Here is a 46,275-nt window from a genome sequence, read left to right as displayed (position 1 = left end):
GCGCAGCAGCATCACCCACCACCTCGCCACCAGCAGCCCCCGCTCCGCCCGCGTCGCCCAGGATCTGCTCGCCCGCCTGGCCACGCTGGTCGATGGCGGCGGCAAGCTCGCGGCCTGCGGTGGCGGGAACATCGAACACCAACCGGCCCTGGCCGAACTGCTGGCCCAGCTCTCCCGCCAGGCCATCGCCCCCTCGCCCCGGGACGCGCGCCAGATCGCCCGCCAGCTCGAAGCCCTCAGCCATACCGCCGACACCGGCCTGGGCGACGCCCTGCGCAGCCGCATCGTCAAGCTGGCCGAGGAATGGCGGCTGAAGGAGCGCCGCGCGAGCGACATGCAGGCCGGGCTGGAAGACTGAACTGCCCGGCCGGCGAAGCCGTGCTTCGTTTTTTCCGCCTACGCCCTGCGAGGGGAGCGGGGAGAAAACCGGCGGCGCGTCATTCGGCGGGCAATTGGAACCAGAACACCAGGAAAGAGGCTGCCGCCCCTCAAGCCATCAAGGCCTGACCGCCTCCGCCGCAAGCGGCGCAGCTGCCCCGCCTGCCAGCGCGCCGCCAACGCCCTTCCCACCCAGCCGCCGCACGCCCCACATTGCGCTGCCCGGCACATGCTCCGGCACGCCGACGCGGCCTATGCCGGGCAGCTTCAGCGCCGGCGGCCAGACGTCCACGCCCAGGCTGAGGCCGAGCAGGTTCAGCTCCAGGCCTTCCTCCGCCGCCACGGTGATGCCCAGCAGGCCGAGCAGGGAGAACTGGGCGCCGGTGCCGCTGGGGGCGGCGCCGAACAGGGCGCCGTCGGGCAGGTAGTCCTTGCCGATGGCGGTGGAAGGCAGTTCCAGGCGCAGTTCCGGCACCTCCCGCGCCAGGTAGGCGACGAAGGTGTTGCTGTTGGGGCCGGGCCAGATGCGGTATTCGTTGGCATGCGGATAGCGGCCGGCAGCCTCGTGCAGGCGGGCGATCATCGCGTCCACTTCGGCGCCGCCGCGCAGGTCGCGCAGCAGCGTGGGTTCGTTGCCGTACCAGTAGCCGTCGGGAATGCCTTCGCGCACCCGCACCGCCTGGCGGCCGTTGCCGACGCCGAAGCCCATCACTTCGAAGCGGGTGTATTCCGCCGCGCCGCGCGGTTTGGCCGCCACCCAGGTATGCACGCCGAAGGCGCCGCGCCAGCGCACCGCGCGGGCGGAGTACACCTGGATCACCGCTTCCCGGATCGTTGCCGGGTCCGGAGCGAGGCCGGTGCTGTCGCGGCGGGCGCCGCGCCAGTCGCGGGCGTTGTCACCGGCGTAGTAGGCAGCCACCGAGCCTGCGAGCGGCAGGAAGAAGGCGGCGATGGCGCAGAGCAAGAGACGTGAGCGGCGGAACTTCATCGGCGGGGCGGAAGCGGTTGGGGAACGCTTTCCAGAGTATCACCGGCCGCGCCGGGTTCCCGGCGCGGGGGCTCGGCTTTTACGCATTCGCCGGCCCCGCGTGAGCGATTGCTCAGGCGATGAAGCCGAGCACCACGCTGAGGGTGATGAAGGACAGCAGCGTCGCCACCACCAGCGCCGCCGAGCACATGCCCTCCTGACCATACTTCAGGCCGAAGATGGGGTAGATGGTGAGCATGGGCGCGGCGGCGAACACCACCGCCGCGCTGCGCAGCGTCGGGTCGGCCGGCGGGAACACCAGCACGAAGGCGGCCACCGCCAGCGGGTGCAGCACCAACTTGCCGAGGGAGATGGCGGCGAGGTCGCCCGCCATGCCCCTCACCTTCTGCCCGACCAGGCCGCCGCCGATGACGAACAGCGCCACCGGCGCCGAGGCGGTGGCCAGCATGTCCACCGCCTTCGCCGGTACGCCGCCCAGGCGCAGCCCGGCGAGCGAACCGGCGAAGCCGAGCACGATGGCGATCACGATGGGGTTCCTGGTGAGGCGCAGGAAGGTCTGGCCCAGCACGGTGCGCAGGCTGGCGCCCTGGCCGCCGGAGCTTTCCGCCAGCGCGATGACGAAGGGCAGCAGCAGCAGGTTCTCCACCAGCATGCACAGCGCCAGGGCGACGCCGGCGGTTTCGCCGAAGAGCTGCCAGGCCACCGGGAAGCCGACGAAGGCGCTGTTGGACATCGCCGCGCCCATGCCCACCAGCGCGCAGCCCTGGGCGTTCTTCTTCAGCAGGTATCGCGCGGCGCCCAGCGCCAGCAGGAAGACCAGCAGCGAGCCGGCGAGATAGGCGGCGACGTAGTTGGGGTCCATCACCTCGCCGAAGCTGCGTTGCAGCAGGGCGCGGAACAGCACCGCCGGCAGGGCGATGTTGATGACGAAGGCGCCCAGCACCCGCATGTCCTGGCGCGGAAACAGGCCGCCGCGAACGCAGGTGTAGCCGAGGGCGATGATGAGGAAGATCGGGCCGACGATGGCCAGGATGTCGAGCAAGATGGTTCTCCGGGCGTGCGCAGGGCCGCGCCCCCGGCAAGCGGCGGACGCGGCCCTGCATCGGTGCGCGCACGCGGCGCGCCTGGTTTACTGCGGCTTCAGCGGAGTTGTGGCTTCAGCAGACTCGGGTTCGATTCCCGCCGGCGGAATCAGAACTCCTCGGTATCGATCTCGGTCTGGGTCGGCGCGTTGTAGCGCGGACCGGTGACGGTGCGCTGGTTGACCAGTTCGCCGGCGCGCGCCAGCAGCGTCGGGTCCAGCTTCAGGTCGGCGGCGGCCAGGTTCTCTTCCAGGTGGGCGACGTTGGTGGTGCCGGGAATCGGCAGCACATGCCCGCCTTGTGCCAGCAGCCAGGCCAGCGCGAGTTGGGCCGGGGTGCAGCCGGCCTCCTGCGCCAGCGCGCGGTAGTCGTCCAGCAGCTTGAGGTTGGCGACGAGGTTGTCGCCCTGAAAGCGCGGCATGGCGCGGCGGATGTCCTTGGCGTCGAAGGCGGCCACGTCTTCCACCGTGTGGAAGGCATCCGCCAGGTAGCCGCGCGCCACCGGGCTGAAGGCGACGAAGGCGGCGCCCAGTTCGCGGCAGGTATCCAGCACCGCGATCTCGGCGTTGCGCGTCCACAGCGAGTATTCGGTCTGCACCGCGGCCACCGGATGCACCGCATGGGCGCGGCGCAGGGTGTCGGCGGAGACTTCGGACAGGCCGACCGCGCGGATCTTGCCGGCGGCCACCAGCTCGGCCATCGCGCCCATGCTGTCTTCGATGGGTACTTTCTTGTCCCAGCGGTGCAGGTAGTAGAGGTCGATGACATCGGTGCGCAGGCGGGCGAGCGCTTCGTCGCAGGTGCGCTTGATGGTTTCCGGCCGGCCGTCGATGACGCGCTTGCCGTCCACGCCGGTCATGCCGCACTTGCTCGCTAGCGTGAAGCGCGAGCGATAAGGCGACAGCACCCGGCCGACCAGGGTTTCGTTGGCGCCAAAGCCGTAGAGGGCGGCGGTGTCGAAGTGGGTGATGCCCAGGTCCAGCGCCCGCAGCAGCACCTGTTCGGCCACTTCCGGCGCCGGCGGCACGCCGTAGGCGTGGCTGAGGTTCATGCAGCCCAGGCCGATGGCGCCGACCGGGAAGGGTCCGAGATTGCGTTGATGCATGCGCAGCTCCTTGGAAATGACTGCGCCGGCGCGGGGCCGGCGGAGCATGAAACGGAAACGGAGCAGCCCGGCCGGGGCGGCTCCGTGAGGCGGTACAGCGGCGGCGGACCACCCGGCGGCCGGGGGAAAAGCGGGCCCTCCCCTTGCCGCCGGCGCGCCCGCCGGGCCGCCGTCGCGGCCTCAGGCCATCAGGCCTTCAGCTGCTCTTCCAGCTGGGCCAGCACCTCGTAGCACGGCAGCACCTTGGCGACGCTGGAGTTGGGCTCGCGGCCTTCGCGGATGGCGGCGAAGAACTCGCGGTCCTGCAGCTCGATGCCGTTCATGGACACATCCACCTTGGAGACGTCGATCTTCTCTTCCTTGCCGTTCACCAGGTCGTCGTAACGGGCGATGTAGGTGCCGGTGTCGCCGATGTAGCGGAAGAAGGTGCCGAGCGGGCCATCGTTGTTGAACGACAGGCTGAGCGTGCAGATGGCGCCGTTGGCGGCCTTGAGCTGGATGGACATGTCCATGGCGATGCCCAGCTGCGGATGGATGGGGCCTTGCACCGCGTTGGCCTTCACGATGGGGCTGCCAGCCTGGTAGGCGAACAGGTCCACCGTGTGGGCGGCGTGGTGCCACAGCAGGTGGTCGGTCCAGCTGCGCGGCTGGCCGAGCGCGTTCATGTTGGTGCGGCGGAAGAAGTAGGTCTGCACGTCCATCTGCTGGACGTTGAACTCGCCGGCCTCGATCTTCTTGTGCACCCACTGGTGGCTGGGGTTGAAGCGGCGGGTGTGGCCGCACATGGCGACCAGGCCGGTTTCCTGCTGCAGGCGCACCACTTCCCGGGCGTCGGCCAGGGAGTCGGCCAGCGGGATCTCGACCTGCACATGCTTGCCGGCGCGCAGGCAGGCGATGGCCTGCGAGGCGTGCATCTGGGTGGGGGTGCACAGTATCACCGCGTCCACTTCCGGCAGCGCCAGGCTGTCGGCGAGGTCGGTGGTGATGTGGCCGATGCCGTATTTGTCGGCCACTTCCTTGGTCTTTTCCAGGTCGCGGCTGACCAGCGACACGACTTCGACGCCGTCGATGTTCTTGATGCCGTCCAGGTGCTTGATGCCGAAGGCGCCGGCACCGGCCAGCGCCACTTTGATCGTCTTGCTCATGTCAGTTGTTCTCCAGAATGAGATGGCCCACGGCGGTGTTGGACGCCGGGACGTGGAAGAAACGGTGCTTCACGGTCGGCTTGGCGCCACCGTTGACGTCGGCCATCGCGCCGCGCGCGATCAGCCACATGACCAGCTCGATGCCCTCGGAGCCGGCTTCGCGCACGTAGTCGATGTGCGGCATCTGCGCCAGGTCAGCCGGGTCGGCGATCAGGCGGTCGAGGAAGCGGTTGTCCCACTCGGCGTTGATCAGGCCGGCGCGGGCGCCCTGCAGCTGGTGGCTCATGCCGCCGGTGCCCCAGATCTGCACCTTGATGTCGTCGTCGTAGCTCTCGACCGCCTTGCGGATGGCCTGGCCGAGCTGGAAGCAGCGGCGGCCGGAGGGCACCGGGTACTGCACGACGTTGACGGCGAAAGGGATGACCTTGCACGGCCAGGCGTCCGGCTCGCCGAACATCAGCGACAGCGGCACGGTGAGGCCGTGGTCCACTTCCATCTTGTTCACGATGGTGAGGTCGAAATCGTCCTGGATCACGCTCTGGGCGATGTGCGAGGCCAGCTCCGGATGGCCGATGACCTTGGGCACCGGGCGCGGCCCCCAGCCCTCGTCCGCCGGGATGAACTCGGCGGCGGTGCCGATGGCGAAGGTGGGAATGAAGTCCAGGCTGAAGGCGGTGGCGTGGTCGTTGTAGACGAGGAAGATCACGTCGGGCGTGTTCTCCTTCATCCACTGCTTGGAGTACTCGTAGCCGGCGAACAGCGGCTGCCAGTAAGCCTCGCCAGTCTTCTTCAGGTCGATCGCGGCGCCGATGGCCGGTACGTGCGAGGTGTAAACGGAGGCGGAAATCTTGGCCATGGTCAGTCCTTCTTCTTGCCGGCGGCGCCTTGCGGCTGGTTCTGCGGCTGGGCGTCGCCGTTCTCGCCGAGGTAGCGGTTGCCCTCGGCGGAGCGGCCGCCCTTGATCATCATGTCGCGGTATTCCTCTTCGGTCATGCCGGTCATGCTGCCCGCCATCTGCTGGAAGCTCTTGCCGTCGGTGGCGCCGATCTTGGCGAGGAAGTAGATGTTGCCGCCGGTTCGCATGCACCAGTTGAGGTCGCGGGCGAGCACCGCCTGCTTCTGCTCCTCGGTCATCGGCCACTCGTCCAGGTAGGCCCGCTCGTCGGCCTTGAAGCGCTCGCGGTTGGCCGCCTTCATCAGCGACATGCAGAACTGGTTGAGCCAGTAGCCTTTGCGCGACTGGTCGGCATCGAAAATGATGGTGCCGGGAACGTCGGTGTATGGCTTGTCGAGTGCCATGGTGCTTCTCCTTCTATGCCGGGCGCGCCGCGCTCAGACTTCTTCCGGCCAGTACAGCCGCATCGGGTTGTCGACCAGCAGCTTCTGCTGCAGCTCGGCGGTAGGGGCGATGTGGGGGATGAAATCCACCAGCAGGCCATCGTCCGGCATGTGGTCCTTGAGGTTGGGGTGCGGCCAATCGGTGCCCCACAGCACGCGGTCGGGGAAGCTCTCGACCACCTTGCGGGCGAAGGGCACCACGTCGCGGTAGGCGTTGCGTTCGCCGTCCAGCGCACGCGGGCCGCTCACCGACAGGCGCTCCGGGCAGCTTACCTTGCTCCACACGTTTTCGTGCTCACGCATGAACTTGAGGAAAAGCTCGAACTCGGGGCCGTCGACCGGCTTGCTCACGTCTGGCCGGCCCATGTGGTCCACCACCACCGTGGTCGGCAGCGCGGTGAAGAAGTCCCACAACTCGGGCAGGTCCACCGCCTCGAAGTAGATCACCACATGCCAGCCCAGCGGGGCGATGCGGCTGGCGATCTCCAGCAGCTCGTCCTTGGGGGTGAAGTCCACCAGGCGCTTGACGAAGTTGAAGCGCACGCCGCGCACGCCGGCTTCGTGCATCGCCTTCAGCTCGTCGTCGGTGACGCTGCGGCGCACGGTGGCCACGCCGCGGGCCTTGCCGCCGGAATGCACCAGCGCATCCACCATGGCGCGGTTGTCGGCGCCGTGGCAGGTGGCCTGGACGACCACGTTGCGGGCGAAACCGAGGTGGTCGCGCAAGGCGTAGAGCTGGTGCTTGCTGGCGTCGCAGGGGGTGTACTTGCGCTCCGGCGCGTAGGGGAATTCCGCCCCCGGACCGAACACATGGCAATGCGCGTCCACCGCACCGGCAGGGAGCTTGAACTGAGGTTTGGTCGGGCCCTGATACCAGTCGAGCCAGCCGGGGGTCTTGGTGAATTCCATGTCGCTTTCCACTAAGGCAAATTGTTGTCGGTAGAAGGCCGGGCGGCCTGCGGGGACGCCCGGCGCGGGTTTCATCGGCTGGCGGGCTTCCAGGGCACCACACTGACCGTGTCGGCGATGTCGAAGCGCATCAGGTCTTCGCCCATCGCCAGCGGACCGTCATAGACCGTCTGCGTGGCCTGCTTGATGTCGTTCACCGACATCGGCGGGTACTTCTTGGTGGCGGGCAGCACGTAATGGGTGTAGGCCGCCAGCTTCGGCCGGGTTTCGGCGAAGATCCTGCCGGCCTGCTCCGGGGTGGAGTGGTGGTCCATGATGGGCTGCATCTTGGGGTTCTCTTCCAGCAGGCCGGGGCGGGCGGCGGCGACTTCGTGGATCAGCAGATCCACGCCCTTGCCGTGCTTGAGCACGCCGGACGAGGGCCGGGTGTCGCCGGAGATCAGCACCGAGCGGCCGCCGTAGTCGATGCGGTAGCCCACCGAAGGGTGGATCTTCTCGCCATGCTCATTGGGAAAGGCGGTGACCTTGACGCCGCCCTGCTCGTACACCACGCCGCCGGCCTCATCGAACTCGGTGACGTCGAACCTCACGCCGGACAGCGGCAGGCCTTCGTCCGCCACACGCACCGCGAGGTCGTCCGCATAGGCGGCCTCCAGCCCCCTGGTGAGATTACCCAGGCCCTTGGGGCCGGTGATGCGGAAGGGCGTGGTACGCCCGCCATAAGCTGTGGATACCCAGCCGGTAAGCCACAGGTCGACGAGGCCGTTGGTGTGATCGAAGTGGTAGTGGGTCAGGAAGACATGATCCACGCTGCTCAGCGGCAGGCCGAGCTGCCACAGGCGGATGGTGACGCCGCGGCCGGCGTCGAACACCAGGTTCTGGCCGCCGGCCTGCACCAGCACCGCGCCGCCGAAGCGCTCGGCGTTGGGATTGGGCGTGCCGGTGCCCAGCAGCACCACGCTGAAATCCCTGGCGGACGAGGCGGCGGCAGCCGGCTCGGCGGCATGCGTCGCGGTGGTGGAAAAGGCAATCAGCGCAGCGGCGATGGCGCTGCCCAGGTGGTTCTTCAGTTTCATCTCACGGTCTCCTTTGGGTTGTGTTGGCCATGCCGTGCTGGGCGGGCATGTGCCTTTCTGAAATCGGTTTGCCATTGCGCCACGCTCACTCGCCGCCCTTCCCCAGGCTGCCCAGGATGCGGTCGGCCTCGGTGCGCCAGTCAGCGCTGCGGGCGAATTCGGGTGCGGCCCGGTCGCCGAACAGGCCGGCATCGGCGAGGTCGGCGATCCAGGCCTGGCGCTCGGCGGTGCCGGCGGCGGACCAGGGCACGAGGCCGGCCTCGCGCACCGTCTGCGCCACTTCGCGCACTTCCTCGCTGCGGCGGCGGCCGTGCTGGATGACGCGCTGGAAGAAATAGGCGGCCTGCTTTTCCCAGTCGATGCCAGGGAAGGTCTCGTACAGCGAGGCCAGCACCGCGTTCTCCACGCCGTAGTGGCGGGCGGTGGTGAGGCTTTCGATGACCAGGGCTTCCATGCCCTTGATCATCACGCTGCGGCACATCTTGGTGGCGGAGGCCACGCCCAGGCGCACATCCGCGATCTGCGCCTCGAAGCCGAGGGATGCCAGCGCCGGCGCCAGCGCCGCCGCGTGCGGCCCGCCCAGCAGCAGCGGCACGCGGATGCGGTGAGGCGGCACCGAGGTCATCACCGCGCCTTCCACATAGCGCCCCCCTGCCCCGTCGATGATCTCCGCCGCGCGGAGCTTGGCGCCGGGCGAGGCGGAGTTGAAATCGAGGAAGAAGGTGCCGGCGGCCAGGCCGGGCGCGCAGGCCCGGGCCACGGCCACCGCCTGGCTGGCGGTGACTGCGGAGATGAGCAGCTCGCAGCCGGCGGCGACCTCGGCATGGGAGGCGGCCAGCGTTACGCCATGCGCGGCGGCATGCCGGCGCAGCGGCGCGGCGGCTGTTTCGTCCGCCAGCTTGAGGTCGAATGCGGACACGGCGACGTCGAGCGCGCGCAGATCCTCGGCCAGGATGCGGCCCACCTCGCCGTAACCGATGAGGCCGACACGCAGGATGAGCGGCTCGTCCATCACAGCACCATCAGGTCCTTGCCGACGACGACTTCGCCCTTGTAGTGCTTGCGCACGCCTTCGAGCCACATCTCGTCGGTGATGCCGGGATCATCGCCCGGCACCAGATGGGTCAGCACCAGCTTCTTCACCTCGGCCTCGGCGGCCACGCGGCCGACGTCCTCGGTCGTGGTGTGGCTGGCGAGCAGGTGTTCGCGCAGGGTGGCGGCGTTGGGCACGCGCTTGAGCATGGCGTCCACGCCCGGCACGTAGATGGCCTCGTGCACCAGCACGTCGGCGCCGCTGGCGAGCTTGACGATGGCTTCGGAATAGTTGGTGTCGCCGGACACCACCACGCTGCGGTCACGCGTCTCGAAGCGCAGGCCGTAGGAGTGGTGGATGGGCGGATGGATGTTGCGCGCGGCGCTGACCTTGACCTGGGCGTTCTGCAGGATCACGCCATCGCGGTCGTAGGTGTGCGTCTCCACCAGCTGGCGCGGATCGGGCTTGCCCTCGTCGCCGATGCGGGTGTCGATGTCGAACTTCATGTACTCGAAGAAGGCCTGCGTCATCTCTTCGAGCGGCGGCGGCCCATAGACGGCGACCTTGTCCTTCAGCCCGGTGGCCCAGGCGCTGTAGAGCAGGCCGCCATACTCCAGGTTGTGGTCGGAGTGCATGTGGGTGAGGAAGACGTAGCGCAGGTCGCGCAGCGAGATGCCGGCCTGCACCAGCTGGCGGGCCACGCCCTGGCCGCAGTCGATGACATAGGGCACGCCATCGATCAGCAGCGCGGTGCAGGGGTTGGAGCGCTCTCCGCCCACCCGCGGGCCGCCCTTGGTGCCCACCAGGATGATGCGGGTGCCATTGGCGGCGGCCGCCGGTTGCTGCGCCCAGGCAGGCAGCCCCAGGCCGGCGGCGGCGAGGCCGCCAAAGCCGGCCAGGCCAGCCAGCAGCGCACGGCGCTGCGGGTCGGCCTGGGGTGGAAGGGACTGCTTGCCTTGGGTGTCGATCTCGTTCGCCTTCATGCTCTCTGTCTCCTCCGGGCCGGGGGTGATGGGGGCTGTGCCCCTCTTCTGCTGTAGCCGCGTTGCGGCATGGCTGCAGCGGCGCGCGGTGGCGACGCCGCTGCGGGATTCACATCGCTCGATCTACCTCGTCGAGTTGGCTCTTGCTGCTGGGGGGGCGACTGCCCCGGCGCCCTGCGGAGGACGCCGGAGCGGAAGCGGGCGGGCTGCGCCGCGGCCTCAGTCGATGTACTTCAGGCCAGCCTTTTCCAGCGGCTCGCGCATCTTGTACATGTCCAGGCCGAGCACGCCGGAGGCCAGCTTGGCGCGCTTCTCGCCTTCGAAGGACTCGCGCTTCTCGGCGGCGTCCGCCACCTGCTGGGCGATGGCGGCGGGCACCACGACCACGCCGTCCACATCCGCGATCACCACGTCGCCCGGATTCACCAGCGCGCCGGCGCACACCACCGGGATGTTCACCGAACCCAGGGTGGCCTTGATGGTGCCCTTGGCATGGATGGCCTTGGAGAACACCGGGAAGCCCATCTTCTCCAGCTCTTCGACGTCACGCACGCCGCCGTCGATGATCAGCCCCTTGGCGCCACGGGACTGGAAGGAGGTGGCGAGCAGGTCGCCGAAGAAGCCGTCTTCGTTCTCGGTGGTGCAGGCGGCCACGGCGACGTCGCCCGGCTGCAGCTGCTCGGCGGCCACATGCATCATCCAGTTGTCGCCCGGCTGCAGCAGGATGGTGACGGCGGTGCCGCAGATCTTGGCGCCGGAATACACCGGGCGCATGTAGGGCTTCATCAGGCCGACGCGGCCCATCGCTTCGTGGATGGTGGCGACGCCGAACTTGGACAGCTTCTCCACCGCCGCCTTGTCGGCGCGGACGATGTTGCGCTTGACGATGCCGAGCTGGTTCATCGGTTGGCTCATCTTCGTTCTCTCCTTACAGGCCCTTGGCCTTGAGCGCGGCGTCCAGGCGCGGATAGACGCGGCGGGCGTTGCCCTCGTAGATCTTGTAGCGGTCTTCGGCGCTGATCGCGGCAGCCTCGATGTAGCGCTTGGTGTCGTCGTAGTAGTGGCCGGTCTCCGGGTCGATGCCGCGCACCGCGCCTATCATTTCGGAGGCGAACAGCACGTTCTCGACCGGGATCACCTTGGTCAGCAGGTCGATGCCCGGCTGGTGATAGACGCAGGTGTCGAAGAAGATGTTGTTCAGCAGGTGGTCCTTCAGCAGCGGCTTCTTCAGCTCCTGCGCCAGGCCGCGGAAACGGCCCCAGTGGTAGGGCACCGCGCCGCCGCCGTGGGGAATCACGAACTTCAGCGTCGGGAAATCCTTGAACAGGTCGGAGGTGAGGCACTGCATGAAGGCGGTGGTGTCCGCGTTCAGGTAGTGGGCGCCGGTGGTGTGGAAGCAGCTGTTGCAGCTGGTGGACACATGCACCATGGCCGGGATGTCGTACTCGACCATCTTTTCATAGATGGGGTACCACTGGCGGTCCGACAGCGGCGGGCTGGTCCAGTGGCCGCCGGAGGGGTCCGGGTTCAGGTTGATGCCGACGAAGCCGTATTCCTTGACGCACTTTTCCAGCTCGGCGACGCAGGTCTTGGGATCGACACCGGGCGACTGCGGCAGCATCGCGGCACCGATGAAGTTGTCCGGGAACAGCTGGGAGACGCGATAGCACAATTCATTGCAGATCGCCGCCCAGGTGGAGCTGGTATTGAAATCGCCGATGTGGTGGGCCATGAAGCTGGCGCGCGGCGAGAAGATGGTGAGGTCGGAACCACGCTCCTTCATCAAACGGAGCTGGTTCTTCTCGATGGTCTCGCGCAGTTCGTCGTCACTGATCTGCAGCTCGGAAACCTTGGGCGTGGCGGAAGGATCCTTCAGCCCGGCGATCTGGCGGTTGCGCCATTCTTCGAGCGCTTTCGGTGCGGTGGTGTAGTGACCATGACAGTCGATGATCATCGTTTTGTCCTTTTGTCGTCGTGCTCGTAACCGGCCTTGCGGGGCAGCCGCGCGGGCCGCCCCTCAATGCCAACTATTAGTGGGCGTGAACCTCTTCGGCAACCCGCTTGGCCGCACCCGAGGGCTCCGGATGGGCAAACTGCTTGATCAGCAGCGCCACCGCGGAAACCAGCGCCGGTACTGCCACCACCATGAAGATTTCGCTGAAGCTCAGCTGGCGGCGCGACAGCTCGGCCACCAGGAAGGAGCCGGCGATGCCGCCGAAGCGGCCGATGCCCAGCATCCAGGACACCCCGGTGGCGCGGCCCGCGGTCGGGTAGAAGGCGGCGGCCAGCGCCGGCAGCGAGGACTGGGCCGTGTTCATGATGGTGCCGGCGACGAACACCACCACCACCAGGGTGCCGACGCTGCCCACCACTTCACCGATGGAGAAGATGGCGACGGCGGTCAGCAGCCAGCCCACCGCGATGATGCGGTTGGCGTTGAAGCGGTCCATCAGCCAGCCGAAGAACACCGCGCCCACGCCACCCAGCGGGAACAGCGCGGCGATCAGGGTCGCCTGCCCGGGGGCGAGGCCAGCGTCCTTGAACAGCACCGGCATCCAGTTCATCAGCGCGTAGAAGATCACCAGGCCCATGAAGTAGGACAGCCACAGCATCACGGTGCCGACGGCGTAGGCGCGCGAGAACACCACGCCCAGGCCGCTCTTGCCGTCAGCAACCGCCTTGGTTTCGCTCATGACGAAGGCGGTGGCCGAAGACGCAGTGGCGGAGATGCGGCTCAGCACGGCGCGGATGCGCTCGGCCGGCTGCGCCTTGGCGACCATGTAGCGCACCGATTCCGGCAGCAGCACAACCAGCAGCACGACCAGCAGCAGCGGCGCGATGCCACCCAGCGTCAGCACGCTGCGCCAGCCCCACTGCGGAATCATCCACGCCGCCAGGAAGCCGCCGAAGGCCGCGCCCAGCGGGAAGCCGCAGAACATGGCGTTGGTGATCATGGCGCGGCGCTTGTCCGGGCAGTACTCGCTCATCAGCGTGACCGCGTTCGGCATGGCCGCGCCCAGGCCGAGACCGGTGACGAAGCGCAGCTCGGTGAGCATCTTCAGATCGGTGGCGAAGGACGAGGCCAGGCAGGCCAGGCCGAACACCAGCACGGAGCCGACCAGCACGCGCTTGCGGCCGAGGCGGTCTGCCAGCGGGCCGGCCGAGAGCGCGCCGGCGGCGAGGCCGAACAGCGCAGCGCTGAGTACCGGCGCCAGCTCGGGTTTGCTGACACCCCATTCCTGGATCAGCGACGGCGCGATGTAGCCGATGGCGGCGGTGTCGAAGCCGTCCAGCAGCACGATGAAGAAACACAGGCCGAAGATGGCCCACTGGAACCGGGAAAAAGGCTGCCCGTTGATAAACGCCTGCACGTCCACAGGCTGCTGCTTGCTCATTGCGTGTCTCCGATGAGCGAGTGAATGGGACGCTCTCTGGCGTTTGATAGGAGGTCGTTTCCGGATGCGCCAGCCTCGCTGGGAAGGCGCTCCGGCTCGCCGTTTGGGTGGATTAACTTGAAACGGGGCCGCTTACGGTTTCCAGACCGAGGCCGGCACCATCACCTCGCCGCGCATCAGCAGGCGCGCGGTGCGCAACAACGCCGCACGGGTGACGTTCTGCGGGTTCGCCGGATCGAGCGCGAGCTCGACCGAGAACTCGCCGGTGGGATGCTCCACCGAAACCTTCTTGGCGTCACCCTCAGGCACCACCGCGATGCCCTCGGTGACCGAGCCTTCGAGCACGCAGGCGGTAGCCACCGTCACTGCGGCGAGCACGCCGATGGCGTCGTGGCAGACGTGCGGGATGAAGCTGCGGGTGGTAAGGCTGCCACCATCGCGCGGCGCGGCGATCAGCGTCATCTTCGGGTAGTTCTTGGCACTGACGTCGCCCAGCCCCATGGCGTGGCCACAGGCCAGGCGCAGGCGCTCGATGCGGGCCTTGAGCTCGGTGTCGGCGTTCAGCTCGGCCACCGTCTCGTAGCCGGTACGGCCGACGTCGGCGGCGCGGAAGATCACCAGCGGCATGCCGTTGTCGATGCAGGTGACCTCGACGCCGTCGATCACGTCGCGCACCTTGCCGGTGGGCAGCAGGCCGGAACACACCGAGCCGGCGGTATCCAGGAAGTTGATGGTGATGGGTGCCGACGAACCGGGAACGCCGTCGATGCGGGCATCGCCCTCGTACTCCACCACGCCGCCCGGGGTCCGTACGGTGATGTCGCACTGCATGTCGGTGTTCAGCGTGAGCACGCGGAAGGTGGAGGTCTCGCCCTGCGGCTGGACCAGGCCGGTCTCCAGCGCGAAGGGCACCACCGCCGCCAGCATGTTGCCGCAGTTGGGGGTGGTATCCACCGTGTCCTTCTCCGGCTGCAACTGGGCGAAGAGGAAATCCAGATCCACGCCCGGCACCTCGCTGCGGCGGACGATGCCGACCTTGCTGGTGAGGGGGTGGGCACCGCCCAGGCCGTCGATCTGGCGGCGGTCGGGCGACCCCATCACAGCCAGCAGCACACGGTCGCGGGTGGCGATATCGGCGGGCAGGTCGGACTCCTTGAAGAAGGGTCCGCGCGAGGTGCCGCCACGCATGAACAGGGTCGGGATAGGGGTTTGCATGGGATGATTATGGGAGCCGCCAACCCGGTTCGACAGGGGCGGGCCGCTCTATCAGCTATTCCTTTTTGCGATATCATCGCTGCAGTTATTCTCTCCTTGGCAGTGCGCAGCATGGATCTGAAGCAGCTGGAATACTTCGTCCGGGTAGCGGAACTGGGCAGCTTCACCCGCGCCTCCATCGCCCTGGACATCGCCCAGCCGGCGCTGAGCCGGCAGGTGCGGCTGCTGGAGGTGGAGCTGCGCCAGAGCCTGCTGATCCGCAACGGCCGCGGCGTGACCACCACCGAGGCCGGCAAGCTGCTGCTGGAGCATGGCCGCGGCGTGCTGCACCAGATAGAGCGCGCCAAGGAGGAACTGGCGCGGGTGCGCGGCACCCTGAGCGGCCGCGTTGCCCTCGGCCTGCCGCCCAGCTTGTCCAAGGTGCTCACGGTGCCGCTGACGCGGGAGTTCCGCGCCCGCCTGCCGGAAGCCTCGCTGTCCATCACCGAAGGCCTGTCCACCACCATGCAGGAATCCCTGGTGAGCGGCCGGCTGGATATCGCGGTGCTGTACAACGCGGTGGCTTCGCCGGACGTGGACCTGATCCCGCTGCTGGAAGAAGAGCTCTTCCTCATCGAGCGCAAGAGCGGCGCCGGCCCGCAGCCGGTGATCCTGAAGGAGATCGCCGCCCGCGAACTGGTGATTCCCAGCCGGCCGCACGCGATGCGCATGCTGATCGAATCCGAGCTGGCCAACATCGGCTGCCGGCCGCGCATCGCGCTGGAGATAGACAGCGTGGCCGCCATCCTCGACCTGGTGGCGGACGGCGCCGGCAGCGCGGTGCTGACGATGAACGCGGTGACCGCCTCCGGCAACGCGAATGCCTTCGACGTCCATCCCATCGTCTCGCCCTCGGTGCGCAGCAAGCTGATGCTGGCCATCAGCTCGCGCCGGCCGGCGACGCTGACGCAGCAGGCCATGCTGGAGCTGATCGCCGAAACCGCCAGCGGCCTGGTGGCCGGCGCCACCCCGGCGGGCATCCCCGCCGCCACGGCCCCTGCGCCCCGCCGGACCGTGTCGAAGTCCTCATAAAACGCTAAAGGAATACCCCGGCCGTACCGCTAAGGGGGTATCTTTCCCCACGCAGGGCAGTCCGCCTGCACCGGCGGGCGGCTCGGCAAGGCCCTCCGGCGCAACACGCAAACGACACAACGATGCCGCCAGCAAGGCGGCCGGAGGAGACTATGACGCGCCCCACCTCGCGCGCGGCGGGCAAGAGCCTGGCCGTCCGTACCCTGCTCTACCTCGCCATCCTGCTGCAGATCGGCCTCGCCCTCGTCCTCGGCCTGCTGGGCATCAAGGGCATGTATTCCACCCTCAGCGGGCTGGATGGCGTCTATAACCAGCGGGTGATTCCGCTGCGCGACCTCAAGGTCATCTCGGACGAATACGCGGTCGCCATCGTCAATGCCACCCAGAAGGTGCGCGACGGCACGCTGACGCCGGAGGACGGCGCCGCCGCGATGGAGAAGGCGCACAAACTGATCGGCGAGAAATGGCAGGCCTTCCGCGCCGGCCAGCTCTCCCCGCGTGAGCAGGAGCTGGTGAAGACCGCCGAGCCGCTGATGGCCACCGGCGACAAACTGGTCACCGAGATGATCGAGAAGCTCAAGCTCGGCGCCCTGAGCGAGATCCACGCGGTGGCCGAGCGGGTGCTCTACCCCACCATGGATCCGATCTCGGCGGTGATCCGCGAGCTGATCGAAGCCCAGCTCGAAAGCGCCCGCCACGAGTACGAACAGGAGCAGGCCGCCTTCCAGCAGGCGGTGGTGGTGATGCTGGCGATGATCCTGCTGGCGGCCGCCATCTCCGGCATCGGCGGCTTCATCTTCGCCCGCAACTTCCTCATGCGGCCGCTGGAAGATGCCCGCCGCTTCGCCACCGACATCGCCGGCGGCAACCTCGCCACCGAGATCCGCATCCACCGCGACGACGAGATCGGCAGCTTGGCGATGGCCCTGCGCAGCATGCAGCAGGAGTTGCGCAACATGGTGCGGCTAATCCAGGACAACGCCGAGCGCATCGCCTCCGCCAGCGAGAACCTGGCCGGCAACACCGGCGCCATCTCCACCGCCAGCGCCCAGCAATCCGGCGCGGCGGAGTCCATCGCCGCCGCCATCGAGCAGATGACCACCTCCATCACCCACGTCTCCGCCTTCACCGCGGATGCGCGCAAGATCGCCACCGAGTCCGGCGACACTGCGCAGAACGGCGCCGAGGTGATACGCCGGGTGGTGGGCGACATCCAGCGTGTGGCCCAGTCGGTGGACCAGTCCGCCGAAGCCATCCGCAACCTCGGCCAGCAGTCCAAGGAGATCGCCACCGTGGTCACCGTGATCAAGGAGGTGGCGGACCAGACCAATCTGCTGGCGCTGAACGCCGCCATCGAGGCTGCCCGCGCGGGCGAACAGGGCCGCGGCTTCGCCGTCGTGGCGGACGAAGTGCGCAAGCTGGCCGAACGCACCGCCGCCTCCACCGAGGACATCGCCCGCATCGTCGGCCTGATCACCACTGGCACGGATTCCGCGGTGCGCGCGATGGACGAGCAGGTGCGCGGCGTGCAGCGCAGCGTCGCCCTGGCCGGCGAGGCCGGCGAGGCCATCGCCCGCATCAACGATTCCTCGCAGCAGGTGGTGTCTACGGTGAGCGACGTTTCCTCCGCGCTGGACGAGCAGGCCACCACCAGCACCGAGATCGCCCGCGGCATCGAGGAAATCGCCGCCATGAGCGGCCGCAACCGCGAATCCACCCAGGAGGTGGACGACGCCACCCGCGAACTGGCCGGCCTGTCCCAGCAGCTGCGGGAAACGGTGCGCCGCTTCCGTCTCTGAGCGGCGGAAAGGAAAAAGCGCCGGCGGCCTCGATGGCCGTCGGCGCTTTTTTTGGCTGTCGCTTGCGCGCGAGCCGGGCTGACGCTGCCGGGGGCGGCGCCAGCTGCCTCGGCCTCAACAGCCGATGGCAGACAGATCCAGCCGGCCTTCCGCCACCGGCGGGCACCAGAAGTAGCCGCCGGTGAGCGGTCGGGTGAAGCGGTACAGCGCGTCCACCACGCCATCCTCGGCGCCGCTCATGCGGTGCAGCTGGGCCTCAAAGGCGTCGAAGGACTTGCCGAAGGCGAGAAACAGCAGGCCGGCGTTGCGGCCCTCCGCCCAGGGCATGGAGCGGCGCAGCACGAAGGCTTCCGGGTCGAAGTCCTCCTGCGCGGTGCGCTTGACGTGGGCTGACTCCGGCGCGTCTTCAAGTTCCTCGTTGTCCGAGCGGCGGCGGCCGATGGAATTGTCCTGGTCCTCGCCGCTCATGGCGTCGAAGCGGGCAAAGTCGTGCCGCCAGTGCTGGATGGCGGCGAAGCTGGCGCCGCCGGCATCGAAGGCCGCGGCCAGCGCCGCCTCGCCTTCCGGGTTCTCGGTGCCGTCCTCGTAGCCGGTCAGGTCGCGGCCTTCCTTGTAGCGGAAGGCGTCGGTGCCGCGCTCCAGCAACAGCGCCGGCGCCAGCGCCTGCTCGATGCCGCGGGCGCGCTCGAACAGCGCGCCGCGGTCATCGCCGCGCAGCCACACCCACAAGTCCCACGGCGTGGACGGCACCGCGACTTCCCCCGCGCAGCCTTCCGGGAAGACGCGCAGACCTGCCACCTCCTTGCCGAGCGCCTGCACCAGCGGCAGGCCCAGGCCCACCACCACGCCATCGTCGATCTGCAGCGCGCGCAGCGCCTGCACGGCTGTACCCAGTGCATCCGCCTGGGCGATGCGGAAGAACAGATGTCTCGCCATCGAGGGAACCGGGGCCAGGATGCCCGGTTGGAAATCGCTCATGACAACTCCAGTGAGAGTGAAGGGAGAAAGAGGCAAGGGCGCGGCAGGAGCGCGGCGGCCGGCATGGTACAGGCTGGCGCCGCGGCGCGACATGCGCAGGATCAGAGGCCATCCGCCGCCGGCGGCGCCCAGCGTTCGGAGCGCAGCGCCGCCGCCACCGCCATCGCCCGCGCCTGCTGCAGGGCAGCAGCGGCCTCCTCCGGGTCATCCTGGTCGGAGAACACGGCTGCCGCATCCACCTCGCGACAGGCGCGCAGGGCCAGCCGCAGCATCGGCGCCTTGGGATAGCGGCGGCTGGCGCGGCCGGGAAAGGCGCGGAAGTCGCACTCGCACAGGCACAGCAGGCGCTCGAAACGCTCCTCGCGCTCGAAGGCGTCCACCCGCTCCAGCAGGGCGGCAATGGAGCCGGCGCGCATTTCCGCCGCCCGGTGCACCCGCTCGCATTCCGCCAACGCCAGCAAGGCCAGGTCGCGATACTCGGCCGGCAGCCGGTTGCGCTCGCAGATGGCCTCGATGCGGGGGCGCCCGCGCTCCATGTGGCGGTAGTGCGCCGGCAGGTGTTCCCGCGGCGAATCGGACTTGCCGACGTTGAACACCAGCGCGGCAAACCGCAGCGCCGCCGGCGCTCCGCAGCGCGCCGCCTCGTCCACCACCCGCAGCAGGTGTTCGCCGATGTCCACCTCCGCCGGATCGTCCGCGCTTTGTGGCACACCGAACAGGGCGTCCACCTCGGGCAGGAACACCGCCAGCGCACCACAATCGCGCAGCACCCGCAGCATGCGCGAAGGCGCCGCAGCCAGCAGCCCGCGTTCGAACTCGGCCCACAGCGCCGCATCGCCGGCGGTGAGCAGCGCGCCGTCGGCCACGGCGTGGCGCATCAGGCCCAGGGTTTCGCCATCCATGCCCGCCCCGTCGCCCGCTGTCAGCGCCGCCAGCCGCATCAGGTTGAGGCCAGGATCGGCGGGCGGCGGCTCGGGAAGGCCACGGAGGAAGTCAGCGCACATGAAGGGAACCGGAAGCTTGAATCCCCGAGGGCGAGCAAGATGCGCGCCATTGTCTTCAGCACCGGGTTATCCCCGGCCCCCGCCGCCCTGCCCATTTTTCGCCGACGGCGCTTCAGCCCGGCGCCTGTCACAGGCGCTGTCCGGCCTCCGCCAGAGCCGCTGCGACCCGCTCCACGGTCTCGCCCCATCCACCCCACTCTCTCTGCCGGAAGAGTCGCGTGGACGGGTACCAGGGGGTGTCGTCCCGATTCAGCAGCCAGCGCCAGTCGGGCAGGAAGGGAAGCAGCACCCAGGCGGGACGGCCCAGGGCACCGGCGAGGTGTACCGGTGAGCTGTCGATGGAGATCAGCAGGTCCACCTCGCACAGGATGGCGGCGGTGTCCTCGAAATCGCGGATGTCGGCGCTCAGGCTCACCACCGGCATGCCGGGCGGCGGCGTCAGCGCCTGGGCTTCGGCCGGCCCCTTCTGGATGGAGAACAGGCTGACGCCGGCTTGCGCCAGCGGTTTGAGCATCTCCAGCGTCATCGACCGGTTGCCGTCGTTGGGGTGCGAGGGGCGGCCGGCCCAGAGGAAGGCGACCTTCATCCCCGGGTAGGGCGCGAGCCGCTCCCGCCACAGTGCGCGCCGTTCGGGCAGCGCCTGCAAGTAGGGTACGGGCTCGCCGGGCAGATCGGCCAGCTTGAGCCCCATGATCATCGGCAGGCTCATCAGCTCGCAGTGGAAGTCGAAGGCCGGCGGCAGGTCGCCGCGCAGGGTGATCGCGTCATGCCCCTGCATGCGGCTGGCCAGGCCGGCGGTTTCACGATTGACATCGAAAACGACACGCGCCTGGCTGCGTGCCTTGGCCCAGGCCACCATGCGCATGAACTGGAAGGTATCGCCGTAACCCTGTTCGTCGTGGATCAGCAGCGTCTTGCCGGGGATGGGTCTGCCGTCCCATCGCGGCTTCTGCACCTTGCGCTCGATGCGGCTGGTGTGCGGCAGGCTGTAGCGGAAGGCGTACTCCCGCCAGCCCCGTTCGAAATCGCCCAGCAGCAGCCGGGTTTCGGCCAGATCGAAGCGGACGGCGAGATCGCCGGGCATCTGGTCCGCCACCATCTGCTGTATCGGCAGTGACTCCGCCGCCCTGCCCTGTACCCGCAGGGCGTGGGCGAGCAGCAGCCACAGCGGCGCCGGCCCCGAGCCGCCGGCCAGATGCGGCTTGATCCAGGCCTCGACCTCGGCGCCACGGCCGGCTGCCAGCAAGGCGCGCAGTTGCGGCTCGACAGCGGCGAGATTGATGGGGGCAGCGTTCATCCGTGTCCAGGACCTCAAGCGATGCGGCTTGCTTCCACGGGCTTCCCCTCCACGCCTTCAACACCCAGCGCAGCCAGCAGGGGCCCGAGTTGCCGGGCATAGGGCTTCCACCGGCCTACGCTGCTGTTGAACAGGGGCTGGCGGACCTGATTGACGCTGGCGGTTCTGACCAGCCGGCGGGTCTGGTGGAAGTCCAGGCAGGCCGGGCTCCACGCCAGCCCGCAGAACGCCAGCAGGCGACGGACGCAGCCTTCCAGGTCGGCGACCAGTTCCTCGTATTCGATCTCGAAGAAGCGGTCTGCCGGCAGCACCGCCCGCCAGTGCGCCATCAGGCGCTCGTAGGCCCGGTAGAACAGGCCGAGTTCGGTCTGGTCGTAGGCGAACAATTGCTCGCGGGTAAAGAGCTTGGAATAGCAGGACAGGCAAGTGTCCACCGGGTTGCGCCGCACATGGATGATGCGGGCTCCCGGGAGGATGCGGTTGATGAAGCCAGCGTGGAAGAAGTTGGAGGGCATCTTGTCCACCATGTACGCGTGGCTGCCCGCCCTCGTGCGCAGGCTTTCCAGATAGCGCCGGCCCAGCGCGGCCTCCGTTTCCAGCGGCAGCTGGGACGCGCCGGCGGGATAGGACAGCCCGCACTGCGTCAGGTGATGGATGTCCGCCAGTTCCCCGGCACCGAACACCTGCGGATGCGACGCCAGTATCTGCTCCACCAGGGAGGTGCCCGACCTCGGCATGCCGAGCACGAACAAGGCGGCTTCGCTGCCGGCGACTTCGGCGCGCGGCCGCGCCATCGCTTCGGCGGAAAAGGCCGTCGCGATGGATGCCATCCATTGGTCGGTGGCGGCGCTGTCGTACGAGAAGGTAGCGCGCTTGCTGCGATTGGCCTCGTCCAGGTAGGCGAAGGCCCGCTCCGGTTCGCCGAGATCCATCCAGGCCTTGGCCAGGGCGAAACCGAGGGCGATGCGGTCGCTGAGCACCTGCACGCCATCCGGCGCCAGCAGCGCTTCCATTGCGGCGAGCGCGGGGTCGTCCGGCGCGGTGAAGCGGTGCAGGTCGGAGAAATTGAACCAGGCCCCCGCCGCACGCGGAAAACGCGCGAGCAACGCGTCGAAAGCCTGTTCCGCCTTATCCCGCTCGCCCAATTCCATCAGCAGGCTGGCACGGTTGAGCAGCGCCTTTTCCGGCGCGAAACCCAGGGCTAACGCCGAGCGCTCGAAAGCGGCCAGAGCCTCGGCAGTGTTGCCACGGGCCTGCAGCACTTCTCCCAGGGCGTTCTGGGCCTCGCCGTTGTCCGGCAGGCTGGCGACCGCCCTGCGGACTTCCACCAACGCCTCGTCCAGCCGATGCAGATAGCTCAAGGCTTTCGCCTTTACCACCATGGCGCCGACATGCAGCGGAGCAAAATTCGCCAAGGCGTCTGCCCAGCGCAGCGCTTGCTCGTAGCGGCCGGCGGCCAGCTCCGCGGCACCCGCGTTGATGTAAGCGTCGGCCAGCCGGGGGTTGATGTCGATGGCACGACGGGCATCGGCCAGGGCTTCGTCCAGTACCCCCAGTTCGGTCAGCAGGTTGGCCCGGTTGCTGAAGGCTTCAGCATAGGCCGGCGCCAGGGCCAGCGCCGCCTCATAACAACGGCGGGCCTCCGCCAGCCTGCCCATGCGCTTGAGGGTGTTGCCAAGGTTGTTGTGGGCTTCGGGCGAGCCCGGTTGCAGGGCGGCCACCCGCTGCAGGCAATGCAGGCTTTCCTCCAGCTTGCCGGCCTCCTGCAGGATGATGCCGAGGTTGTTCCACCCCGCCACCAGTGTGTTTTCCAGCGTCACGGCACGCCGCGCCGCCCGCTCCGCTTCTTCGAGCAAACCTTTCTGCCGGCACATCTCGGCCAGATTGCTGAGGAAGGCGGCCGGCACCCGGGGCGCGAGGCAGGCCTTGCGCAAGTGGTCGATGGCGAGGTCGAGATTGCCGTAGGCATGCGCCATCAAGCCCATCAGGTGCAGGGCGTCGGACTGCCCGGGCCACAATGCCAGCACATGCTGGCAGAGCCGCTCCGCCTGGTCGGCATGGCCTGCGTTCCAGTGCGCCTGGGCCTGCCCCAGCGCCTGTTCCACGGTTATCTGCTGGGGTTGCTGAGGTGAGGTCATGGCTGGGCTGGGCGGAATGGGAGCGTGTGACTATAGATCACCGGACCGGCGACCGAGACAGGTCTGCCACGGGAAACACAGGCCACCTGCGTTTCCCGACAGCGCGGGACCGACAGGTGGCCAGGGGGCATCGCGAGGGCCGGGCTGCCCGCGCCGAGCCGGGCATCACCGCGGCCGCGGCTCGCCCGGCATGCGGGGAAGAGGCGGGATCAGAAATCCCAGCTGGCGCGCAGTACCCCGGTGTGAGCCTGGTAGGCATGGCGGAAGTCGCCGTTGTACTCCAGACGCAGCTTGACGCCGTTCTTCTTGTCCAGCGTCGCGCCCACCCCCACGGTGACGCCATCCGCACTCAGCCTGGTGGAGGATGAAGTGAAAGCGACGCCACCCATCGCGCCACTGGTGCGAATCGCTCCGTCCTCGTACTCGTGCAGCCAGGCCACCTTCACATCGGGTGCAAGCCGGCCGGCTGCGGTATCGAAGCTGGCGGAGAGTTTCACGCCCAGCTCCTGGGTCAGCACGTCGGTGCTGAGGTGATCCACCTTCAGATTGGCAGCGCCGGCGCCGTGTTCGGTGTAGCCGTCGTTCTCCAGCCGCGCGGCCATCAGGCTGAACTGCGGTGTCAGGGTGAGGTTCTGGTTGAGCGGGAAGTCGTAGCCCACCGTGACCTGGCCGAGGTATTGCTCGCCGTCGTAGTCGGCCTTGGCCTTGACCCCGAGGAAGTCGATGCGGCGGCTCTGGTCATAGCGGTTGACGCCGATGCCGAGCTGCCCGGCGATCGACAGCCGGCCATCTGCCCAGTCCGGCAGCCACAGGCTGTAGGCGGTCACTTGGTAAGTGTCGGCCTGCGTCTTGCTGCCGGAGGAAACGCCCCTGCCGTCGAGATCGTTCCGGATCCAGCTGAAGGCCAGGCCAGCCATGAAGCTGGGGCTGGCGTACCAATCCGCGCCGATCACGAAGCCAGCACTGCTGGCGCGGTAGCCGGCCGCCTTGCGGGAGTTGTCGCGATCGGCTACGCCGCCCACCAGTTCGCCCCAGAACGCGCCCCGCTGGCCCAGCAGGCCATCGCCGGAAGATTGCCCGGTGAGACCCGCCATCTGGGCCACCGCGTTGCGGTCGCTGCCGTTCATCACGCCAGCGATCATCTCCTGATGCTGGCCGATCGCCATCGCCACCGGCTTCACCGCGGTGGAGATCAGTTGCGGCGTCAGCTGATTGGGGGCCAACTGCGCTACGCCCACCTGCTGCTCGCCCTCGGACAAGGCACCCAGCGGCGCCAGCACGTCGGACTGGAAGGCAGCGGCAGCCGGGGTGACGCCGCTACTGGAGGCGATTGCCGCAATCCTGTCCAGCGCCACGCCCATGCCAGTGGCGAAGCCGCCCTGCTGCTGGCCGATACGGGTGTACTCCGTGGTCGGAACGCCTCCCCCATCTCCCACCGTCAGCACCAACTGGGTGTTGCCGCCCACCGTGACCAGGCTGCCAGTGACCACATAGCCGCTGGCGTAGTAGGACAGGTTGCCGAGGCTCAGGCCGCTGCCCGCGGAAACGATGGTGTAGGTGCCCTCCTGCACGCTGCCGCCGCCCAATGCCTGCATGTTGACGAACCCACCGGTCAGCGACGCGTTGCCGCTGACGAGCAGGTTGCCGTAGCTGGATGACGAAACGCCGACAATCAACCCACCGGTGCTCTGGGTGTAGTTACCGGTGATGCTGATCGCCTCATTGACCATCAGCACGCCGCCGCTATTCACGACCGCGTTGGAGCCGACGTTGATGTTGCTGTTCAGCAACTGCACGCCTCCTCCAAGGAACAGCACATTCGCCGCGGTACTGCTGATGGTGCCGATGCCACCGCCGTAACCGGTCAACGTGCCCGGTGCCGAAATGGTTCCGCCAGTGATACTCAACGCATTGGTGGAGGTATTGACGATGTTGCCTGCGATCACGCCGGCATTCCGGATCGTGCCCAATTGACCGGATGAGAAGATCGCATTGACGCTGCCGGTCACCAGCCCCTGGTTATGAAGCAGCCCGATGGTGCCGTCATTCACGATACCGAGCTGCCCCTGGATCGTCCCCGAGGAATTCAACTCGGAAATACTGGAGGCCGAACCGTAGTTGTAGATGCCTATCGTGCCGCCGACGATGGAACCATCGTTGCTAATGGTACCTATGCTGCCCAGGTTCCTGACGCCTGCCCCCGTGCCGATCAAGGCGCCGGAATTGGTCAGCGTGCCCAGGGAGCCGGTGGAAGCGACATATACCGGATTGAAAGCATTCAGCGTGCCGCTGTTATCCAGCGAGGCCAGCGAGGCGCCAATGTAATTGTTGCCTCCGGTGAGGGAGAGGCTGTTTCCCGTCACCGAGCCGGCAAGCTCCAGCCCTTCCACATCCGAGGCATAGCTGAGGCCGGTAAAGGTGGAGCCGGAACCACCGCTCACCGCGAGCACGCTGCCTTGATTGACGAGGTTATTGGCGCTGGCGGAGAAACCGCCCAATTCGATCTCACCGCCAGTGATATTGGCCGCACCGGTCACCGTCAGCCCGGCGGATGAAGAATCGAGTTGCAGCGAGCCCGTCGTCTGGAGATAGGCGCCCGTCATCGTGACCTGATTGCTCAGCAGCAACTGGGCGCCGGTATTGGCAATCGTATGGCCGGTGGCAACGATATTGTCATTCAGCAGCAACGCACCATCACTGAAGACGACATTCGCGGTGGTGCTGGTGATCGTTCCCTTGTCGGCGGATCCCGTTCCGCCGCTGACGCCGGTCAAGGTACCGATAGTGCCGCCGCTTCCGCCAACGATGGTGAGCGCATTGGCGGAAGTATTGCCGATATTGCCCGCGATCAAACCCGAATTGACCACGGAGCCTATGGAGCCTGCCCCGTCATTCTGGATTGCTGTTGCGGCGCTGAGAGTGCCGCTATTGGTCAGCGTACCGATGCTGCCGGAATTGGAAATACCTATGCCACTGGAACTAACGATGAAGCCATCGTTGTCAATTGAATCGATATGGCCTTGAGCGGAATTCCATATGCCCGCCTGATCACCGGAGATCGTTCCTCCGGTGTTCTCCAGGCTGATTATCGTGGCTTCATTACCTATCCCATATAAGGGGCCGCTGATCATCCCGGAGTTGGTGACGGTCCCAATCGTAGATCCGCCGTAATTGAAAATACCCGACGAATTACTGGTTATGGTTCCGCCCGCCTGGTTCTCTATGAGGCCGATATACCCGCCATTGCTGCTGACGATACCGTTGCTTGTCAAAGAGCCGGAGCCACTCCCGGTAATCAGGCCGGCATTGATGATGGTGCCTATCGTGCCGCTGGTGGCGTCGCCAATGAAACCACTATTACTGATGCCAGCGTATTGGCCGACTATGGTTCCGCTAATCTGGTTGTGGATCAGGCCTATAGTCGCCACATTGTGGATACCGGCCGACTGTGCAGCCGATGCAGAAAGGGTCCCCGCATTGGACAGGGTGCCTATGCTGCCACCTGCGTTGAAAAGCCCCCTGTCGCTCGCACTGATCACGCCGTCATTGATCAGGGAGTCGAGGATGGATGAGCTGCTCTGAAGACCTATCGATCCACCCGAGATGGTGGAGCTCACGGCAATAGCCAAGCTGGTCAGGCCGCTGCCGACGAAAGCCGGTCCATCACATGCAACCCCGCTGGTATCGAATACCGCTGTATTGATGGTTCCGCAGGGCGCGGCCTGAGCCGGATGTTGCGCCAGGACAGCCAGGGACAGCCCCAGCAGTGAAGTCGTTACCGGCAGGTTGTTCCTCTTCAATGTCCCTCTCCTATTATGCTAGGCCCGACCGCCTGCAAGCCGAAAACCGGCCTCATTTCCGGCCGGTGCAATTGCCCACTTCGCGAGGAAGGATCCGGCCGCCAGTCATTCAGAGTATAAAAGACAAAAGCGCGCCCGGGCCATGCCGGTGGCAAGCCCGCAACATCACACAGCGGTACAGCCCCATTCCCGACGGACGCGAAAAGGGAAATCCGGTATGCCGCCCTCTGCATCAACCCGGAATGGAGCGGTATCCCTTGTCGTCGCTGGTTGCGACCCGACGCGGCATTTCCTTAAAACAGCCCAGGACTGCCGGCGCGCTCGGAAGCTGCGCCGCTACCAAACCCACGACACAACTGAATGGACATTCATGCGGAAATCGAAGCCAGATTCATCCGGAGGCTGGAAATGACAAAGGCCCTTGCGGGCCTCGATGAATTCTGGCGGAGAGGGCGGGATTCGAACCCGCGTTAGGGTATTACCCTAAACACGCTTTCCAGGCGTGCGACTTAAACCACTCATCCACCTCTCCGTGGAAGCCGCGCATTGTAGCCGCAAGTCGGGCGATATGGAAGCCCTGATTCGACGCTGCCACGAGCGCCGGCTCAGGCTTTCTTCACCGTTCCTTCCTCCTGCTCCGGCAGGTGCGGATAGCGCACGTAATCCACCAGATCCTGGATCTCCCGTGGCGGTGGCCTGGTGCACAGGCTGACCAGCACGATCACCGCAAAGCCCAGCGGCACGCCGAACACACCGGCCGAAATGGGGTTGATGTCAAACCAGGCGTTGGCCGCCGCGCCGCCGAAGAAGGGATGGGTGCGGAAAGCGTAGTAGAGGGTGATGCTCAGCCCGGCCAGCATGCCGGCCACCGCGCCGGGGCGGTTGGCACGTTTCCAGAAGATGCCCAGCACCAACGCCGGGAAGAAGGCGGCAGCGCCGATGGAGAAGGCGAAGCCGACCATGAACAGGATGTTGTCCGGCCGCAGCGAGGCCACCCAGGCGGCCACCGCCGCCACTACCAGCAGCTGCGACTTGGAGATGACCAGGCGGCGGTGGGTGGAGGCACGCGGGTTGATCACCTTGTAGTAGAGGTCGTGCGACAGCGCATTTGAGATGGTCAGCAGCAGGCCGTCGGCGGTGGATAGCGCCGCCGCCAGCCCGCCGGCGGCGACCAGGCCGGAGAACACGTAGGGCAAGCCGGCGATCTCCGGCGTGGCGAGCAGGATCACGTCGGTGTTCAGGCTCAGCTCCGCCAGCTGCAGGATGCCGTCGCCGTTGATGTCGTCGATGCGCACCAGCCCGACCTTGCCCCAAGACGCCACCCAGCTCGGCAGCACCGCCAGGCTGGAGCCGACCACATTGGTATACACCTCCCACTTGGCGAACACCGCATACGCCGGCGCGGTGACGTAGAGCAGGAAGATGAAGACGATGGACCAGAACACCGAGCGGCGCGCATCCGCCACGCCGGGCGTGGTGTAGTAGCGCGCCAGCACATGGGGTAGCGCTGCGGTGCCGACCATGAGCACGAAGACCAGCGCCAGGAAGTTGTTGCGCTTGGCGACCGACTCCTCCTCCGTTGCCCCGGGATGCGCCTCGGCATGGCGCGGTGGCGGCCTGGCGCGCTCCAGCGCCTCGCCGCGGGCGCGCTCCCAGGCCACCCTCGCCTCCTCCGGCGAGCGCGGCAGGTCTCGCAGCGCACGCTCGGTGAGGGCGATGTCGCGCGCCGGGGCGCTATCCGCGCGCAACTGGTGCAGGCGCTCGATCAGGCCGCGCCGCTCCGCATCCAGCGACTCCGGCAGCGTAGAGATCTTGGTGCCGTAATCCTCCGCCCGGTAGCGGTACATGCTGCGCACCTCCACCTCCTCCGGCGCGTCGAACAGCATCTCCTCGCGCTGGGAAAGCTGGCTCAGCACCGCGCCATAGGCCGCCTGCGGAATCGGCACGCCGGTGAGCTTGTAAGACAGGATGCCGACCGGCACCAGATAGGCGATGATCAGGATCACGTACTGCGCCACCTGGGTCCAGGTGACCGCCCGCATGCCGCCGAGGAAGGAGCACACCAGGATGCCAGCGAGGCCGACGAAGAGGCCGATCTCGAACTCGACGCTGACGAAACGGCTGGCGATCAGGCCAACGCCATAGATTTGCGCCACCAGGTAGACGAAGCTCGCCAGGATGGTGGCGCCTATGCCGACCAGCCGGGCGACGTTGCCCTCGTAGCGGGCGCCGAGGAAATCCGGAATGGTGTACTGGCCGAACTTGCGCAGGTAGGGCGCCAGCAGCAGCGCCACCAGCACGAAGCCGCCGGTCCAGCCGGTGACGAAGGCCAGGCCCTCGAAGCCGGTGAAGTACAGCGTGCCGGCGAGGCCGATGAAGGAGGCGGCGCTCATCCAGTCGGCGGCGGTCGCCATGCCGTTGAATACCGCCGGCACCCGGCGGCCGGCAACGTAGTACTCACTGACATCGCTGGTGCGGCTCATGACGCCGATGCTGGCGTAGATGGCCAACGTCACGAACAGGAAAACGTGGCCGATGGCGCGCTGCGACAGGCCGAGCTGCTCCGCCATCGCCAGCAGGCCGACGAAGAAGACGAAAGCCACGGTGTACCAGACGTAGTAGCGCCGCAGCCGGCCGGCGAAAGTCGTCGGCCCTTTCATGTCCGCCGCGCCACGGCCCATGCCATCAGTAGCGCACCCGGGCGTAGTAGGACTGCTCCGCCGCCTCGCGCGCCTGGCGCAGGGTGACGATGCCCTTGGCCGCCAGCAGCGGCACCAGTGCGAGGAAAACCTCGGCGGTGACCAGCGCGTCGCCCACCGCGGTATGCCGGCCTACCACCTCCACGCCCAGCAAGTCGGCGATGGCCTCCAGCCGGTGGGACTCCTGGTTGGGGTGGATCACCGCCGACAGCAGCAGGGTGTCCAGCACCGGCTGGTCGAAGCGCAGGCCGGTCGCTGCCTCCTTGAGCTGGAGGAAGCGCATGTCGAAGGCGGCGTTGTGGGCAACCAGCACGGTATCCGCTGCAAAGGCGTGGAACGCCGGCAGCACCGTCGCGATGGCCGGCCGGCCGGCGAGCATGTCGGCGGTGATGCCGTGCACCTTGACCGACTCCGGGTCCAGCGGCCGGCCGGGGTCGATCAGCTGCTCGAAGGCCTCGCCGCGCAGCAGCTTGCCGTTGACGATGCGCACCGCACCGATCTGGATGATCTCATCGCCCTGGGAGGGGTTGAGGCCGGTGGTCTCGGTGTCGAACACCGTGTAGGCCAGCTCGGCCAACGGCCTGTCGTCCAGCGCGCGCGAGCGCTCGGACCAGCTGAAGAGGTCGAAGTCGTAGTACTCCGGCCGCCCCTCGCCCGCCGGGCAGGCAGGCGCTTCCAGCGCCACCTGGGGCACCGCGGCCGGCAGCGTGATGCGGAAGAAGGCGCGGTGGCGCACCTTCTCCCGCTCCATCCACATCTCGCCATCGTGGCGTTCGATGACGTCGCGCACCGACAACGGGCTGCTCTCGCCGGCGAACTGCATCGCCTCCAGTTCCCAGCTCATCACCGTTTCGGTGCTCATCGCCTGGCCGGACCAGATCATGTCCAGATGCACCAGCCGGCCGTTGGAAAGGAGACGGAAGCGCACCTCGCGCACCTCGAATTCGTCCGACAACCGGTGCGCCAGATAGGTAAGCGCCTGCAGCAGGGAGAAGCTGTCCACCTTCAGCCACAGGTGCTCGTCCACCTCCTCAAGCTTGGTCGGCAGCGACACCACCTGCTCGATGCGGCGCTGCGCGGCGGCGACCAGGTCGGCGCCCAGCATTTCCTCCAGCGGCCAGCGCGCCTTCAGCGAATCGGCAAACTCGGTGGCGGTGCGGTCCAGCAGCTGGCTCATGGCCTGGACTTCGTCGCGGATCACCTTGCGAAAGCGCTCGCGCAACTCCTCCTGCAGGTCGGCGTAGTCCAGCATCTCGGCGGCTGCGCGCACATTGGCCAGCGCAGCCCGGTTGCCTTCGGTGAGCGTGTGCAGCATCTGGTCGCGACGCGACTCGGTTTCGAAATTGCGGGTGATGTTGTCCAGCAGCAGGATGAAGCCGCTGACCTCGCGCCCGCCCGCCACCACCCCGCCCTCGCCGCCAGACAGCACCGGCGCCATCTGCACCCGCAGCAGCTGGCCGCTGCGTGTTGTGGTGACGAAGTGGGTGACCGCCTGTATGCCCCGCAGCAGCCGGTGCCGCACGGTTTCCAGCGCGTGATCGACCAGGGCGCGGTCGAACACCGTGTAGATGGAGCGGCCCAGCCCGAGCAGCTCGCCGCCGCCCGCCGCCGCCGGCGCTTCGGACAGGGCGCGGAACTGCTGCCGCGCATGGCCGTTGTAGAGCAGCACCCGGCCTTCCAGGTTGCAGACGATGACGCTCTGGGTCAGCTCCGACATCAGCGCGGCGAGGCGATTCTTCTCTTCCTCCACCGAGTTCATCGCCGCGCGGATGCGCTCGGCCACGTCGTCTTCCAGGCTGCGACGATGCTCCGCCAGCGCATTGATGGTCTCCACCAGGGCCCGCACCTCCGGGCTGCCGGCGACGCCGACCGGCCGCGCGGCGCCGGTGCTCAGCAGTACCCGCGCCTCTTCGGCCAGACGCGCCGGCATGGCGACATAACTGCGGTGGAGCTGCCTCACCGCCGCGATGGCGCACGAGGCGGCAAGGGCGACGAACACGAACATCAGGCCGACGCGCGGGGCCAGCAGCCCGGCGAACGCATCGCGCTCCTCGGCGGAGAGATCCACCCACAGGATGCCGCCAACCGCGGCGAGGGTGAGGAGCAGGAAAAGCGGGACCGCGATGGTGGCCAGGGTCAGCCGGGCGCGGGGGCTCATCGGCAGGCTCACGCCTCCATGCCCAGCAGGCTGCGCACCCGGGCAACCAGCTCGCGCGTGGAGAAGGGCTTGGTCATATAGGCGTCCGCGCCCAGCGCCAGCCCCTTCGCCACCTCGGTGTCGCGGCCCTTGGCGGTCAGCATCAGGATGCAGGTGGCCTGGGTCTTCGGGTCGGCCTTGATCTCCTGGCAGACCTCGAAGCCGCTCTTCTTCGGCATCATCACGTCCAGTAGCACCAAGTCGGGCTGCTCGGCGCGGATGCGGCGCACCGCCTCGTCGCCATCATTCGCCACCAGCACGTCGAAGCCTTCGCGCTTCATCAGGAATTCGAGCGAGATGACGATGTTTTGCTCGTCATCCACGATCAGTATTTTCTTCGTCATCCTTCCCCCTCCCCCTGCATTCTATGTGAAGCCCCGCGCCCGCAGGCATCGGCGCCCCTCAGGCCGCCGGCGTAGCCGGCGCGAGCGGCAGCGTGAACGAGAACGTGGCGCCTTCTCCGGACACCGAGCTCATCCACAGGCGGCCACCGAAGTGTTCGATGATCTGCCGGCTGATCGGCAAGCCGAGGCCGGTACCTTGCGGCCGCGAGCGCTCGTTGCCGCCCTGGCGGAAGCGCTGGAAGATCACCGCCTCCAGCCCCGGTTCGATGCCGGGGCCGTTATCTGCCACATCCACCCGGAAGCCCCCGGCCTCCGTCCGCAGCGTCACCCTGACACGCCCCTCTCCCGGTGTCAGGAACTTCGCGGCGTTGGACAGCAGGTTCAACATCACCTGCAGCAGGCGATCATGATCCGCCAACAGTGACGGTACCGTGTCGGGCAGATCCAGCTCCACCTCGGCCTGCCGCTCACGGAACAGCTGCGCGGTCGTTTCCACCGCCTGCAGCACCAGCTGACGCATATCCACTTCGGAATTGTGCCATTCGGCATGGCCGGATTCGATCTTTGCCAGGTCTAGCACCTGATTGACCAGCCGTGTCAGCCGCTCGGTTTCCGAAACGATGATGCCGAGAAAGCGCCGGCGGTCTTCCAGACCAATGCGGGGATCGTCGTGCAGCATCTCGGAAAAGGCCCTGATCGACGTCAAGGGCGTGCGCAGTTCGTGGGTCACCGAGGACATGAAGTCGTCCTTGAGGCGGTCCAGTTCGGTCAGCCGCTCGTTGGCCATGCGCAGTTCGGCGGTGGCCGCCTCCAGCTCGCGCGACTTCTCCTCCAGCCGGTGCGAGTAGGCGCGCACCTCGGAGGCCTCGTCCAGGATGTCCATCACCTCCTCCAGCCGCAGCGGCGCCTCCTGCACCACGGTGGACACCATGACCCGCGCCGACGCGCTGCCGATGGCGCCGGCGAGCAGGGTCTCGGCGAAATGCACCAGTTCGGCATCCGCCTCGAGTTCGTCGATATCGCTGACGCCGCGCGCCTGCGCATAGGCATGGAAAGCCTGCTCGGTACGATGGCGGCCGAGGAAGCGCGCCACCAGCGGCACCAGCTCGCGCGCCTCCACCCCGCCGCGCCAGAAGCTGGCTCGCGGCGCTTCGCCCTGGCGCAGCGCATCCACGAACAGCGTCGCCTGGCTGGCCTCCGCGGCGGAGGGTTCGCGCAGCAGCGACACCACGCCGTAGCAGGCGATGTTGGCCAGCAAGCTCCAGAGCAGCGCATGGCTGATGTTGTCCAGCCCGCCGAGGCCGAACAGGGATTCCGGCTTCAGCCAGCCCAGCCCCCACAGGCCGTGTTCGAGAAAGCCGGCATCCAGCCAGCCCGACTTGGCGAAGGACGGCAGCAGCAGGGTGTAGGTCCACACCAGGAAGCCCGCCAGCAAGCCGGCCAGCGCGCCCTCGCGGGTGCCGCCGCGCCAGTACATGCCGCCCAGCATTGCCGGCGCGAACTGCGCCACCGCGGCGAAGCTGATTAGACCGATGCTGACCAGCGCGTAAGCCTCGCCCGCCAGCCGGAAATAGAGATAGCCCAGCATCAGGATGCCGGCGATGGCACCACGCCGTATGCCCAGCAGCAGGCCGGTGAGGTCGCGCTGGGCGCCGGTGCCGAGGTGGCGCCAGCGCAGCAGCACCGGCATCACCAGATCGTTGCAGACCATGGTGGACAGCGCGATGGTTTCGACGATGACCATGCCGGTGGCGGCCGACAGCCCGCCGATGAACACGAACAGCGCCAGCCCCTCGTAACCGTGCGCCAGCGGCAGCGTGAGCACGAAGGTGTCCGGGTCCACCGTACCGCGGCCGAAATGCAGCAGGCCGCCCAGGGTGATGGGGATCACGAACAGGTTGATCGCCAGCAGGTAGGCGGGAAACAGCCAGGTGGCGCGGCGCAGGTGGGCCTCGTTCACGTTCTCCACCACCGCGATCTGGAACTGCCGCGGCAGGAAGAACAGTGCCAGCATCGCCAGCAGCACATGGGCGAACCAGCCGCCGTGGCCGATGGCGCTGCCGCCGTCGAACACCAGCAGCCCGGCCAACTCCGGCTGCGCCGCCGCTCTTTCGTAGAGATCGCCGAAACCGTCGTACAAGCCGTAGGTGACGAACACGCCCACGGCGACGAAGGCCGCCAGCTTGATCACCGACTCGAAGGCGATCGCCGCCACCATGCCCTCGTGGCGCTCGGTGGCATCCAGGTGGCGGGTACCGAACAGGATGGTGAATACCGCCAGCGCCAAGGCGATGAAGAAAGCGCCATCCTCCAGCCAGTTGGCCCCGGCGGACGAGCTGAAGAGGCCATCTTGCGAACCCAGCAGCACGGTGTAGCCGCTGGAGATGGCCTTGAGTTGCAGGGCGATGTAGGGCACGACGCCGACCACCGCGATGATGGTCACCAGCCCGCCCAGCAGGTGGCTCTTGCCATAGCGCGAGGCGATGAAGTCGGCAATGGAGGTGATGCGCTGCGTCCGCCCGATGCGGATCATCTTCAACAGCAACAGCCAGGACAGCGTCAGCCCCAGCGTCGGCCCGAGGTAGGTGGGCAGGAACCAGACACCACCGGACGCAGCACGGCCGACGCTGCCGAAATAGGTCCAGGCGGTGCAATACACCGCCATCGACAGCGCATAGGTCCACGGGTTGGCGATCAGCGAGCGGCCACGGTCGGCGCTGCGGTCGCCCAGGTAGGCGATGGCGAACAGGACCAGCAGATAGGCGCAGGAAGCGCCGACGATGACCGCGCCGGAAATCATCGCGGACAGCCCGTCAACGTGCGCCCCGTTCGGCGATCCAGGCCACCAGGGCGATCAGCCCGCCCCAGCAAAGGAAGAGATAGACGTGCAACAAAGGCAGCCCGAACACCCGCAGCGGGCGGTCGAACAGCGACAGCAAGGGATAGTTGAACAGCAGCACGCCGGCAATGAACACGGCGACCAGGCGTTGCCCGGCGAGACCTTTGCGCATCATTCGCCCCGGTGATGATGGCGGTCCGTGATTATAGGTGGTGTCGCCTCCGGCCAATGCCGGAGACGACCCCGAAAAGAAGCGCATCTTGGCGTGCGCCTTCTTTGCTCCCCCTCCCGGCCCGGCTGCATGGCCGGGCTTTCTCCGTAAGACGGTACCGGGGCCGCCGGCCTTGCGCCGGCCCCGCAGGCCCGGGCTTAGCCCGCGCTCTGCTTCAGCTGCTCGAGGATGGCCGGGTTCTCCAGCGTGGAGGTGTCCTGGGTGATGTCCTCGCCCTTGGCCAGCTGGCGCAGCAGGCGGCGCATGATCTTGCCGGAGCGGGTCTTGGGCAGGTTCTCGCCGAAGCGGATGTCCTTGGGCTTGGCGATCGGACCGATCTCCTTGCCCACCCAGTTCTGCAGCTCCTTGATCATCGCCTTGGCATCCTCGCCGGTCGGGCGCTGGCCCTTCAGCACGACGAAGGCAACGATGGCTTCACCGGTGACGTCGTCCGGACGGCCGACCACCGCCGCCTCGGCCACCTTCTCGTGGGCGACCAGCGCGGACTCGATCTCCATCGTGCCCATGCGGTGGCCGGAGACGTTCAGCACGTCGTCGATACGGCCGGTGATGGTGAAGTAGCCGGTGTCCTTGTCGCGGATGGCGCCGTCGCCCGCCAGGTAGAGCTTGCCCTTGAAGTCTTCCGGGTAGTAGGACTTCTTGAAGCGGTCCGGATCGCCCCAGATGGTGCGGATCATGGACGGCCACGGGCGCTTCACCACCAGGATGCCGCCCTGGCCGTTCGGCACTTCGGTGCCGGTCTCGTCCACCACCGCAGCCTGGATGCCAGGGAAGGGCAGCGTGCAGGAACCCGGCACCAGCGGCGTCGCGCCCGGCATCGGCGTGATCATGTGGGCGCCGGTCTCGGTCTGCCAGAAGGTATCGACGATGGGGCAGCGACCACCGCCGACATTCTCGTAATACCACTCCCAGGCCGCCGGGTTGATCGGCTCGCCGACCGAACCCAGGATGCGCAGGCTGGAGAGATCGTACTTGGTGGGGTGCAGCGACGGGTTGTTGTCGGCGGCCTTGATCAGGGAGCGGATCGCAGTCGGCGCGGTGTAGAAGATGGTGACCTTCAGGTCCTGGATCATGCGCCAGAAGCGGCCGGCATCCGGGTAGGTCGGCACGCCTTCGAACACCACCTGGGTGGCGCCGCAGGCCAGCGGGCCATAGGCGATATAGCTGTGACCGGTGACCCAGCCGATGTCGGCGGTGCACCAGAAGATGTCGGAGGGCTTGATGTCGAAGGTGTATTGCATCGACAGCACCGCCTGCAGCAGATAGCCGCCGGTGGAGTGCTGCACACCCTTCGGCTTGCCAGTGGAACCGGAGGTGTAGAGCAGGAACAGCGGGTGCTCGGACTCCACCCATTCCGGCTCGGCGGTATCGGCCTTGCCTTCGATCAGGTCGGTGTACCAGATGTCGCGGCCAGCGGTGAAGCCGACTTCGGCGCCGGTGCGCTTCACCACCACCACCTTCTGCACCGACTCGCAGCCGCCCAGCGCCAGCGCCTCGTCGGCGATCGGCTTCAGCGGCAGGCCCTTGCCGCCACGGAACTGGCCGTCGGCGGTGATCACGATGGAGGCCTGGGTATCGTTGATGCGATCGCGCAGCGCCTGGGCGGAGAAGCCGCCGAACACCACCGAGTGGGTAGCGCCGATACGGGCGCAGGCCTGCATGGCGACGATGCCCTCGATGGACATCGGCAGGTAGATGACGACGCGGTCGCCCTTCTTCACGCCCAGATCGCGCAGGCCGTTGGCCAGCTTGCACACGCGGCCCAGCAGTTCCTTGTAGGTGACGCGGGTAACCCGGCCATCGTCGCCCTCGAAGATGATGGCGACCTTGTCGCCCAGCCCGCGCTCGACGTTGCGGTCCAGGCAGTTGTAGGAGGCGTTGATCTTGCCGTCGGCAAACCACTTGAAGAAGGGCGCGTTGCTCTCGTCCAGCACCTGGGTGAACGGCGTGTGCCAGGTCAGCGCTTCGCGGGCACGGCGGGCCCAGAACCCTTCGTAGTCATCCGCCGCTTCCTTGCACAGGGCGCGATACGCGTCCATACCCGGTACCGCAGCATTCTTCACCACTTCTTCCGAGGGGTTGTAGATGCGTACCTGCTGTTCGTTGGACATGCTCACCTCTCCTCAACGTGACTGATGGTCGATTTAGACCGTGTTCTGTCGGCAGCGGAACTCGGCGGTTCCCGTCCGCGACCGGTCGGTTCCGGCTGCACTCCGCACCACCGGGGTGCGGGATGGAGGGCATTGAAGAACAGGTATCTTACACAGGACTTACAGGCCATCGCAGCGGTTTTTCACCCCGCAGCGCACAATGCCAAGTGGATTGACGCACCAAAAGCGGGCAAAAAAAGACCGGCCACGGCCGGTCTTCCCGATGCTGGATCGATACGTCGGTCAGGCCTTCCCCGATTCCTGCCGAAGGAGATAGATGCCGACCAGAAAACCCAAGCCACATAACGCGGCGACGTAATACGCCGGCCCCAGCGGATCTGCCTTAAGCATCAGCGACACCACCATGGGCGTCAGGCCGCCGAAGATGGCGTAGGACAGGTTGTAGGAGAAGGACAGCCCGGAAAAGCGCACCTTGGCCGGGAAAGCCTTCACCATTACATATGGCACTGCACCAATCACGCCCACGCACAAACCGGTGACCGCGTAGAGCGGAAACAGCAGTTCAGGATGGGCGTGGAGGCGGGTGTAGAACAGCCAGGAAACGACCGCCAGCAGCAGGCTGCCGACGATGAAGGTGCGCCCGGCGCCAACCCGGTCGGCAATGGCGCCGGAGGCGGTGCAACCGATGCTCAGCAGCACGATGGCCAGGCTGTTGGCCTGCAGCGCGGTAGCGGCGTCGAAGTGATAGACCGTCTGCAGCACCGTGGGCGTCATCAGGATCACCACCACGATGCCGGCGGACAGCACCCAGGTAAGCAGCATGGAGACCGCCACTGCGGCGCGATGCTCCCGTACCACCGTCTTCAGCGGAATTTCCTCGGCCAGCGCCTCGCGCTGCTTCAGCTCGGCGAATACCGGCGTCTCTTCCAGCCAGCGCCGCAGATACACCGACAGCAGGCCGAACACCCCGCCGGCGATGAAGGGGATACGCCAGGCGTAGGCGGCAACCTCTTCGGCGGTGAATACGGTGTTGATCAGCGTCGCCATCAGCGAACCCAGCAGGATGCCGGCAGTGAGGCCGCTGGTGAGCGTGCCACAGGCGTAACCGACATGCTTGGAAGGCACATGCTCGGCCACGAACACCCAGGCGCCCGGCACTTCGCCGCCGATCGCGGCCCCCTGCACCACCCGCATGAGCAACAGCAGCAGCGGCGCGGCAATGCCGATCTGGGCATAGGTGGGCAACATGCCCATCACCAGCGTGGGCACCGCCATCATGAAGATGCTCAGGGTGAACATCCGCTTGCGGCCCAGCATGTCGCCGAAGTGCGCCAGTACGATGCCGCCCAGCGGACGGGCGAGATAGCCGGCGGCGAAGATGCCGAAGGTCTGCAGTTGCCGCAGCCATTCCGGCATGTCGGGCGGGAAGAAGAGCTTGCCGACGACGGTGGCGAAGAAAACGAAGATGATGAAGTCGTAGAACTCGAGCGCGCCACCCAGAGCGGAGAGGGACAGCGTCTTGTAGTCGCCGCGCGTCAGCGGACGCGCAGGAGCGGAAACATCCTGGGAAAGAGCGGACTGCATGATGGGGCGGAAGGGGCGTGCTTCGTGAGGAAAGCCGGGAAGAATAGCAGAAACGCCAGTCACTTACCGTGGCTTCCCTCCTCCTTCAGGCCAGTCAGCCCCGGCCTTGCGTCTTCGCCGCACACCGCGCCGGAGAAGCCGGAAGCGGAACGCCTTGGCAAGCGCTGGTACACCATGAACTCAGCCGGCCGCCACGCACCCGCACGCCGTCTCAATGCAAGCCCTGGCCGAAGAAGGACAAGGCTTCGACTGGAGCGGCCCCGGGCCCGCTCCCGGTCCGCACCTACGGCGCTCCTCACCGCCGCCTGAGTGCGTATGGCCCATTGCGCCTGGGCACGAGCGCCATCGTTGCGCCCTCCCCGTGCCCCACGTCCGCATGCGCCCCCTATCGTCGGCAAGGGTTTTCCCCTAGGCCGCCGGTGCTAAAATCCCGCGGTTTGCCCCCAGTACGTTCTTTTCGTTCCCATCACCCCGGAGACCTCGCCATGACCGTGATTCGCGAAGAAGACCTCATCCAGTCCGTCGCGGATGCCTTCCAGTACATCAGCTACTACCATCCGCTCGACTACATCAAGGCGCTGGGCGAGGCCTGGGAACGGGAAGAGAGCCCGGCGGCGAAGGACGCCATCGCCCAGATCCTCACCAACTCGCGCATGTGCGCCGAAGGCCACCGCCCCATCTGCCAGGACACCGGCATTGCCGTGGTTTTCCTCAAGGTCGGCATGAACGTGCAGTGGGACGCCAGGATGAGCGTCCAGGAGATGGTCAACGAAGGCGTGCGCCGCGCCTACAACCACCCGGACAACAAGCTGCGCGCCTCGGTGCTGCTCGACCCGGCCGGCGCCCGCAAGAACTCCAAGGACAACACCCCAGCGGTGATCCATTACGAGATCGTCCCCGGCGACCATGTGGAAGTCACCTGTGCGGCCAAGGGCGGCGGCTCGGAGAACAAGTCCAAGATGGCCATGCTGAACCCGTCCGACTCCCTGGTGGACTGGGTGCTGAAGACGATGCCGACCATGGGCGCCGGCTGGTGTCCGCCGGGCATCCTCGGCATCGGCATCGGCGGCACCCCGGAGAAGGCGATGCTGATGGCCAAGGAATCGCTGATGGCGCCGGTGGACATCCACGAGCTGCGCGAGAAGGCCGCCTCCGGCGCCGCGCTCAGCCGCGTCGAGGAACTGCGCCTGGAACTGATGGAAAAGGTGAACGCGCTGGGCATAGGCGCCCAGGGCCTGGGCGGCCTCACCACCGTGCTGGACGTCAAGATCCTCGACTACCCGACGCACGCCGCCTCGCTGCCGATCGCGATGATCCCCAACTGCGCCGCCACCCGCCATGTGCACTTCGAGCTGGACGGCTCCGGCCCGGCCAAGCTGGAAACGCCCCGCCTGGAAGACTGGCCGCAGGTTACCTGGACCGCCGACACCAACGTTGCCACCCGAGTGAACCTGGACACGCTGACCAAGGAAGAAGTCGCCGCCTGGAAGCCGGGCCAGATCCTGCTGCTCAACGGCAAGATGCTCACCGGCCGCGACGCCGCCCACAAGCGCATCCAGGACATGCTGGCCAAGGGCGAAGAGCTGCCGGTGGACTTCACCAACCGCGTCATCTACTACGTCGGCCCGGTCGATCCGGTGCGTGACGAAGTCGTCGGCCCGGCCGGCCCCACCACCGCGACCCGCATGGACAAGTTCACCCGCATGATGCTGGAGCAGACCGGCCTCATCTCCATGATCGGCAAGTCCGAGCGCGGCCCGGTCGCCATCGACGCCATCCGCGACAACAAGTCGGCCTACCTGATGGCGGTCGGCGGCTCCGCCTACCTGGTGTCCAAGGCCATCAAGGAAGCCAAGGTGGTCGGCTTCGCCGACCTGGGCATGGAAGCCATCTACGAGTTCACCGTGCAGGACATGCCGGTGACGGTGGCGGTGGATTCCAGCGGCACCAGCGTGCACAACACCGGCCCGAAGGAATGGCAGGCCAAGATCGGCAAGATCCCGGTCGCCGTCGCCTGATCCGGCACCTGTCCGGCCCCACCCCAAGCCCGGCGGAGCGATCCGCCGGGCTTTTTTCTTGTCCGACCGGCGCCGCCGCCCTCCCCCAGCGACAGCCAATACCGCCGCCGGAAGGGCGCATTACCTGACATTTTCTTACGGGATACCCGCTTGTATTTACCTGTCGCCATTCATTGACCAGAATGGGAAGTCTTCTCGTCCAGGCCCTCGCGAACATCGTGCACTCCGCCCGTCGCACCCGTCTCCTGTACGGGATCTGCATCTTCGCCAACCTCGGCCTGCTGGCCGCCGCCGGGCTGGCGGCCTCCGGTCCGCTGGCGGGCTGGCCCACCAGTGCTCTGCTGGTCTGCCTTCTGCTGGCCTTCTCCGCCTCTACGCTCGGGCTGGTACGGCTCTTCGCCATTCCCAAGGCGGTCAGCACCACGCTCTCCGCCGCCCTGCGCCAGTTCGAACCTTTCGCCCAGCGCAGCGCCCTCGGCCTCAGCCTGGTGGATCTGCACGGCCGGGTGCGCTACATCAACCCGGCGCTCGCCCGGCTGGTGGGCGAGGACAAACCGCAGGACGCGGTGGGCCGCCGTATCAGCGTCTACTACCCGGAAGCCCAGCAACGCCGGCTGGACGAGGAAATGCTCCCCTGCCTGGTGGAGCATGGCCACTGGGAGGGCGAATTCGAATTGCTGTGCGGCGCCCACGCCCGGGTGCCGGTCGAGGAGCAGGCCTTCCTGCTGCGCGACGGCCGGGGCCTGCCCCGGCTCATCGTTTCCATCTACCACGATCTGCGCGAACAGCGCCGTACCGAGCAGCAACTGGGCGACGAGCAGGCCCTGCACGAACAACTCGTCGGCATCCTGCCCGGCATCTACTGCGTGGTCGATGAAAGCGGCCGGCTGCGGCGCTGGAACGCCAACCTGGAGCGCTACACCGCCTGCACCGCCGACGAACTGTCCGGCCATCTGCTGGCCGACCTGTTCGAGCCGGAGGACGGCGCCGAGATCACCGCCACGCTGAACCGCGCGCTGAGCACCGGCCACGCCGAGGTGGATACCGCCCTCACCCAGCGCGACGGCAGCCGTGTGCCCTTCCAGTTCTCGGCCCACCGCGCGATACTCGGCGGCCGCATCCACCTGCTCTGCTTCGCCCTGGACACCGCCGAGCGCAGCCGCGCGGATGCCCGCCTGCGGATGCTTGGCGGCGTGTTCGAACACAGCCGGGAAGCCATCCTGGTGACCGACGCCGGCAACCGCATCGTCGCCGTCAACCCCGCCTTCACCACGCTGACCGGCTACCAGCCCGAGGATGTGCTGGGTCATGACCCCGGCCTGCTCTCCTCGGGCACCACGCCGCCCGCGCTCTACCATGGCATGTGGCACGAGCTTCATCGCAAGGGCCACTGGGAAGGCGAGATCTGGGACAGGCGCAAGGACGGCAGCCTGTATCCCAAGTGGCTCAGCATTGACGTGGTGCGTGACGCCAGCGGCGAGGTCTCCCACCACATCGCCTGCTTCCACGACCTCTCCGAGCGCAAGGAGGCCGAGGACCGCATCCGCCACCTCGCCCATCACGACGCCCTCACCGGCCTGCCCAACCGCCGCGCCTTCGTCGCCCGCCTGGCCGAGGCGCTGAGCGCGGCACGCATCCAGGGCCGGCCGCTGGCGCTCATGCAGATCGACATCGACCGCTTCAAGCGCATCAACGACATCTGTGGGCCGGCGGTGGGCGATCAGCTGCTGGTCGAGCTGTCGCTGCGGGCGGCGGATTGCGTCCATGGCCGCGGCGCAGTGGCCCGCCTGGGAGGCGATGAGTTCGCGGTGCTGGTCGCCGGCGCCCACCCGGCGGAAGAAGTGGAGGAACTCGCGGACACGCTGCTGCAGCGGCTGCGTGCGCCCTGCCTGGTCGGCGGCGAGGTGTTCGAGCTGACCGCCAGCATCGGCCTCAGCCGCTACCCGGAAGACGGCGATGACGCCGCGGTGCTGCTGCGCCATGCCGAAACCGCGGTGCAGCACGCCAAGGCCCAGGGCCGCAACCGGCTGCAACGCTTCGCGCTCGGGCTGGACGCCACCTCCGCGCTAGCGCTGTTGCAGGAGAACCGTCTGCGCGAGGCGCTGCGCGCCGGCCGGCTGCTGCTGCACTACCAACCCCTGATCGATCTGGACAGCGGCGAGGTGCGCAGGGTGGAAGCGCTGGTGCGCTGGAACGATCCGGTGGAAGGGCTGATTCCGCCCGAACGCTTCATTCCCCTCGCCGAGGAATGCGGGCTGATAGACGCCATCGGTGCCTGGGTGGTGGACGAAGCCTTGCGCCAGCTTGCCGAATGGCATCGCCAGGGGTTGGACTGGCTGAAGATGGCGGTCAACCTGTCCGCCCGCCAGCTGGAATCGCGGGAACTGCCGCAGTCCATCACCGAAGCGCTGGAGCGCCACGGCCTCAGGCCTTCACACCTGGAGTTGGAGATCACCGAATCGGCCGCGCTGCGCGATCCGGAGAACGCGGCGCAGGTGCTGACCCGGCTGAACGGAATGGGCGTGGCGCTGGCGCTGGACGATTTCGGCACCGGCTATTCGTCACTGTCCCATCTAAAGCTGTTGCCAGTGGCCAGCCTGAAGATGGACCGCTCTTTCGTACGCGGCATCGACTCCGACCCGGAAGATGCCGCCATCTGCGCCGCCACCATCGCCCTCGCCCATGAACTGCGGCTGAACGTGGTGGCCGAGGGCGTGGAGAACGCCGGTCAGCTGGACAAGCTGAAGCGCTTGGGCTGCGACCTCGTCCAGGGCTTCCACTTCAGCCATCCACTGGAGGCCGACCGCCTGGCCGCCCTGCTGGGCGGCGGGGCGCGGCCGTGGCTGAACGGCGAAGCCGCCGCCAGCTGAGGTCAATCGAGGTTGTAGGAAGGGGACAGGTCCCAGAGGTACTTGCCGGACAGGAACTGCAGGCGGCGCAGGGCCAGGGGCGTCAGGCGGCAGTCTTCGAAGCACTCGATATTGCTATTGAAGCTGCCGATCTCCACACCCAGATTGACCAGTTCTTCCCGATCCGGCTCGAGGGCGTAGATATCGCCCCGGTAAGCCGCAGGAATGCGGCTGTTACCGCCATATTGCGTAGCCATCATCGTCTCTCTCCGTGCCGGTTGTTCGTGCTGCCGGCTCATCATCCATACCTCAGGCGGACGAGGGCGCGAAGTACATCACGCTTTCCTCACCGTAGAAGCACATTGGCCGACAAGCGGCGACTGCACCCCATACGAATAAATTTCGCCCAAAAAGATTCTTTCAGTATCGAATTTCGGTGAAATGACTACTTCATGCGACGTTAAGCAGAGCACCGAACGGCGGCAAACGAGCCGACGGCCGGTCAACTCCTGACATCCTCCAGCGGTGGCGGCAAGCCGGCCAGCAGCGCGGAAATGACGCCGCGCAGCCAGCGGTTGCCAGGGTCATGGTGGTAACGCTCGTGCCAATGCTGCTTGACCGCGTAATCAGGCAATTCGAAGGGCACCGCGAAGATGCGGAAGCGCCCTCGCCCGGCCAGCACCTGCCCCAGCCGCAACGGGATTGTCACCAGCATGTCCGTATGCTCAACGACAAACGACACGCCCAAAAAGTTCGGCACCCGCAAGGCGACCCGGCGGTTGATGCCCTGCCGGGCAAGCTCCTTGTCCACGATCAGGTGGCCGGTGCCGGAGCTGCTGACCACCGCATGCTCCTCGCGCTCGAAGTCCGCCAGCGTCAGCGTTTCGCGGATGCGCGGGTGGTCCATGCTGGCGAGGCAGACATAGTTCTGCCGGAACAGGGACTGCTGGTAGAAGCCCGCCTCCAGCTGCGGCATGAAGCCCAGCGCCAGGTCCGCCTCGCCGGACTCCAGCTGCCGGGCCGTCTCCGCCGACAGATGGGCGATGTCGATGCGCACGCCCGGCGCCGCCTCGCGCAGGTGCGCCCAGAGCGCCGGCAGCAGCACCAGCTGGCTGATGTCCGTCATGCAGATGCGGAAGGTCCGCGCGGCGGTCGCCGGATCGAAGGCATTGCGGTAACCGAAGGCGGCGCCCAGCGCATCGATGGCAGCGCGTACCGGCCGCACCAGTTCCTCGCCCAGTGGCGTCGGCTCCATTCCGGCCGAAGTGCGCACGAACAGCGGATCGCCGAAGTGCTCGCGCAGCTTGCCCAGCGCGATACTGACCGCCGGCTGGCCAAGGCTGAGGTTGTCGGCGGCGCGGCTGACGCTGCGCGTCTTGTAGATCTCGTCGAACACGTTCAACAAACGGATTTCCAGGGTCTGCACCGCCACCTCTATTCGAATTTCGAATGAAATGCATTGGTATCACTGCATGGATCAAATGTCGATGGCCGGCTAAATTGCCTCCAACAACGAAACGCCGCAGCCCTGCCAAGACAGGGGCCAGCGGCCCCGACAAAGGAGGAGCACACATGCTGGAACTCGGCCGCCTGGACGATTTACCGCTGGAGTATCGCGAAGCACTCACCGCCCACAACCTGGTACCGCTGTGGCCCAGCCTGCGGGCGGTACTGCCGCCGGGCAAACCCGGCCCGCGCACCAAACCCACCCACTGGTCCTACGAAACCCTGCGTCCGCTGCTGCTGCGCGCCGGCGAGCTGACCCCCATCGAGAAGGCCGAGCGCCGGGTGCTGGTACTGGCCAATCCCGGCCACGGCCTGGACAAGATGCAGGCCAGCTCCTCGCTCTACCTGGGCATGCAGTTGCTGCTGCCGGGCGAGCTCGCCCCTTCCCATCGCCACACGCCCAACGCGGTGCGCATGATCGTGGAGGGCGAAGGCGCCTACACCACGGTGGATGGCGAGAAGTGCCCGATGAGCCGCGGCGACCTCATCCTCACCCCCACCGGCCTGTGGCACGAACATGGCCATGACGGCAGCGAGCCGGTGGTGTGGCTGGACGTGCTGGACCTGCCGCTGGCCTACTACCTTGAAGCCTCCTACGTGACCGAAGGCCAGCCGCAAACGGTGAAAGGCCTGAACGCGGAGCGCGCCTACCAGCGCGGCGGCGTAGTGCCCTCGCCGGTGTTCGCCCGCAGCGACAAGCGCTACCCGATGCTGCGCTATCCCTGGCAGGAAGTGCGCAGCGCACTGCTCAAGCTCGCCGAGGCGCAGCCCGACATCGAGGCGGTGCAGGTGGCCTATGTGAATCCGGAAACCGGCTGCGACTGCGAGAACATCCTCGGCTTCTTCGCGCTGATGCTGCGCCCCGGCGAAACGCTGGCGCTGCCCGCCCGCTCGCCGGCGGCGGTGTTCCACCAGATCGAAGGCGGCAGCCAGGTGGACATCGAAGGCACGCCTTTCACCTTGGCCGAAGCGGACACCTGCTGCGCCCCCGGCTACTCCCGGGTGACGCTGAAGAACCGCAGCGCCGACCGCCCCGCCTTCCTGTTCATCGCCGACGAATCGCCCCTGCACAAGAAGCTCGGCTTCTACGAAGTCCGCGCCTGAATCCCCAACGGAGTAAGAGATCCCATGTCCCAAACCACCTACCTCTGGACCCCACCCG

At 67.2% G+C, this 46,275-nt stretch carries 34 protein-coding genes and 1 tRNA gene; 6 read left to right on the top strand and 29 right to left on the bottom strand.

Going from position 1 to position 46,275, the window contains the following annotated elements:
* Positions 1-358, top strand: a 358-nt coding sequence (locus tag GRF61_RS11060) for a hypothetical protein (protein ID WP_169150711.1), incomplete at its 5' end; no start/stop codon positions are given.
* A gap of 138 nt (positions 359-496) precedes the next feature.
* On the opposite strand, the gene GRF61_RS11055 is transcribed toward GRF61_RS11060, so the two are convergent.
* The 14 genes from GRF61_RS11055 to GRF61_RS10990 form a co-directional block, all read right to left on the bottom strand.
* Positions 497-1,366 (bottom strand): DUF3750 domain-containing protein, encoded by an 870-nt coding sequence (locus GRF61_RS11055; RefSeq protein ID WP_169150710.1) that lies wholly within the window; start codon positions 1,364-1,366, stop codon positions 497-499.
* Positions 1,367-1,478: 112 nt separating this feature from the next.
* Entirely contained in the window at positions 1,479-2,408 is a 930-nt protein-coding gene (locus tag GRF61_RS11050; RefSeq protein ID WP_169150709.1) for an AEC family transporter, read from the bottom strand.
* 149 nt (positions 2,409-2,557) lie between these two features.
* A complete protein-coding gene (locus tag GRF61_RS11045) occupies positions 2,558-3,553 on the bottom strand; it encodes an aldo/keto reductase (protein ID WP_169150708.1) in 996 nt (331 codons plus the stop codon).
* Positions 3,554-3,741: 188 nt separating this feature from the next.
* Positions 3,742-4,698 (bottom strand): Gfo/Idh/MocA family oxidoreductase, encoded by a 957-nt coding sequence (locus tag GRF61_RS11040; protein ID WP_169150707.1) that lies wholly within the window; start codon positions 4,696-4,698, stop codon positions 3,742-3,744.
* A gap of 1 nt (position 4,699) precedes the next feature.
* The gene (locus tag GRF61_RS11035) at positions 4,700-5,554 is read right to left on the bottom strand and encodes a class III extradiol dioxygenase subunit beta (RefSeq protein WP_169150706.1); all 855 of its coding nucleotides are present in this window, start codon (positions 5,552-5,554) and stop codon (positions 4,700-4,702) included.
* Between the two features lie 2 nt (positions 5,555-5,556).
* Positions 5,557-5,997, bottom strand: a complete 441-nt coding sequence (gene ligA, locus GRF61_RS11030; RefSeq protein WP_169150705.1) for a protocatechuate 4,5-dioxygenase subunit alpha — start codon at positions 5,995-5,997, stop codon at positions 5,557-5,559.
* Between the two features lie 33 nt (positions 5,998-6,030).
* Entirely contained in the window at positions 6,031-6,945 is a 915-nt protein-coding gene (locus GRF61_RS11025; RefSeq protein ID WP_169150704.1) for an amidohydrolase family protein, read from the bottom strand.
* Positions 6,946-7,016: 71 nt separating this feature from the next.
* Entirely contained in the window at positions 7,017-8,021 is a 1,005-nt protein-coding gene (locus tag GRF61_RS11020) for an MBL fold metallo-hydrolase (protein ID WP_169150703.1), read from the bottom strand.
* Between the two features lie 85 nt (positions 8,022-8,106).
* Entirely contained in the window at positions 8,107-9,033 is a 927-nt protein-coding gene (locus GRF61_RS11015) for an NAD(P)-dependent oxidoreductase (protein ID WP_169150702.1), read from the bottom strand.
* Positions 9,033-10,037 carry an MBL fold metallo-hydrolase gene (locus GRF61_RS11010; protein ID WP_169150701.1) on the bottom strand — a complete coding sequence of 335 codons (1,005 nt, stop codon included), beginning with the start codon at positions 10,035-10,037 and terminating at the stop codon, positions 9,033-9,035. The genes GRF61_RS11015 and GRF61_RS11010 overlap by 1 nt, the downstream gene beginning before the upstream one ends.
* Positions 10,038-10,256: 219 nt before the next feature.
* Complete coding sequence (gene ligK, locus GRF61_RS11005; protein WP_169150700.1) at positions 10,257-10,952, bottom strand: 4-carboxy-4-hydroxy-2-oxoadipate aldolase/oxaloacetate decarboxylase; 696 nt, start codon at positions 10,950-10,952, stop codon at positions 10,257-10,259.
* A gap of 13 nt (positions 10,953-10,965) precedes the next feature.
* A complete protein-coding gene (locus GRF61_RS11000; RefSeq protein ID WP_169150699.1) occupies positions 10,966-11,991 on the bottom strand; it encodes an amidohydrolase family protein in 1,026 nt (341 codons plus the stop codon).
* A 76-nt stretch (positions 11,992-12,067) separates the two neighbouring features.
* Positions 12,068-13,432 (bottom strand): MFS transporter, encoded by a 1,365-nt coding sequence (locus GRF61_RS10995; protein WP_169150698.1) that lies wholly within the window; start codon positions 13,430-13,432, stop codon positions 12,068-12,070.
* 132 nt (positions 13,433-13,564) lie between these two features.
* Positions 13,565-14,647 carry a 4-oxalomesaconate tautomerase gene (locus GRF61_RS10990; protein WP_169150697.1) on the bottom strand — a complete coding sequence of 361 codons (1,083 nt, stop codon included), beginning with the start codon at positions 14,645-14,647 and terminating at the stop codon, positions 13,565-13,567.
* A 111-nt stretch (positions 14,648-14,758) separates the two neighbouring features.
* Between GRF61_RS10990 and GRF61_RS10985 the strand changes: the two genes are divergently transcribed.
* Both GRF61_RS10985 and GRF61_RS10980 read left to right on the top strand, forming a co-directional pair.
* Positions 14,759-15,718, top strand: coding sequence for a LysR substrate-binding domain-containing protein (locus GRF61_RS10985; RefSeq protein ID WP_169150696.1), 960 nt, complete (start codon positions 14,759-14,761; stop codon positions 15,716-15,718).
* A 152-nt stretch (positions 15,719-15,870) separates the two neighbouring features.
* On the top strand, positions 15,871-17,517 hold the full coding sequence (locus GRF61_RS10980; RefSeq protein ID WP_169150695.1) for a methyl-accepting chemotaxis protein: 1,647 nt from the start codon (positions 15,871-15,873) through the stop codon (positions 17,515-17,517).
* A 114-nt stretch (positions 17,518-17,631) separates the two neighbouring features.
* Here GRF61_RS10980 and GRF61_RS10975 read toward each other — a convergent pair whose 3' ends face one another.
* The 13 genes from GRF61_RS10975 to GRF61_RS10915 form a co-directional block, all read right to left on the bottom strand.
* Positions 17,632-18,495 (bottom strand): Dyp-type peroxidase, encoded by an 864-nt coding sequence (locus tag GRF61_RS10975; RefSeq protein WP_169150694.1) that lies wholly within the window; start codon positions 18,493-18,495, stop codon positions 17,632-17,634.
* A gap of 101 nt (positions 18,496-18,596) precedes the next feature.
* Positions 18,597-19,499, bottom strand: a complete 903-nt coding sequence (locus GRF61_RS10970) for a tRNA nucleotidyltransferase (protein ID WP_169150693.1) — start codon at positions 19,497-19,499, stop codon at positions 18,597-18,599.
* A 127-nt stretch (positions 19,500-19,626) separates the two neighbouring features.
* Positions 19,627-20,796, bottom strand: coding sequence for a glycosyl transferase family 8 (locus GRF61_RS10965; RefSeq protein WP_169150692.1), 1,170 nt, complete (start codon positions 20,794-20,796; stop codon positions 19,627-19,629).
* A gap of 14 nt (positions 20,797-20,810) precedes the next feature.
* On the bottom strand, positions 20,811-22,901 hold the full coding sequence (locus GRF61_RS10960; protein WP_211165895.1) for a tetratricopeptide repeat-containing sulfotransferase family protein: 2,091 nt from the start codon (positions 22,899-22,901) through the stop codon (positions 20,811-20,813).
* 242 nt (positions 22,902-23,143) lie between these two features.
* Complete coding sequence (locus tag GRF61_RS24555; RefSeq protein WP_211165894.1) at positions 23,144-26,734, bottom strand: autotransporter outer membrane beta-barrel domain-containing protein; 3,591 nt, start codon at positions 26,732-26,734, stop codon at positions 23,144-23,146.
* A 441-nt stretch (positions 26,735-27,175) separates the two neighbouring features.
* Positions 27,176-27,266, bottom strand: a tRNA-Ser gene (locus GRF61_RS10950).
* Positions 27,267-27,339: 73 nt separating this feature from the next.
* The gene (locus GRF61_RS10945; RefSeq protein ID WP_169150690.1) at positions 27,340-29,394 is read right to left on the bottom strand and encodes a sodium:solute symporter family protein; all 2,055 of its coding nucleotides are present in this window, start codon (positions 29,392-29,394) and stop codon (positions 27,340-27,342) included.
* Positions 29,395-29,419: 25 nt separating this feature from the next.
* The gene (locus GRF61_RS10940; RefSeq protein WP_169150689.1) at positions 29,420-31,591 is read right to left on the bottom strand and encodes an exonuclease domain-containing protein; all 2,172 of its coding nucleotides are present in this window, start codon (positions 31,589-31,591) and stop codon (positions 29,420-29,422) included.
* 8 nt (positions 31,592-31,599) lie between these two features.
* Positions 31,600-31,974, bottom strand: a complete 375-nt coding sequence (locus GRF61_RS10935; RefSeq protein ID WP_169150688.1) for a response regulator — start codon at positions 31,972-31,974, stop codon at positions 31,600-31,602.
* Between the two features lie 58 nt (positions 31,975-32,032).
* A complete protein-coding gene (locus tag GRF61_RS10930) occupies positions 32,033-34,774 on the bottom strand; it encodes a sensor histidine kinase (protein WP_169150687.1) in 2,742 nt (913 codons plus the stop codon).
* A 13-nt stretch (positions 34,775-34,787) separates the two neighbouring features.
* Positions 34,788-34,985, bottom strand: a complete 198-nt coding sequence (locus GRF61_RS10925) for a hypothetical protein (RefSeq protein WP_211165897.1) — start codon at positions 34,983-34,985, stop codon at positions 34,788-34,790.
* Positions 34,986-35,182: 197 nt separating this feature from the next.
* A complete protein-coding gene (gene acs / locus GRF61_RS10920) occupies positions 35,183-37,156 on the bottom strand; it encodes an acetate--CoA ligase (protein WP_169150685.1) in 1,974 nt (657 codons plus the stop codon).
* Between the two features lie 282 nt (positions 37,157-37,438).
* The gene (locus GRF61_RS10915) at positions 37,439-38,740 is read right to left on the bottom strand and encodes an MFS transporter (RefSeq protein WP_169150684.1); all 1,302 of its coding nucleotides are present in this window, start codon (positions 38,738-38,740) and stop codon (positions 37,439-37,441) included.
* A 485-nt stretch (positions 38,741-39,225) separates the two neighbouring features.
* On the opposite strand from GRF61_RS10915, the gene GRF61_RS10910 reads away from it, so the two are divergent.
* Positions 39,226-40,758 carry a fumarate hydratase gene (locus tag GRF61_RS10910; protein WP_169150683.1) on the top strand — a complete coding sequence of 511 codons (1,533 nt, stop codon included), beginning with the start codon at positions 39,226-39,228 and terminating at the stop codon, positions 40,756-40,758.
* A gap of 218 nt (positions 40,759-40,976) precedes the next feature.
* Positions 40,977-43,628 carry an EAL domain-containing protein gene (locus GRF61_RS10905; RefSeq protein ID WP_169150682.1) on the top strand — a complete coding sequence of 884 codons (2,652 nt, stop codon included), beginning with the start codon at positions 40,977-40,979 and terminating at the stop codon, positions 43,626-43,628.
* Positions 43,629-43,630: 2 nt separating this feature from the next.
* Here GRF61_RS10905 and GRF61_RS10900 read toward each other — a convergent pair whose 3' ends face one another.
* Positions 43,631-43,867, bottom strand: coding sequence for a hypothetical protein (locus GRF61_RS10900; protein WP_169150681.1), 237 nt, complete (start codon positions 43,865-43,867; stop codon positions 43,631-43,633).
* Between the two features lie 242 nt (positions 43,868-44,109).
* Positions 44,110-45,033 (bottom strand): LysR family transcriptional regulator, encoded by a 924-nt coding sequence (locus GRF61_RS10895; protein ID WP_169150680.1) that lies wholly within the window; start codon positions 45,031-45,033, stop codon positions 44,110-44,112.
* 146 nt (positions 45,034-45,179) lie between these two features.
* On the opposite strand from GRF61_RS10895, the gene GRF61_RS10890 reads away from it, so the two are divergent.
* Positions 45,180-46,217, top strand: coding sequence for a cupin domain-containing protein (locus GRF61_RS10890; RefSeq protein WP_169150679.1), 1,038 nt, complete (start codon positions 45,180-45,182; stop codon positions 46,215-46,217).
* Positions 46,218-46,275: the final 58 nt, after the last annotated feature.

The organism is Azoarcus sp. TTM-91 (genome assembly GCF_012911025.1).
GTDB lineage: Bacteria > Pseudomonadota > Gammaproteobacteria > Burkholderiales > Rhodocyclaceae > Azoarcus.
This window is presented reverse-complemented; position numbering and strand designations above follow the sequence as displayed.

Excerpts from the sequence above, each read along its gene's own strand:
- GRF61_RS10990 (WP_169150697.1), bottom strand. The coding sequence starts at position 14,647 with ATGCAAACCCCTATCCCGACCCTGTTCATGCGTGGCGGCACCTCGCGC.
- GRF61_RS10965 (WP_169150692.1), bottom strand. The coding sequence starts at position 20,796 with ATGAACGCTGCCCCCATCAATCTCGCCGCTGTCGAGCCGCAACTGCGC.
- GRF61_RS10985 (WP_169150696.1), top strand. The coding sequence starts at position 14,759 with ATGGATCTGAAGCAGCTGGAATACTTCGTCCGGGTAGCGGAACTGGGC.
- GRF61_RS11035 (WP_169150706.1), bottom strand. The coding sequence starts at position 5,554 with ATGGCCAAGATTTCCGCCTCCGTTTACACCTCGCACGTACCGGCCATC.
- GRF61_RS11055 (WP_169150710.1), bottom strand. The coding sequence starts at position 1,366 with ATGAAGTTCCGCCGCTCACGTCTCTTGCTCTGCGCCATCGCCGCCTTC.
- GRF61_RS11025 (WP_169150704.1), bottom strand. The coding sequence starts at position 6,945 with ATGGAATTCACCAAGACCCCCGGCTGGCTCGACTGGTATCAGGGCCCG.
- GRF61_RS10940 (WP_169150689.1), bottom strand. The coding sequence starts at position 31,591 with ATGAGCCCCCGCGCCCGGCTGACCCTGGCCACCATCGCGGTCCCGCTT.
- GRF61_RS10970 (WP_169150693.1), bottom strand. The coding sequence starts at position 19,499 with ATGTGCGCTGACTTCCTCCGTGGCCTTCCCGAGCCGCCGCCCGCCGAT.
- acs (WP_169150685.1), bottom strand. The coding sequence starts at position 37,156 with ATGTCCAACGAACAGCAGGTACGCATCTACAACCCCTCGGAAGAAGTG.
- GRF61_RS10980 (WP_169150695.1), top strand. The coding sequence starts at position 15,871 with ATGACGCGCCCCACCTCGCGCGCGGCGGGCAAGAGCCTGGCCGTCCGT.
- GRF61_RS10935 (WP_169150688.1), bottom strand. The coding sequence starts at position 31,974 with ATGACGAAGAAAATACTGATCGTGGATGACGAGCAAAACATCGTCATC.
- GRF61_RS10915 (WP_169150684.1), bottom strand. The coding sequence starts at position 38,740 with ATGCAGTCCGCTCTTTCCCAGGATGTTTCCGCTCCTGCGCGTCCGCTG.
- GRF61_RS11000 (WP_169150699.1), bottom strand. The coding sequence starts at position 11,991 with ATGATCATCGACTGTCATGGTCACTACACCACCGCACCGAAAGCGCTC.
- GRF61_RS10910 (WP_169150683.1), top strand. The coding sequence starts at position 39,226 with ATGACCGTGATTCGCGAAGAAGACCTCATCCAGTCCGTCGCGGATGCC.
- GRF61_RS10930 (WP_169150687.1), bottom strand. The coding sequence starts at position 34,774 with ATGATTTCCGGCGCGGTCATCGTCGGCGCTTCCTGCGCCTATCTGCTG.
- ligA (WP_169150705.1), bottom strand. The coding sequence starts at position 5,997 with ATGGCACTCGACAAGCCATACACCGACGTTCCCGGCACCATCATTTTC.
- GRF61_RS11040 (WP_169150707.1), bottom strand. The coding sequence starts at position 4,698 with ATGAGCAAGACGATCAAAGTGGCGCTGGCCGGTGCCGGCGCCTTCGGC.
- GRF61_RS11020 (WP_169150703.1), bottom strand. The coding sequence starts at position 8,021 with ATGAAACTGAAGAACCACCTGGGCAGCGCCATCGCCGCTGCGCTGATT.
- GRF61_RS10900 (WP_169150681.1), bottom strand. The coding sequence starts at position 43,867 with ATGATGGCTACGCAATATGGCGGTAACAGCCGCATTCCTGCGGCTTAC.
- GRF61_RS10945 (WP_169150690.1), bottom strand. The coding sequence starts at position 29,394 with ATGAAAGGGCCGACGACTTTCGCCGGCCGGCTGCGGCGCTACTACGTC.
- GRF61_RS10995 (WP_169150698.1), bottom strand. The coding sequence starts at position 13,432 with ATGAGCAAGCAGCAGCCTGTGGACGTGCAGGCGTTTATCAACGGGCAG.
- ligK (WP_169150700.1), bottom strand. The coding sequence starts at position 10,952 with ATGAGCCAACCGATGAACCAGCTCGGCATCGTCAAGCGCAACATCGTC.
- GRF61_RS11015 (WP_169150702.1), bottom strand. The coding sequence starts at position 9,033 with ATGGACGAGCCGCTCATCCTGCGTGTCGGCCTCATCGGTTACGGCGAG.
- GRF61_RS10975 (WP_169150694.1), bottom strand. The coding sequence starts at position 18,495 with ATGAGCGATTTCCAACCGGGCATCCTGGCCCCGGTTCCCTCGATGGCG.
- GRF61_RS11010 (WP_169150701.1), bottom strand. The coding sequence starts at position 10,037 with ATGAAGGCGAACGAGATCGACACCCAAGGCAAGCAGTCCCTTCCACCC.
- GRF61_RS10890 (WP_169150679.1), top strand. The coding sequence starts at position 45,180 with ATGCTGGAACTCGGCCGCCTGGACGATTTACCGCTGGAGTATCGCGAA.
- GRF61_RS10925 (WP_211165897.1), bottom strand. The coding sequence starts at position 34,985 with ATGCGCAAAGGTCTCGCCGGGCAACGCCTGGTCGCCGTGTTCATTGCC.
- GRF61_RS11045 (WP_169150708.1), bottom strand. The coding sequence starts at position 3,553 with ATGCATCAACGCAATCTCGGACCCTTCCCGGTCGGCGCCATCGGCCTG.